The sequence below is a fragment of the Cellulomonas sp. P22 genome (genome assembly GCF_044392165.1).
In genome coordinates this window covers 111,591-152,132 of record NZ_JBISBW010000001.1, presented here as the reverse complement: position 1 = coordinate 152,132, position 40,542 = coordinate 111,591, and the positions used below count along the sequence as shown (strand labels likewise).

General features: G+C 72.8%; 35 protein-coding genes. 12 read left to right on the top strand and 23 right to left on the bottom strand.

Going from position 1 to position 40,542, the window contains the following annotated elements; translation table 11 throughout:
- Nucleotides 1-77: 77 nt before the first annotated feature.
- Both pflB and dxs read right to left on the bottom strand, forming a co-directional pair.
- Entirely contained in the window at nucleotides 78-2,345 is a 2,268-nt protein-coding gene (gene pflB / locus ACGIF2_RS00725) for a formate C-acetyltransferase (protein ID WP_396042430.1), read from the bottom strand.
- A 172-nt stretch (nucleotides 2,346-2,517) separates the two neighbouring features.
- On the bottom strand, nucleotides 2,518-4,401 hold the full coding sequence (gene dxs, locus ACGIF2_RS00720; RefSeq protein ID WP_396042428.1) for a 1-deoxy-D-xylulose-5-phosphate synthase: 1,884 nt from the start codon (nucleotides 4,399-4,401) through the stop codon (nucleotides 2,518-2,520).
- Nucleotides 4,402-4,571: 170 nt separating this feature from the next.
- On the opposite strand from dxs, the gene ACGIF2_RS00715 reads away from it, so the two are divergent.
- The 5 genes from ACGIF2_RS00715 (at nucleotide 4,572) to ACGIF2_RS00695 (ending at nucleotide 9,416) form a co-directional block, all read left to right on the top strand.
- On the top strand, nucleotides 4,572-6,026 hold the full coding sequence (locus tag ACGIF2_RS00715) for a GuaB1 family IMP dehydrogenase-related protein (RefSeq protein ID WP_396042426.1): 1,455 nt from the start codon (nucleotides 4,572-4,574) through the stop codon (nucleotides 6,024-6,026).
- 51 nt (nucleotides 6,027-6,077) lie between these two features.
- Nucleotides 6,078-6,686 (top strand): GNAT family N-acetyltransferase, encoded by a 609-nt coding sequence (locus ACGIF2_RS00710; protein ID WP_396042424.1) that lies wholly within the window; start codon nucleotides 6,078-6,080, stop codon nucleotides 6,684-6,686.
- Nucleotides 6,683-7,372 carry an NUDIX hydrolase gene (locus tag ACGIF2_RS00705; protein ID WP_396042422.1) on the top strand — a complete coding sequence of 230 codons (690 nt, stop codon included), beginning with the start codon at nucleotides 6,683-6,685 and terminating at the stop codon, nucleotides 7,370-7,372. The genes ACGIF2_RS00710 and ACGIF2_RS00705 overlap by 4 nt, the downstream gene beginning before the upstream one ends.
- 53 nt (nucleotides 7,373-7,425) lie before the next feature.
- Entirely contained in the window at nucleotides 7,426-8,310 is an 885-nt protein-coding gene (locus ACGIF2_RS00700) for an aminoglycoside phosphotransferase family protein (RefSeq protein WP_396042420.1), read from the top strand.
- A gap of 203 nt (nucleotides 8,311-8,513) precedes the next feature.
- Entirely contained in the window at nucleotides 8,514-9,416 is a 903-nt protein-coding gene (locus tag ACGIF2_RS00695; RefSeq protein ID WP_396042418.1) for a tyrosine-type recombinase/integrase, read from the top strand.
- 122 nt (nucleotides 9,417-9,538) lie between these two features.
- Here ACGIF2_RS00695 and ACGIF2_RS00690 read toward each other — a convergent pair whose 3' ends face one another.
- The 3 genes from ACGIF2_RS00690 to ACGIF2_RS00680 all read right to left on the bottom strand — a co-directional run bounded on the left by ACGIF2_RS00690 (nucleotide 9,539) and on the right by ACGIF2_RS00680 (nucleotide 13,694).
- Nucleotides 9,539-10,159, bottom strand: a complete 621-nt coding sequence (locus ACGIF2_RS00690; protein WP_396042416.1) for a hypothetical protein — start codon at nucleotides 10,157-10,159, stop codon at nucleotides 9,539-9,541.
- A 343-nt stretch (nucleotides 10,160-10,502) separates the two neighbouring features.
- Nucleotides 10,503-13,310, bottom strand: coding sequence for an aconitate hydratase (locus tag ACGIF2_RS00685; RefSeq protein WP_396042414.1), 2,808 nt, complete (start codon nucleotides 13,308-13,310; stop codon nucleotides 10,503-10,505).
- A gap of 204 nt (nucleotides 13,311-13,514) precedes the next feature.
- A complete protein-coding gene (locus tag ACGIF2_RS00680) occupies nucleotides 13,515-13,694 on the bottom strand; it encodes a translation initiation factor 2 (protein WP_396042412.1) in 180 nt (59 codons plus the stop codon).
- A 174-nt stretch (nucleotides 13,695-13,868) separates the two neighbouring features.
- Between ACGIF2_RS00680 and ACGIF2_RS00675 the strand changes: the two genes are divergently transcribed.
- Nucleotides 13,869-14,804 (top strand): DUF4349 domain-containing protein, encoded by a 936-nt coding sequence (locus ACGIF2_RS00675; protein WP_396042410.1) that lies wholly within the window; start codon nucleotides 13,869-13,871, stop codon nucleotides 14,802-14,804.
- A 124-nt stretch (nucleotides 14,805-14,928) separates the two neighbouring features.
- Here the strand turns inward: ACGIF2_RS00675 and ACGIF2_RS00670 are convergent, their stop codons facing one another.
- A complete protein-coding gene (locus tag ACGIF2_RS00670; RefSeq protein ID WP_396042408.1) occupies nucleotides 14,929-16,203 on the bottom strand; it encodes a class I SAM-dependent RNA methyltransferase in 1,275 nt (424 codons plus the stop codon).
- Nucleotides 16,193-18,196 carry an APC family permease gene (locus ACGIF2_RS00665; RefSeq protein ID WP_396042406.1) on the bottom strand — a complete coding sequence of 668 codons (2,004 nt, stop codon included), beginning with the start codon at nucleotides 18,194-18,196 and terminating at the stop codon, nucleotides 16,193-16,195. Before ACGIF2_RS00665 ends, ACGIF2_RS00670 begins: the two co-directional genes overlap by 11 nt.
- 149 nt (nucleotides 18,197-18,345) lie before the next feature.
- On the opposite strand from ACGIF2_RS00665, the gene ACGIF2_RS00660 reads away from it, so the two are divergent.
- The gene (locus ACGIF2_RS00660) at nucleotides 18,346-18,996 is read left to right on the top strand and encodes a potassium channel family protein (RefSeq protein ID WP_396042440.1); all 651 of its coding nucleotides are present in this window, start codon (nucleotides 18,346-18,348) and stop codon (nucleotides 18,994-18,996) included.
- Nucleotides 18,993-19,667 (top strand): potassium channel family protein, encoded by a 675-nt coding sequence (locus ACGIF2_RS00655; protein ID WP_396042404.1) that lies wholly within the window; start codon nucleotides 18,993-18,995, stop codon nucleotides 19,665-19,667. Before ACGIF2_RS00660 ends, ACGIF2_RS00655 begins: the two co-directional genes overlap by 4 nt.
- Here ACGIF2_RS00655 and ACGIF2_RS00650 read toward each other — a convergent pair.
- From ACGIF2_RS00650 to dut, 4 genes are all read right to left on the bottom strand, one after another.
- Nucleotides 19,600-20,349 carry a DUF3159 domain-containing protein gene (locus tag ACGIF2_RS00650; protein ID WP_396042402.1) on the bottom strand — a complete coding sequence of 250 codons (750 nt, stop codon included), beginning with the start codon at nucleotides 20,347-20,349 and terminating at the stop codon, nucleotides 19,600-19,602. The genes ACGIF2_RS00655 and ACGIF2_RS00650 overlap by 68 nt on opposite strands.
- The gene (locus ACGIF2_RS00645; protein ID WP_396042400.1) at nucleotides 20,342-20,710 is read right to left on the bottom strand and encodes an OB-fold nucleic acid binding domain-containing protein; all 369 of its coding nucleotides are present in this window, start codon (nucleotides 20,708-20,710) and stop codon (nucleotides 20,342-20,344) included. The genes ACGIF2_RS00650 and ACGIF2_RS00645 overlap by 8 nt, the downstream gene beginning before the upstream one ends.
- Nucleotides 20,707-21,447, bottom strand: a complete 741-nt coding sequence (locus ACGIF2_RS00640) for a DUF3710 domain-containing protein (RefSeq protein WP_396042398.1) — start codon at nucleotides 21,445-21,447, stop codon at nucleotides 20,707-20,709. Before ACGIF2_RS00640 ends, ACGIF2_RS00645 begins: the two co-directional genes overlap by 4 nt.
- Nucleotides 21,448-21,543: 96 nt before the next feature.
- Nucleotides 21,544-22,020, bottom strand: a complete 477-nt coding sequence (gene dut, locus ACGIF2_RS00635; RefSeq protein WP_396042396.1) for a dUTP diphosphatase — start codon at nucleotides 22,018-22,020, stop codon at nucleotides 21,544-21,546.
- A 72-nt stretch (nucleotides 22,021-22,092) separates the two neighbouring features.
- Between dut and ACGIF2_RS00630 the strand changes: the two genes are divergently transcribed.
- Nucleotides 22,093-22,560 carry a DUF3093 domain-containing protein gene (locus ACGIF2_RS00630; protein WP_396042394.1) on the top strand — a complete coding sequence of 156 codons (468 nt, stop codon included), beginning with the start codon at nucleotides 22,093-22,095 and terminating at the stop codon, nucleotides 22,558-22,560.
- Nucleotides 22,561-22,678: 118 nt separating this feature from the next.
- On the opposite strand, the gene ACGIF2_RS00625 is transcribed toward ACGIF2_RS00630, so the two are convergent.
- The 3 genes from ACGIF2_RS00625 to ACGIF2_RS00615 form a co-directional block, all read right to left on the bottom strand.
- Nucleotides 22,679-22,978 carry a DUF4193 domain-containing protein gene (locus tag ACGIF2_RS00625; protein WP_396042392.1) on the bottom strand — a complete coding sequence of 100 codons (300 nt, stop codon included), beginning with the start codon at nucleotides 22,976-22,978 and terminating at the stop codon, nucleotides 22,679-22,681.
- Nucleotides 22,979-23,138: 160 nt separating this feature from the next.
- Nucleotides 23,139-23,984 (bottom strand): inositol monophosphatase family protein, encoded by an 846-nt coding sequence (locus tag ACGIF2_RS00620; RefSeq protein WP_396042390.1) that lies wholly within the window; start codon nucleotides 23,982-23,984, stop codon nucleotides 23,139-23,141.
- A gap of 60 nt (nucleotides 23,985-24,044) precedes the next feature.
- Nucleotides 24,045-24,695 carry a trimeric intracellular cation channel family protein gene (locus tag ACGIF2_RS00615; RefSeq protein ID WP_396042388.1) on the bottom strand — a complete coding sequence of 217 codons (651 nt, stop codon included), beginning with the start codon at nucleotides 24,693-24,695 and terminating at the stop codon, nucleotides 24,045-24,047.
- Nucleotides 24,696-24,807: 112 nt separating this feature from the next.
- On the opposite strand from ACGIF2_RS00615, the gene sepH reads away from it, so the two are divergent.
- A complete protein-coding gene (sepH, locus tag ACGIF2_RS00610) occupies nucleotides 24,808-25,929 on the top strand; it encodes a septation protein SepH (RefSeq protein ID WP_396042386.1) in 1,122 nt (373 codons plus the stop codon).
- Nucleotides 25,930-25,935: 6 nt separating this feature from the next.
- Here the strand turns inward: sepH and ACGIF2_RS00605 are convergent, their stop codons facing one another.
- From ACGIF2_RS00605 to ACGIF2_RS00590, 4 genes are read right to left on the bottom strand one after another with little or no spacing between them, the layout of a single operon-like run.
- Nucleotides 25,936-26,616, bottom strand: coding sequence for a thymidine kinase (locus tag ACGIF2_RS00605; RefSeq protein WP_396042384.1), 681 nt, complete (start codon nucleotides 26,614-26,616; stop codon nucleotides 25,936-25,938).
- A 17-nt stretch (nucleotides 26,617-26,633) separates the two neighbouring features.
- A complete protein-coding gene (locus ACGIF2_RS00600; RefSeq protein WP_396042382.1) occupies nucleotides 26,634-27,845 on the bottom strand; it encodes an alkaline phosphatase family protein in 1,212 nt (403 codons plus the stop codon).
- The gene (locus ACGIF2_RS00595) at nucleotides 27,842-28,417 is read right to left on the bottom strand and encodes a DUF5998 family protein (RefSeq protein WP_396042380.1); all 576 of its coding nucleotides are present in this window, start codon (nucleotides 28,415-28,417) and stop codon (nucleotides 27,842-27,844) included. Before ACGIF2_RS00595 ends, ACGIF2_RS00600 begins: the two co-directional genes overlap by 4 nt.
- Nucleotides 28,418-28,443: 26 nt before the next feature.
- On the bottom strand, nucleotides 28,444-31,161 hold the full coding sequence (locus ACGIF2_RS00590) for a GNAT family N-acetyltransferase (RefSeq protein WP_396042378.1): 2,718 nt from the start codon (nucleotides 31,159-31,161) through the stop codon (nucleotides 28,444-28,446).
- Between the two features lie 203 nt (nucleotides 31,162-31,364).
- On the opposite strand from ACGIF2_RS00590, the gene ACGIF2_RS00585 reads away from it, so the two are divergent.
- On the top strand, nucleotides 31,365-33,830 hold the full coding sequence (locus ACGIF2_RS00585) for a DNA topoisomerase (ATP-hydrolyzing) subunit A (protein ID WP_396042376.1): 2,466 nt from the start codon (nucleotides 31,365-31,367) through the stop codon (nucleotides 33,828-33,830).
- Between the two features lie 37 nt (nucleotides 33,831-33,867).
- Here the strand turns inward: ACGIF2_RS00585 and ACGIF2_RS00580 are convergent, their stop codons facing one another.
- The 3 genes from ACGIF2_RS00580 to ACGIF2_RS00570 form a co-directional block, all read right to left on the bottom strand.
- Nucleotides 33,868-34,650: a lysoplasmalogenase gene (locus ACGIF2_RS00580; protein WP_396042374.1), complete on the bottom strand. Its 783-nt coding sequence runs from the start codon at nucleotides 34,648-34,650 to the stop codon at nucleotides 33,868-33,870.
- Between the two features lie 64 nt (nucleotides 34,651-34,714).
- Complete coding sequence (locus ACGIF2_RS00575) at nucleotides 34,715-35,746, bottom strand: GNAT family N-acetyltransferase (protein ID WP_396042372.1); 1,032 nt, start codon at nucleotides 35,744-35,746, stop codon at nucleotides 34,715-34,717.
- Nucleotides 35,747-35,828: 82 nt separating this feature from the next.
- Nucleotides 35,829-37,946 carry a type IIA DNA topoisomerase subunit B gene (locus tag ACGIF2_RS00570; protein WP_396042370.1) on the bottom strand — a complete coding sequence of 706 codons (2,118 nt, stop codon included), beginning with the start codon at nucleotides 37,944-37,946 and terminating at the stop codon, nucleotides 35,829-35,831.
- 197 nt (nucleotides 37,947-38,143) lie between these two features.
- On the opposite strand from ACGIF2_RS00570, the gene ACGIF2_RS00565 reads away from it, so the two are divergent.
- On the top strand, nucleotides 38,144-38,365 hold the full coding sequence (locus ACGIF2_RS00565; protein WP_396042368.1) for a hypothetical protein: 222 nt from the start codon (nucleotides 38,144-38,146) through the stop codon (nucleotides 38,363-38,365).
- 103 nt (nucleotides 38,366-38,468) lie between these two features.
- On the opposite strand, the gene ACGIF2_RS00560 is transcribed toward ACGIF2_RS00565, so the two are convergent.
- Nucleotides 38,469-38,816, bottom strand: a complete 348-nt coding sequence (locus ACGIF2_RS00560) for a hypothetical protein (RefSeq protein WP_396042366.1) — start codon at nucleotides 38,814-38,816, stop codon at nucleotides 38,469-38,471.
- Nucleotides 38,817-39,007: 191 nt separating this feature from the next.
- Entirely contained in the window at nucleotides 39,008-40,507 is a 1,500-nt protein-coding gene (locus ACGIF2_RS00555) for an RNA polymerase sigma factor (RefSeq protein WP_396042364.1), read from the bottom strand.
- Between the last annotated feature and the right edge of the window lie 35 nt (nucleotides 40,508-40,542).

Here is a 40,542-nt window from a genome sequence, read left to right as displayed (position 1 = left end):
CCCCGGGTTGGGGGGGAGGTGTTTTGGGGTTGGCCCCTGTCTGTTTCCCCCCCCCCCCCCCCCCCGGTCCGGTCGGGTCAGAGCCCGCCGTGGAAGGTCCGCGAGAGCACGTCGAGCTGCTGCTCGCGCGTCAGGCGGACGAAGTTCACGGCGTAGCCCGAGACCCGGATGGTGAGCTGCGGGTAGTTCTCGGGGTGCTCCATGGCGTCCTCGAGCGTCTCGCGGTTCAGCACGTTGATGTTGACGTGGTAGCCGGAGGAGACGTTGTAGCCGTCGAGCAGACCCACCAGGTTGGCGATCTGCTCGTCGCGGGTGCGGCCGAGGCCCGAGGGCACGACCGTCGAGGTGAGCGAGATGCCGTCCATGGACTCCGAGTACGGCAGCTTCGCGACGGACAGCGCCGAGGCGAGCATGCCGTGGGTGTCGCGGCCGTTCATGGGGTTGGCGCCCGGTGCGAACGGCTCGCCCTGGCGACGGCCGTCGGGGGTGTTGCCCGTGGCCTTGCCGTAGACGACGTTCGACGTGATCGTCAGCACCGACTGGGTGTGGAGCGAGTCGCGGTAGGTCTTCTGCGCGCGGATCTTCTCCATGAAGGAGCGCACGATCGCCACGGCGATCTCGTCGGCCCGGTCGTCGTCGTTGCCGAAGGTCGGGAAGTCGCCCTCGGTGACGTAGTCGGTCACGAGGCCGGTCTCGTCGCGGACGACGCGGACGGTGGCGTACTTGATGGCCGAGAGCGAGTCGGCGACGACCGAGAGGCCGGCGATGCCGCAGGCCATGGTGCGCAGGATCTCGCGGTCGTGCAGGGCCATCTCGATGCGCTCGTAGGCGTACTTGTCGTGCATGAAGTGCACGCAGTTGAGCGCGTCGACGTAGGTCTCGGCGAGCCAGTCGAGCAGCTTGTCGAACTTCGTGCTGACGTCGTCGAAGTCGAGCACGTCACCCTGGACGGGGGCGCTGACCGGGGCGATCTGCTTGCCGCTGACCTCGTCGCGACCACCGTTGATGGCATAGAGCAGCGACTTGGCGAGGTTGACGCGGGCGCCGAAGAACTGCATCTGCTTGCCGACGCGCATGGCCGAGACGCAGCACGCGATGGCCGCGTCGTCGCCCCAGGACTGGCGGATGAGCTCGTCGGACTCGTACTGGATCGCGGAGGTGTCGATCGAGACCTGCGCGCAGAACTTCTTGAAGCCCTCGGGCAGGCGGTTGCTCCACAGCACGGTCAGGTTCGGCTCGGGAGCCGGGCCCAGGTTGTAGAGCGTCTGCAGGAACCGGAAGGAGCTCTTGGTGACGAGCGGGCGCCCGTCCTCGCCGATGCCACCGATCGACTCGGTGACCCAGGTGGGGTCGCCCGAGAACAGGGCGTCGTACTCGGGGGTGCGCAGGAACCGCACGATGCGCAGCTTGATGACGAGGTCGTCGATGAGCTCCTGCGCCTCGTCCTCGGTGATCAGGCCCTCGGCCAGGTCACGCTGGAGGTAGACGTCGAGGAAGGTCGAGGTGCGACCCAGCGACATCGCTGCGCCGTTCTGCTCCTTGACCGCCGCGAGGTAGGCGAAGTACAGCCACTGGACGGCCTCGCGGGCGTTGGCCGCGGGGCGCGAGATGTCGAAGCCGTACGAGGCGGCCATCGCCTTGAGCTCCTGGAGGGCGCGGATCTGCTCCGCGTTCTCCTCGCGGTCGCGGATGACGTCCTCGACCGAACGCTCCATGTCGAGCTCGGCGCGCTCGATCTTCTTGGCCTGGATCAGGGCGTCGATCCCGTACAGGGCGACGCGGCGGTAGTCGCCGATGATGCGGCCGCGGCCGTACGCGTCGGGCAGGCCCGTGATGATGTGCGACGAGCGCGCAGCACGGACGTTGGGCGGGTACACGTCGAAGACACCCTGGTTGTGGGTCTTGCGGTACTCCGTGAAGATCTTCTTGACGGTCTCGTCGGGCTCGTAGCCGTACGTCGTGAGGGCGCCCTCGACCATGCGCCAGCCGCCGTTGGGGATGATCGCGCGCTTGAGCGGCGCGTCCGTCTGCAGGCCGACGATCAGCTCGTTGGGCTGGTCGATGTAGCCGGGGGCGTGCGAGGTGATCGTCGAGGGCGTCTTCGCGTCGACGTCGTAGATCCCGCGCTCGCGCTCCTCGGGGAACATCTCGGTGAGCTTGGTCCACACACCGGTGGTGCGTGCGGTGGGACCGGCGAGGAACGAGGCGTCACCCGTGTAGGGCGTGTAGTTGCGCTGGATGAAGTCACGAACGTCGATGCCGTCGTTCCAGGGTCCGGCGACGAAGGTGCGCCAGGCGGACGCTGTGGCGTCGGTGGCCGGCTGCGGGGCTGCTGTGGTGGACATCCTGTGCTCCTCGGTGAGGTCTGGTAACCACGACGCTACGGATCAAGTCATGGGATGTCTTGGGACCTTGGACCTCCCCCGTGATCTCGGTGTGTGAGCCTGGTCACTTTAGCACCGCCAACCGGGGCAGAACGGGTCGAAATGCCCGCAGTGCACCGGTCCGGGAGGGTCGTCAGCCGGCGCCCCCGAGCGCCGTCAGCACGTCGCGGGCGACGTCTGCCGCCCGGAGCCGGAGGGATGTCACGAGCTGCTCGCGCGAGGCGTGGTCGAGGAACGTCGACGGCACCCCGACGCACTGCACGGGCACGCGCAGGCCGGCCTCCTGCGCACGCTGCGCGAGCGCGGCACCGATCCCGCCGTCCACCACCCCGTCCTCGAGGGTCACGACGTGGTCGTGCTCGCCCACGAGCTTGGTGAGGGCGGCGGGCACGGGCAGCACCCAGCGCGGGTCCACGACGTCGACCCGCAGCCCGTGCGCGGCGAGCAGCTCAGCGGTCTCGAGCGCGGTCGCGGACATGGTGCCGACGCTCACGACCAGCACCGAGCGCGTCGCTCCGGCGGGGTCGTGACGGGCGAGCACGTCGATGCCGTCGACCTCGTCGACCGCCGGCACCGGGTCGCCCATCGCACCCTTGGGGTAGCGCACCACGCTCGGCGCATCGTCGATGTCGACGGCCGCACGCAGCGCCGCACGCAGCGTCGGCTCGTCCCGGGGCGCCGCCAGGTGCAGGCCCGGCACGATGCGCAGCATCGCCAGGTCCCACATGCCGTTGTGGCTCGCGCCGTCGTCACCGGTCAGGCCGGCGCGGTCCAGGACGAACGTCACCCCCGCACGGTGCAGCGCCACATCCATGAGGACCTGGTCGAAGGCCCGGTTGAGGAACGTCGCGTACAGCGCGACGACGGGGTGCAGCCCACCGAAGGCCATGCCCGCGGCCGACGTGGCGGCGTGCTGCTCGGCGATGCCCACGTCGAACGTGCGCTCGGGGAACTCCTTGGCGAACGGTGCCAGGCCCACCGGGGCGAGCATCGCGGCCGTGATCGCCACGACGTCCGGGCGCCGCCGGCCGATGCGGACGATCTCGTCAGCGAACACGCTCGTCCAGCCGAACCGCGAGGGCGCGACCGGCAGCCCCGTCTCGGGGTGGATCTGCCCGACGGCGTGGAACCGGTCGGCCACGTCCTGCTCGGCCGGGGAGTACCCACGGCCCTTCTCGGTGATGACGTGCACCAGCACCGGACCGCCGAAGGCCTTCGCCCGGGCCAGCGCCCGCTCGACCGCCGGCGCGTCGTGCCCGTCCACCGGACCCACGTACTTCAGCCCCAGGTCCTCGAACATCCCCTGCGGGGCGACGACGTCCTTGATGCCCTTCTTCAGGCCGTGCAGCGCCTCGTACGCGACCCGTCCGGGCGGGCCCGACCTGCGCAGCGTGCGCTTGCCCCAGCTCAGCACGTTCTCGTAGCCCTGGGTCGTGCGCAGCGTGTCGAGGTGGAACGCGAGCCCACCGATCGTCGGCGCGTACGAGCGGCCGTTGTCGTTGACCACGATGACCAGGCGGCGGTCCGGCGCGGCCGCGATGTTGTTCAGCGCCTCCCAGGCCATCCCGCCGGTCAGGGCCCCGTCGCCGATCACCGCGACCACGTGGCGGTCGCGGCGGCCCTGCACCTCGTTCGCCTTGGCGATGCCGTCCGCCCAGCTCAGTGCCGTCGAGGCGTGAGAGTTCTCGACCACGTCGTGCTCCGACTCGGCACGGCTCGGGTACCCCGACATCCCCCCGCGCTTGCGCAGGTCGGAGAAGTTCTGGCGACCGGTCAGCAGCTTGTGGACGTACGCCTGGTGCCCTGTGTCGAACACGACCGTGTCGCGCGGCGACTCGAAGACCCGGTGGATCGCGATCGTCAGCTCGACGACGCCGAGGTTCGGCCCCAGGTGCCCACCGGTGCGCGACACCGACTGCACGAGGAACTCACGGATCTCAGCGGCGAGGACACCCACCTGGCGGTGGGTGAGCCGTCGTACGTCCGCAGGCGTCTTGATGCGAGCGAGCAGACCCACGCGACACCGTCCTCCTCCACGTCTGCGCGCAGCACGGCTGCCGCACGTCGGCCCCCACTCTAGGCGCCCGACGTTGAGCGCGCCCTCAGGTCCAAGCAGCCCGGCCGCCCCACCGGGACCGCCCCGACGTGACGCGCGTCGCCCGTAGGATGAGCGGGAAAGGGGTAAACATGCGCTTCCTGCCAGGTCAGAGTGCCACCTACGACCTCACGTACGGGGACGTGTTCCTCGTCCCGTCCCGATCAGACGTCACCTCCCGCTTCGACGTCGACCTCACCGCGGTCGACGGCACGGGCACCACGATCCCCGTGGTCGTCGCCAACATGACAGCCGTCGCGGGCCGCCGGATGGCCGAGACCGTCGCCCGGCGCGGCGGCATCACAGTCCTCCCCCAGGACGTGCCCACCGACGTCGTCGCCGACGTGGTCGCCTCCGTCAAGGCGCGGCACCCCGTGATCGAGAGCGCCGTCGTCGTCTCGCCGCACGACACCGTGCACACCGCGATGACGCTGATCGGCAAGCGTGCCCACGGCGCCGCGGTCGTCGTCGAGGGCAACCGCCCCGTGGGCGTGGTGACCGAGGCCGACTGCTCCGGGGTCGACCGCTTCACCCAGGTCGGCGCCGTCATGACCAGCGACCCCACCGTCGTCCCCCTCGACGTCATCACCGGCTCGGGCCCCCGCAGCCTCGAAGCCGCCTTCGAGACCCTGCACCGCTCGCGCCGCAAGTTCTCCCCCGTCGTGCGCGGCGACGAGCTCGTCGGCGTCATCACCCAGGTCGGCGCCCTGCGCTCGTCCATCTACACCCCCGCGGTGGACGCTGACGGACGGCTGCGCGTCGCCGCCGCCGTCGGCATCAACGGCGACGTCCGCGCCAAGGCCGCCGAGCTCCTCGCCGCCGGTGTCGACGTCCTCGTCGTCGACACCGCCCATGGGCACCAGCGCAAGATGCTCGACGCGCTCGCGGCCGTCCGCTCCCTCGACCCGCAGGTCCCCGTCGTCGCCGGCAACGTCGTCACCGCCGAGGGCACCCGCGACCTCATCGAGGCCGGGGCCGACATCGTCAAGGTCGGCGTCGGACCCGGCGCCATGTGCACCACGCGCATGATGACGGCCGTCGGACGCCCCCAGTTCTCCGCCGTCCTCGAGTGCGCCGCCGAGGCCCGCCGCCTCGGCCGCCACGTCTGGGCCGACGGAGGCATCCGCCACCCGCGCGACGTCGCCCTCGCGCTCGCGGCCGGCGCGTCGCAGGTCATGGTCGGCTCGTGGTTCGCCGGCACGTACGAGTCCCCTGGCGACCTGCACGCCGACGGCACCGGACGCCTCTACAAGGAGAGCTTCGGGATGGCCTCGGCGCGGGCCGTCGCCGCCCGGACGCTCGGCGGGACGGCGTTCGACCGCGCCCGCAAGGGGCTCTACGAGGAGGGCATCTCGTCCTCGCGGATGTACCTGGATCCCGAGCGACCCGGCGTCGAGGACCTCATCGACCGCATCACCGCCGGGGTCCGCTCAGCCTGCACCTACGTCGGGGCGACCTCGCTCGACGAGCTCGCCGAACGCGCCGTGGTCGGCATCCAGTCGGCAGCGGGCTACGACGAGGGACGGCCGCTGCCCGACGGGTGGTGAGCCGCCCGCGCGGGCCGCGCCGCGTCGGGACGGGCGCCTAGGGTGGCAGGCATGACGTCGACGCATGCCTGCCATCCGCCCGTCCTCGAGCAGGACGACGTGCGTCTGCGCGATCTCACCGCTGGCGACTTGCCCCGCGTCGCTGATCTGCTCGACCCCGCACGCCCGTGGCACGCCACCAACGGCCCGTACTTCGCCCCGATGACGCGCCAGGACGTGGACGCCTACGTCGCCCGGCTCACGGCAGACGTCGCGACCGACCCGGCCGACCGCGCCCTGCCCCGCCGTCACCTCGCCGTGGTCGACGCGGCGACCGACCTCGTGCTGGGCCAGGTCACCTGGTACTGGGAGTCCGCCGAGACGGACTGGCGCCGGCTTGGCCTGGTCCTCTGGGACGAGACCTGCTGGGGACGCGGCGTCGGGACCACGGCACTGACCCTGTGGACCGACCACCTGTTCGCCACGACCGACGCGCTGCGCCTGGACCTCGCGACCTACTCCGGCAACCCCGGCATGATCCGCGCTGCGCTCAAGGCCGGTTACGTCGAGGAGGGCCGGATGCGCCGGGCCCGCCGCTGGGCCGGGGGCGTGCACGACGCCGTCGTGCTCGGCGTCCTTCGCGATGAGTGGGACGCGCTGCGCTCGCGGGCGTCCGCATGAGCGCCGGGTCCGCCCCGCTCGCCCGTGATCAGCTCACGGCCTTGTGCCGCACCGGCGGCGACCGCTGGTCGCAGGCAGGGGTGCGCGCCCTGCTGCAGACTCCGGCGGTGGGTCGCCCCGCGGCCGTGCTGGTGCTGTTCGGCGTGCTGGACCGGGTGCCGGCACACGAGCCCGCCCCGACGGTGGGCAGCGACCTGGACGTGCTGCTGACCCGGCGCAGCTCGACGCTGGGTCACCACCCAGGGCAGATCTCGTTCCCCGGTGGGCGCCTCGACCCCGGCGACGACGGTCCGGCCGCCGGAGCGCTGCGGGAGGCGCGTGAGGAGACCGGGCTCGACCCCTCGGGCGTCGACGTGCTCGGCACGCTCCCCGAGCTTCCGGTGGTCGCGAGCAACCACCTCGTCACGCCGGTCGTGGGCTGGTGGACGCGACCTTCACCGGTCGTCGCGGTCGACCACGCCGAGACCGCCGAGGTGTTCCGGGTCCCGGTCGCGGACCTGCTGTCACCGGAGAACCGCCGCACCGCCACCCTCACCCGTGGTGCGCGCACCTACCGCTCCCCCGCGTTCCTGGCGGGTGAGCATGTGGTGTGGGGCTTCACCGCCCTGGTGCTCGACGCGATGTTCGACGCGCTGGGCTGGGACGTCGCGTGGGACGCCGGCCACACGATCGCCGTCCCCGCCTGACCACGACCGAACGGCCGGTGCCGAGCACCCACTGACGCACGAGAGGAGACCCCGTGGCCGTCCGACCCGCCGCCGAGCTCGACGTCACGCCCGCGCTGGCGGCCCGGCTCGTCGCCGAGCAGCACCCCGACCTGGCCGACCTGCCGGTGCGGCTCGTGACGAGCGGCTGGGACAACGCCGTGCTGCGGCTCGGCGAGGACCTGGCGGTGCGGATGCCCCGGCGCGAGGCCGCGGCGCGGCTGGTGCTGCACGAGCAGCGCTGGCTGCCCGAGATCGGTCCCCTGCTCGGTGTCGCCTGCCCGGTCCCGGTGCGCACCGGGGTGCCGTCGCCCGAGTTCCCGTGGGCGTGGAGCATCGTGCCCTGGTTCGTGGGCAGCACCGTGGCCACAATCGAACCCGGCGAGCGGTCGGAGCTGGCGGCTCCGCTCGCGGACGTGCTCGCGCGGCTGCACCGACCCGCTCCCGCCGACGCGCCGTGGAACCCGGTGCGCGGGGTCGACATACGGACGCGCGACGCCGCCGTGCGCGAGCGCCTCGCGAGCGGCTCGGTGCCCGAGGCCTCCCGTGTCGCACGGCTGTGGGACGAGCTGCTCGACACGCCCCGGTGGCAGGGCGTCCCCGTGTGGGTGCACGGCGACCCGCACGCGGCGAACCTGCTCGTGAGCGCCGGACGCCTCTCGGCGGTCCTCGACTTCGGCGACCTGACCGCGGGTGATCCCGCGACAGACCTCGCGACCGCGTGGATGACGTTCGACGCGGCGGGACGCCAGGTCTTCCGCGACCGCACCGACGCGTGGGGCGGCACCGACGAGGCCCTGTGGCGCAGGGCCCGCGCCTGGGCGCTCGTGATGGGCACCGCGATGGTCGCGCACTCCGACGACGATCCCGACCTCGCCCGCATGGGTGCGCACGCGCTCGACCAGGTGCTGCGCGGCTGACCGCGTGGCGGACCACGCTGCGGATCACCTCCGCACCCGCCCGCGACGTGGACCTCCGGGCACGCCTGTGCCTCGGGCCGCCGTTGCCGTCTTTTGTGCTCTCGGGGTGACGCTCCCCCGGATGCGCGTGTGAACCGGTACGAAGAGCGTGTGGGCCTGTTATCTGCACTGTTGACGATCGGGGATCGTGCTAGACCTAGCCCGTGGACCTGCACCAAGACCTCGACGGACAGCTGCACGGGCACGCACTGCGGGCCGCCGAGGGCCGCTCCCCCGCACGGGCGCGCCAGCTCGTGTGGGTCGCCGGAGAGCTGTCGCGGTTCGCCGCTGGCCGCGCTCCCCTCCCCACGGTCCCCGAGCTGCTCGGCACCGACCTCGCCCTGCAATACCTCGAGCTCGCCAGCGCGGGGGCCCTGCGATCGCGATCGGCCGCCACCCAGCCGTCCACCCAGCCGTCCACCCCGGCGAGCAACCGCGTCCGACGCGCCTGCCTCCCCCTGCTGGCCCGGGCCGCCGGGCTCCCCGAGCCCGAGCTCGACCGGCTGCCGCTCCCTCCGCTCGCGACCCGGGTGAGCGCGGCGAGCACCCGGCGCGCGGGTGCCGAGCTCACCACCGAGTCGCGCCGCGGTCGATCGTTGCCGACGTGGGTGCGGCACGCCCTCGTCGTCGAGCTCATCGCCGACACCGGAATGCGGGTCGGCGAGCTCGCCGCCCTCCAGGTGGACGACGTCGACATCGCGGCCAGGACCGTCACCTACGTGCCCCGACCGCCCGCCGCCCGTGGGCCGCAGCCCGAGCGCACCGTCCCGCTGTCGCCGGCCACTGTGCGCGCCGTGCAGGCGTGGCTGCCGGTCAGGGAACGGCTCACCGAGCTGGCTCCGCGCACGTCGACGCTGCTGGTCTCGGTGCACGGCAACCACGACGGGCAGGGCGTGCGCCGCCCGCCCGGGCTCGCCCTGCAGCCGCGGGGGCTCGCACGCGCCCACCGGCGAGCCGTCGCCACGCTCAACGCCCGGCAGCACCCCGCGGCGGAGCTGGTGCCCGCCACACTCGGCCTGCTGCGACCAGCGGAACCGGCCGGCACGAGCACCCAGTTCGGCTTTTAGTGTTGGTGGCGGTGCAAGGTTCTGAGGCTTCCTCGGAGCCATTCGTCTTGGTCAGCGGCGGAGGGGCCGTTCGCGTTGCTTAGGCCTTCGCAGGAGGGTTCTGTAGCCACAGCTGACGCGCGTCAGGATGCTCCCGGCGCAGGCCAGGCGGGAGTCGTGCGGCGGATGTTGATGTCGTTCGCGAGTGCCGCAACCAGCGGGGTCTTGGTAGCGCGGGCGGTCTTGGCGAGAACTGGCTGCGGGCTGGCGATGAGGTCGTGCGTGCGACCGTCGACCAAGGTGATCCGCAGACCTGTGACCGGCCAGCCGCGCAGGTTGCGGACGTCGTCGGCCTGCCGGATGTCAGCTATCTGCGCCCAGGGCAGCTCGAGGACCTTCGCGAGGCCGTGGTTCTTACGTGGGGCCCATAGCTCGATGCCGGCGGGCCCGTACGCGATGGTGACGCCAACTCCCACGACTTGCCGATGGCCGGCGGAGCGCATGGCTTCTGCTTGCCCCTGGGTTGTGACGGCGCTGGCGACGCCCCAGCCCGGGTGGGTGCTTTCCAACTGCTTCATTCGTCGGCGGACGCGTCGCTCGGTGGTGACGATCACGATGGTGACCAACGCGGCGGTGAAGGCGAGCGCGATGCTGACGATGAGTACGCCGGTCCAGCCGAGCAGGCTGATGAGGTACGCCATGAAGCCGACGAACATGACGAGCCAGGCCAGCATGAGGATCTTCGCGGAGTGGCGTGTGCGCACCGTCGCAACATAGACCGACGCCGGGTGTGGCGTAGTCGATTCGTGGAGGCATTGCCGGTCCCCGTGGGGTCTGGCGTCGTCTACCGGCTCGAGTCCGCGATCAGCAACGGGTTCTGGATCCGCGCCCGGTCAGCCCTGGGAGTCCGCTGCCGCAGCGGCTGGCCGGCCGCAGGTCAGATTGAGGCCGGTACATCCGCACCATGTCCCCACAGTAGAAACCGAACTGGACGAGCACCCCCGGCCCTGACACCGCAGGGCACGTCGCCCTGTGCCGGCGCACCAGCCCGGGCACGACGACACCGGTGGACCGTCAAGACGGTCCACCGGCGTCGGGCGCCCAGCGTCAGCTCGTGACGAGCGAACGCAGCACGTACTGCAGGATGCCGCCGTTGCGGTAGTAGTCCGCCTCGCCGGGGGTGTCGATGCGCAGCACGGCGTCGAACGTGACGACCGACCCGTCGGGCTTCGTCGCCGTCACCGCGAGCGTGCGGGGCGTCGTGCCGTCGTTGAGCTCGGTGACCCCCGCGACGTCGAACGTCTCGGTGCCGTCGAGCCCGAGCGACTCGGCCGACTCCCCCTCGGGGAACTGCAGGGGCAGGACACCCATGCCGATGAGGTTCGAGCGGTGGATCCGCTCGAAGCTCTCGGTGATCACGGCCTTGACGCCCAGCAGCGCGGTCCCCTTGGCGGCCCAGTCGCGCGACGAGCCCGAGCCGTACTCCTTGCCGCCCAGGATGACGAGCGGCACGCCTGCTGCGGCGTAGGACTGCGCGGCGTCGTAGATGGTCGTCTGCTCGCCGGTGAGGTGGTCGACCGTGAAGCCGCCCTCGACCCCCGGCACGAGCTGGTTGCGCAGCCGGATGTTCGCGAACGTGCCGCGGATCATGACCTCGTGGTTCCCGCGGCGCGAGCCGTAGGAGTTGAAGTCACGACGGTCGATGCCGTGCTCGGCGAGGTAGGCGCCCGCGGGGCTGTCGGGCTTGATCGACCCGGCGGGGCTGATGTGGTCGGTCGTGACCGAGTCGCCCAGCTTGGCGAGGACGCGCGCACCCGTGACGTCCTGCACCGGCGTCGGGGTGCGGGACATGCCCTCGAAGTACGGGGGCTTGCGCACGTAGGTCGAGTCGGCGTCCCACTCGAACGTGTCGCCGAGGGGCGTCGGCAGCTGCTGCCAGCGCTCGTCGCCCGCGAAGACGTCGGCGTAGTCCTTGGTGAACATGCCGCGGTCGATGGCCTGGTCGATCGTCGACTGGACCTCCTCCGCGGTGGGCCAGATGTCCGCGAGCATCACCGGGGTGCCGTCCTCGGCGTGCCCCAGGGGCTCGTTCGCGAAGTCGAAGTCCATCGTCCCGGCGAGCGCGTAGGCGATGACCAGCGGCGGCGAGGCCAGGTAGTTCATCTTGACGTCGGGGTTGATGCGGCCCTCGAAGTTGCGGTTGCCCGAGAGCACCGACACGACCGACAGGTCGTGCTCGTTGACCGCCGCGGACACCTCCTCGGGCAACGGGCCCGAGTTCCCGATGCAGGTCGCGCAGCCGTAGCCGACCAGGTGGAAGCCGAGCTTCTCGAGGTACGGCCACAGCTGGGCCTTCTCGTAGTAGTCGGTGACGACCTTCGAGCCGGGGGCCATGGACGTCTTGACCCACGGCTTGGCGCTCAGGCCCTTCTCGACGGCCTTCTTCGCGACGAGCGCCGCCGCGAGCATGACCGACGGGTTGGACGTGTTGGTGCAGGACGTGATCGACGCGATGACGACCGAGCCGTGGTCGATCTCGGTCTGCGTGCCGTCGCCGAGCGTGACGGGCACGCGCTTGTGCGGCCGGTTCGCGGAGTCGCCGCCCACGACGTGCGAGGGCTGGCCCGAGGCGTCGTCGTGGCCGGCGGCGATCGGGTCGGACGCGGGGAACGTCTCCTCGACCGACTCGTCGAGCGCCGAGAACGGCGCGGCCTCGACCGAGGGCACGTAGTCGAGGATCGACGTCGCGAAGGACTGCTTGGCGTCGGTCAGCTCGATGCGGTCCTGGGGGCGCTTGGGGCCGGCGATCGACGGGACGACGGTGCCGAGGTCGAGCTCGAGGTACTCGGAGAACACCGGCTCCTGGCTCGGGTCGTGCCACAGCCCCTGCTCCTTGGCGTACGCCTCGACGAGCGCGACCTGCGCGTCGTCACGGCCCGTCAGGCGCAGGTAGTCGAGCGTGACGTCGTCGATCGGGAAGATGGCGCACGTCGAGCCGAACTCGGGGCTCATGTTGCCGATCGTGGCGCGGTTCGCGAGCGGCACGGCGGCGACGCCGTCCCCGTAGAACTCGACGAACTTGCCGACCACCCCGTGCTCGCGGAGCTGCTGGGTGATGGTCAGGACGACGTCCGTGGCGGTCACGCCCGAGGGGATCGTGCCGGTGAGCCTGAACCCGACCACGCGCGGGATGAGCATCGACACGGGCTGACCGAGCATCGCGGCCTCGGCCTCGATGCCGCCCACGCCCCAGCCGAGCACACCCAGGCCGTTGACCATGGTGGTGTGCGAGTCGGTGCCCACGCAGGTGTCGGGATACGCGCGCAGCACGCCGCCGACCTCGCGGGTCATGACGGTGCGGGCGAGGTATTCGATGTTGACCTGGTGCACGATCCCGGTGCCGGGCGGCACGACCTTGAAGTCGTCGAACGCCGTCTGGCCCCACCGCAGGAACTGGTAGCGCTCGAAGTTGCGCTGGTACTCGAGCTCGACGTTGCGCTCGAACGCGTCGGGGCGTCCCGCGACGTCGATCTGCACCGAGTGGTCGATGACCAGCTCGGCGGGGGCGAGCGGGTTGATGCGGCTCGGGTCGCCGCCCAGCTCGGCGACGGCCTCGCGCATCGTGGCCAGGTCGACGATGCACGGGACACCGGTGAAGTCCTGCATGACCACGCGGGCGGGCGTGAACTGGATCTCGGTGTCGGGCTGGGCCTGGGGGTCCCAGTCGGCGAGGGCCTGGACGTGCGCGGCGGTGATGTTGGCACCGTCCTCGGTGCGCAGCAGGTTCTCCGCGAGGATCTTCAGGCTGTACGGCAGGCGCTCGACGCCCGGCACCGCCGCGAGGCGGTAGATCTCGTAGGACGCGTCACCGACCTCGAGGTTCCCTTTCGACCTGTAGCTGTCGACGCTGCTCACGGGGGCTCCTTCGCTGGGCGTGTGGTGTGGGCGGCCCGGGGCCGTCCGAACGGTGATGAGGGGCTGCCACCACCCTAGGGGGAGGAGCGCCGCCAGGTATCTCGACGTCAAGATACATCGTACTGCTTCCGCCCGTGGGCAGCGACACACCCCCGCACCGGACGTCGGTGCGAGGGTGGCGGGACGTCGACCCTGCCGGCGGCGTCAGCCCCGGGCTGCCCGCTCCGCCTCGACCGCCTCGGCCGCCTTGCGCTCCTGCTCGACCGCCCGCTGGTGCGCCCGCTGGTCGTACTCGGGCGTCCCCTGCTTGTGCAGCTCGATGGTCGCGGCCCTGCTCGCCTCCGCGAGCCGCCTGGCCGCCGTGCTCTCCTGCTCACCCGACATGGTGCCCTCCCCTCGCCGGGCCCCACGGCCCGACCACGAACCACGGTATGACGGCGCGCCGCCGGAGGCGAGGGAGTGCGCCGTCCAGGTGGCGCGCGGCACGATCCGATGACGGGTCGGTCACGGTCGGGCAACTTCTCCCCGCCCGCGCGGGCACCGCCCTACGGTCCGAGCATGACTCCTGACGTGCGACGACGCTCGACCCACCGGCGACGTGCCGCGGCGACCGCTGCTGTGCTCGCCCTGCTGCTCACCGCGTGCTCGGCCTCGAGCGGCGACGCGAGCCTGTCCTCCGAGGACGCCCAGGGCGCCGGGGCGGACGGCGGCGCCCAGCTGGTCGAGGAGGGCACCGCCACGGGCGACGCCGAGCTCGCGCTCGGCTCGACGACCACGCAGGTGTCGGACGCCGCCGCGAACCGGCAGGTGATCACGCGGGGCGAGGTCCAGGCCACCGCGAGCGACCCCCGTGCCGCCGCGGACGCGATCGTCGCGGTCGTCGAGCGAGACGGGGGCCGCGTCGACTCCCGGGTGGAGCGGGCGGGCACCGCCGACCAGGACGCGCACGCGACGATCACGGTGCGCGTCCCGTCCGACGACATGACCACCACGTTGGACGCCGTCGAGGACGTCGGCGACGTGGTCCGGGTCGACCTCACGTCCGAGGACGTGACCGGCGACGTGCAGGACCTCGACGCGCGCATCCGCGCGATGCAGCTCTCCGTCGCGCGGATGGAGGACCTGCTCGCTCGGGCCACGACCAACGCCGACGTCATCAGCGCCGAGGGCGCCGTGGCCGAGCGCCAGGCCGAGCTCGAGAGCATGCAGACGCGCCGGGCACGGATCGCCGAGGACGTGGCGCTCTCGACGCTTGTCATCGACATCTCGATCCCGACCGAGCTCCCGGTGGTGGTCGAGGCGACCGCAGGGCCCGGCGGGTTCCTGGGCGGCCTGGCCGCCGGATGGGGCACGCTCGTGGCCGTGCTCGGCGGGCTCCTGGTGGTCCTCGGTGCGCTGCTCCCGTGGGTGGTCTTCGGCGGGCTGGTCGCCGCAGGGGCGCTCGTCGCCACCCGTCTCGCCCGCCGTCGGCGGTCCCGCGTCGAGGCGTCATAGCCACCCGGCCGCGTCGACGCAGAGCCGTGCTCGTCTGCACCGGTCCGCACAGCACGCACGGTGCGGGACCCCGGTCGGGTCCCGCACCGTGCGTGCGTCGTCGCCTGCTGGCGTCAGGTCGTGCTCAGGCGCTGCGGACCAGCACCGCGACGGCCTCGACGTGGTGCGTCATGGGGAACAGGTCGAAGGCCCGCAGGCCCTCGAGCGTGTACCCCCCGTCCGCGAAGTACGCCAGGTCACGGGCCAGGGCGGCCGGGTCGCACGCGACGTAGACGACACGCTCAGGCCGCAGCGCAGCGATCGCCTCGACGACCTTGCGTCCTGCACCGACGCGCGGCGGGTCCAGCACGACCGCGTCGGCGTGCACGATGCTGCCCTCGGTGTCCTCGAGCATGACCCGCGCCACGTCTCCGGCGTGCAGCTCGACGTTGGACCGGTCGTGCAGGTTGCGGCGCGCGTCGCGCAGCGCCTGCGGGTCGCCCTCGACCGCGACGACGAGCCCGTCGGGACCGACGGCGTCCGCGATCGGGGCTGTGAACAGGCCCGCACCCGAGTACAGGTCGAGCACCGTGGCGCCCTGGACATCGCCCAGACCGTCGAGCACAGCACCGGCGAGCACCCCGGGGGCCTCGCGGTGCACCTGCCAGAACCCTGCGGCCGCCACCCGGTAGGTGTAGTCGCGGCCGCGCACGTGCAGGTGCTCGCGCACCGAGCTGCGCGCGTTGGGCCGCTTGTCGACCCGGTCGTGGCGCAGGTCGAACGGTGCGCCGTCGACGAGGACCACGGGTGTGTCACCGCCCGCGGGCGCGACGACCTCGAGACGGGTCCCCGGCTGCCACGTGCGCTCGAACAGGCCGAGCTCGGCGATCGCCTCGTTCGCGAGCGGCATCGCGTCGAGCGCGTGCACGTCGTGCGAGCGGAAGCCCGACATGCCCGCCCTGCCGTCCGCGCCGACCACCAGGTCGATGCGGGTGCGCCAGCCCAGGCCACCCCGCTCGTCGTCGCCGGGCGCCGCCTCGACCTCGACGTCACGCTCGAGGTGCGCGAGCCGCGCGAGCTGCTCGGTGAGCACCGCCGCCTTCCAGGCCCGCTGGCCCGCGAGCGACACGTGCGCCAGCTCGCCGCCGCCCACGCCACCGGGGCCGGCCTCGGGCCACGCCGAGGGAACCCTGTCGGGCGAGGCCTCGAGGACCTCGACCGCGTCGGCCCGCCAGAACGAGGCGGTCTCCCCCGTCTCCGTGAGCCGTGCCCGCACGCGCTCGCCGGGCAGCGTGTGCCGCACGAACACGACGCGCCCCCCACGCCCGTCGGCGTCCGCACCGATCCGGGCGACGCAGTGCCCCCCGTGGGCCACCGGCCCGATCTCGAGCTCGACGATCTCTCCGACGTCAGTAACCACGCGTCACCGTTCCTCGCACTGTGTCCTCCAAGCCGGTCTGTCCTCGGGTCGAGGCCAGCTGCCACGGAACGGACGCCACGACGACGCCAGGTGTGAACAGCAGCCTGCCCTTGAGCCGCAGCGCGCTCTGGTTGTGCAGCAGCTGCTCCCACCAGTGTCCGACGACGTACTCGGGGATGTAGACCACCACGATGTCCCGTGGGCTCTCCCGGCGGATCGATCGGACGTACGTGAGCACGGGCCGGGTGATCTCGCGGAAGGGCGAGTCGAGCACCTTCAGCGGCACCGGTAGGTCTAGAGCCTCCCACGCCTGGCGCAACCGGGTGACATCGTCGGCGTCGACGCCGACCGTGACGGCCTCGAGCACCTGCGGTCGTGAGGCCCGGGCGTACGCGATCGCCCGCATCGCGGGACGGTGCAGCTGTGAGACCAGGACGATCGCGTGCACGCGGCTGGGCAGCGCCCTCGCGTCGTCCACGTCGGCGCCCAGCGCGAGCTCGGCCCGGACCCGGTCGTAGTGCCCCCGGATGCCCCGCATCAGCAGGAAGACGAGGGCCATGGCCAGGATCGCGATCCACGCACCGTGCGTGAACTTGGTGGCCAGGACGACCAGCAGCACGGTGCCCGTCATCCCGAGGCCGATCGAGTTGACCACGCGTGAGCGCCGCATCCGGGACCGCTCGCTCGGGTCGGCGGCGGTGCGCAGCTCGCTCGTCCAGTGCCGGACCATGCCGAGCTGGCTGAGCGTGAACGAGACGAAGACCCCCACGATGTACAGCTGGATGAGCCGGGTGACCTCGGCGTCGAACGCCCAGATCAGGGCCACCGCGGCCGCGGCGAGCGTGAGGATGCCGTTCGAGAACGCGAGCCGGTCGCCGCGCGTGTGCAGCTGCCGGGGCAGGTACCCGTCCTTCGCGAGGATCGAGCCGAGCACCGGGAACCCGTTGAACGCCGTGTTCGCGGCGAGCACCAGGATGATGCCGGTGACCACGGCGACCGCCACGAACGCGGCCGGGTGCCCCTGGAACACGGTCTCGGCGAGCTGCCCGATCACCGGGTGCTGGACGTAGCCCTCCTCGATGGGGGCGCCGTCCCGCAGGAGCTGCGTGGCCGGGTCCTCGACGTAGTGCACGCCGGTGGCCCTGGCCAGCAGCAGGATCGAGATGAGGAACGTGCCGGAGATCCCGCCGAGCAGCGCGAGCGTCGTCGCGGCGTTCTTCGACTTCGGCTTGCGGAACGCCGGCACCCCGTTGCTGATGGCCTCGACGCCGGTCAGGGCCGCCGACCCCGACGCGAAGGCCCGCAGCACGAGGAACACACCGGCGACCCCCACGAGACCCTGGTCGAACGACGACTGGGGCACGATCTCGAGCGAGGCGCTCGCCGCCTGCGGCAGGTCACCCGCGGCGTAGCGGATGAAGCCCGCGACGATGGTGGCCCCGACCGCGAACATGTAGAGGTAGACCGGCACCGCGAACGCGCGGCCCGACTCCTTGACCCCGCGCAGGTTCGCGACGGTGAGCAGCACCACCAGCGTGATCCCGAACATCGCCTCGTGCCCACGCAGCGCGGGCACGGCAGCCGCCGCGTACTGCGCACCGGACGAGATCGACACCGCGACCGTGAGCACGTAGTCGACCAGCAGCGCGCTCGCGACCGTGAGCCCGGCCTTGGGGCCGAGGTTCACCGTCGCGACCTCGTAGTCGCCGCCGCCCGAGGGGTAGGCGTGCACGTTCTGCCGATACGAGGCGATCACGGTGACCATGACCACGACGACGGCGATGCCGACCCACGGTGAGATCACCGTCGCGGCCAGACCGGCGGTCGCGAGGGTCAGCAGCACCTCGTCGGGGGCGTACGCCACCGACGACAGCGCGTCCGACGCGAAGATGGGGAGCGCGATGCGCTTGGGGAGGAGGGTGTGGCCGAGCCGGTCGCTGCGGACGGGACGTCCGAGCACCAGGCGTTTGGCGGCATCCGCGATGTCCGACACGAGGAGCCATGCTAGGGCCGCCAGGTGACTGCCGTGTCCATGCGCGCGGCACGACCTCGCGATCAGCGCGCGGCACGACCTCGCGAACGGAACGTGTACGCGCACCCGGCCGCGCCGGTATAGCGTGACCGGTTGTGCACTTCGTCATCATGGGCTGCGGCCGCGTCGGAGCGACGCTCGCCCAGTCGCTCGAGAACCATGGCCACTCGGTGGCCGTCATCGACCAGAACCCCGACGCCTTCCGGCGCCTCGACGCCGACTTCGGCGGCAAGAAGGTCACCGGCCTCGGTTTCGACCGTGACACCCTCGCGCAGGCCGGCATCGACGACGCGTACGGGTTCGCTGCCGTGTCGGACGGCGACAACTCCAACATCCTGGCCGCGCGCGTGGTCCGCGAGACCTATGGGGTCGGCACCGTCGTGGCCCGCATCTACGACCCCCACCGCGCGGAGATCTACCAGCGCCTCGGCATCCCCACGGTCGCGACGGTCCGCTGGACCTCCGACCAGGTGCTACGACGGCTGCTCCCGTTGGGCGCGACCAGCGAGTTCCGCGACGCCTCGGGGCAGATCCTGCTGTGCGAGATCGACGTGCACCCCGGCTGGGTGGGTCGCGCGCTGCACACGATCGAGGAGGCCAGCGGCTCGCGCGTGGCCTACGTGACCCGCTACGGCGACGGGCTGCTGCCCACCGACGCCACAGTGCTCCAGGAGGACGACACAGTGCACGTGCTGGTCAGGGCGGACGACCTGCCCGACGTCGAACGCATCCTCACCAGCGCCCCGGTGGTGTCCGAATGAGGGTCGTCATCGCCGGTGCGGGTTCGGTGGGCCGCTCGATCGCGCGCGAGCTGCTGGGGCACGGGCACGAGGTCACCCTCGTCGACCGCCAGCCGTCGGCGATGCGTGTCGCGCAGGTCTCGGAGGCCGAGTGGCTGCTCGCGGACGCGTGCGAGCTCTCGACGCTGACCCAGGCCAAGGTCGACGAGTGCGACGTGGTCGTCGCCGCGACGGGTGACGACAAGGCCAACCTCGTCATCTCGCTGCTCGCCAAGACGGAGTACGGCGTCCCGCGCACGGTCGCGCGCGTCAACAACCCCAAGAACGAGTGGATGTTCGACGAGGCGTGGGGCGTCGACGTGGCGGTGTCGACCCCGCGCATCATGACCGCGATGGTCGAGGAGGCCGTCGCCGTCGGTGACCTCGTGCGGATCTTCACGTTCCACCAGTCGGGTGCGGGCATCCTCGGGCTCACGCTGCCCGCGGACTCCCCGCTCGTGGGGCGGCGCGTGGGTCAGGTGGTCTGGCCCACCGACACCGTGCTCGCGTGCATCGTGCGGGACGACCGCCCGATCGCGCCCAGCCCCGACGACACCATCGAGGGCCACGACGAGCTGATGTTCGTCACGGGGCGGCAGGCGGACGAGCAGGAGCTCGAGCAGCTCCTGACCCACGGACCAGCAGCCAGCTGACCCATAGCACGAGCGCGGTGAGCGGCAGGCCCATCGCGAGCTTCGCCGTGCCCAGCCACGCGACCTCCGCGTTGCGGTACAGCGGCACCTGGACCGCGAGGCGGGCCGCGAACATCGCGACCCACGCCCAGGTGGCCCACGCGTAGCGGCGCCGCAGCTGCCGGTCCGCGCGCCACGCGGCGACGCTCGACCACGGGCCGCCGCCGAGGGGGCCGTCCGCGCGCAGCAGACCCGCCACGAGCCCGACCACGGGCCACCCCGCGAGCACCGACGCGAGGCAGCCCACGAGGTACACGGCGTTGGTCACCAGGCCGTACGCGAAGTAGTCCTGCGCCTCGCCCGAGCGCCACGCCCACACCACGCCGATGCCGACACCCAGCAGACCCGAGAACGCCTGGGTCGCCGGTGTGCGCTGCACGAGACGCACCACGACAGCGACGACCGCAGCGGCGCCCGCGCCGACGAGCGCGGGCATCAGGCGCTGACCGGCCACCAGGTACACGACCACGAACAGCAGCCCGGGCGCGACCGACTCGACGAGCCCACGCACCCCGCCCACCGCCTCGGCGACCGAGAACTGCTCGGCGTTGATCGCGCGCAGACCCCGGCCACCACCCTCGGCGGCCTGCGTCTCGGTGCCGTCAGCGAGCTCGCCGGCCGGTTCCCGGGGGGTCTCACTCACCGGGTCGTGGCCGCAGCTCGTAGCGCGGGTTGTAGATCGTGGGGCGTCCGGCGAGCGAGCACACGAGCCCCTCGACCTTGAGCCGACGACCCGGCTCGACGCCGCCGATCGAGCGGCGACCGAGCCACACGAGGTCGATCGTGCCGCTGCCGTCGTACAGCTCGGCCTCGAGGGCCGGGGTCCCCTCGCGCGGGCGCAGGGTGACCGAGCGCAGCACGCCCGAGATGCTCGCCCGACGGCGGTGGGACACGTTCGCGACCGGGACGCAGCCCGTCGCGCGCAACGCGTCCGCTCGTTCTTCGTCTGCCTCGATCTCGGCCTGCGAGGCGACAGCCTTCTGCAGGGCGTCACGCAGCGTCATCGGATCTCCGTGATCTCAGGTCCGCGGGTCATGGGGTCGAACGTCGGCGCCTCGACCGGCGGCGTGGCCGCCGTGCCCTGGCCGGGCAGGGTGAGCGCGAGCAGGTCGCGCGGCGCACGTGCCTCGTCCCCGCGCACCACGACGATCGCCCGGTACAGGTCCTCGAGCACGGTGGCCGCCGCCGGGTCCACCGCCGCCTTGCCGGTGATGACCCCGCGCAGGAACCAGCGCGGGCCGTCGGTGCCGACGAAGCGCGCGGGACGGTGGCCCGTGCGCCCCTCCGCGGTGCGGACGGGGAGCCGTGCCAGCAGCTCGCGGCCGAACGGCCCGGGCAGGTCGTCGGCCGATCCGCCCTGCTTGGTGACCGACTCGGCGATCTCCTCGCGGATCTCGTCCCAGATGCCCTCGGTGCGCGGCGCCGCGAACGCCTGGACCTGCAGCGTCGAACCGTCGAGGCTCACCTGGGCCGCCGAGACGGTGCCGGTGCTCTTGTCGATCTCCATGCGCAGCTCCATGCCCGGCACGCCGGGCAGGTGGATCGCACCCAGGTCGACCCGGGCCACGCCCTCGGGGGCGTCGGCGACGTCCCAGGGACCACTGGTGCGGGATGCGCCGTCGATCGGCGCGTCGTCCGCGCCGTCCGTCTCGCCGACCAACGGCTCGAGGGCCTCGCTCGTGTCGTCGGTCACCGCGTCCTCGGTGTCGCGCGTCCGCGCGTCACGCCGGAAAAGACCCACCAGATCGTCCCTTCTCACCTGTCGCCACCACGTGGCCTTCCACGTGACAGTAATCCGCTCCGCGCGCCGGACCTAGCACCGTCCGACGTGCACAGGTCACGGCGTCGGGGTCGACGCCGCGAGCCAGCCGCCGCTGGAGCCGAAACCACCCTCGCCGCGCTGCGAGCCGGGGAGCCTCTCGACCTCGACGAACCGCGCCCGCTCGACCCGCTGGATGACGAGCTGCGCGATGCGGTCGCCGCGGAACAGCTCGACGGCGTTGTGCACGTCGGTGTTGAGGAGCGTCACGGCGATCTCGCCGCGGTACCCGGCATCCACGGTCCCGGGCGCGTTGACGATCGTCAGCCCGTGCCGGGCCGCGAGCCCGGACCGCGGGTGGACGAACGCGGCGTACCCGTCGGGCAGTGCGATCGCGACCCCGGTCGGGACCGTGACACGGCCCTGCGGCGGGATCAGCACGTCCTCGCGGGCCACGAGATCGGCGCCGGCGTCGCCCGCGTGGGCGTAGACCGGGGCGGGGAGCCCTGCGTCGAGTCGGAGCAGCAGGACCTCGAGGGTGGAGTGATCGGTCACGGTCGCAGACCCTACCTCCCCGGGCTCGAAGGACGGCTCCGTGCACCGGGCGCAGGATGACATCCTGGTCCCATGCCCGAGGAACTCACCCGCCCCGCCCGCACGACGTTCACCGAGCGCCTGTGGCCTGGTCCGCTCGGCTGGTTCTGCACCCTCGCCGCGGGCGGCGTCATCGGCGCCGTGTTCTTCCCGGTGAGCCCGCTGCTGGCCGCCGTCGCCGGGGTCGCGACCTTCGTGGCGGCCCTGGTCTTCGCTGTCCGGACCTCGCCCGAGGTCCGGGTGGCCGACGGCGAGCTGTGGGCCGGGGGCGCGCACATCCCGCTCGCGCTGCTCGCCGACGCGCAGCCGCTCGACCGTGAGCAGACCCGCCACGCGGTCGGTCCGGGCTACGACCCGCGCGCGTACGTGGTGCTGCGGGCGTGGGTGGGCACGGCCGTCCGAGCCGAGGTCCGCGACCCCCAGGACCCGACGCCGTGCTGGATCGTGTCCACCCGGCGCCCGGCCGAGCTCGCCGCGGCGATCGGCACCGCGACCCGCTGACCGGGGCGGGCTCCCCCGTGGCCGCACCCCGCACCGGGGCACGCCCACGACGGCGACGGCCGACCGGTCCGGGTCGAGACCCGTGGACCGGCCGGCCGTCGGCACGTGGATGAAGCTGTCAGGCAGCGCACTCCGAGCAGACGGGCTGGCCGTTCTTCTCGTACGCGAGCTGGCTGCGGTGGTGCACGAGGAAGCAGCGTGTGCACGTGAACTCGTCCGCCTGACGCGGGAGCACACGCACCGACAGCTCTTCTCCGGACAGGTCGGCGCCGGGGAGCTCGAAGCCTTCGGCCGCCTCGGTCTCGTCCTCGTCCACCACGCCCGAGTTCTTGTCGGAGCGCCGAGCCTGGAGCTCCTGCAGCGAGTCTTCGCTGAGGTCCTCCTCGGTCTTGCGCGGGGCGTCGTAGTCGGTTGCCATGAGCGGGGTCACACTCCGTGTGGTCGGCGGGTCGTCGTATGCGGGGTCAATGCGTCAGCCTCGACGTTTGTTCCCGCAGCGCTGCGGATTCTGCACTATTTTTCTGGGCCGTGCACACACGGACAATTGACCAAGTTCGGACACTTGGTGGAAGACGCTTTCATTCGTCGCTGCCCGCACCCAGCCGTTCGAGCTCCGCGACGAGCTGCCCGACCGTCGCCGCCGGCCCCGCCACGGTCATGTCCGCGCTGGCCCGACGCCCGTCCAGGCCGGTCACGACCGCCCCGGCCTCCTGTGCGACGAGCGCGCCCGCCGCGAGGTCCCACGGGTTCAGGCCCCGCTCGTAGTACAGGTCGAGCCCACCCGAGGCGAGCGTGCACAGATCCAGCGCAGCCGACCCGATGCGACGAATGTCACGTACCTGAGGAAGTACCTCAGCGACGATACGCGCCTGTGCACGACGGCGCTGGGTGACGTATCCGAATCCCGTGCCGAGCAGCGACGTCGCCAGATCGGGCGCGGCATTGATGTGCAGCTCGCGGCCGTCGAGGTAGGCCCCGGTCCCGCGGCCCGCGGTGTAGGTGCGGCCGTCGGCGACCGAGAACACGCAGCCCGCGACCGCGGTCCACCGCTCGGGGTCCGGCTCGCCCGCGACGACAGCCACCGAGACCGCGTACGCGGGGATGCCGTACAGGTAGTTCACGGTGCCGTCGATCGGGTCCAGGACCCACGTCAGACCGCTCGTGCCCGGGACGTACCCCTCCTCCTCGCCGAGGATCCCGTCGTCGGGGCGGTGCTCGGCCAGCATCGAGCGCAGCAGCGCCTCGGACGCGAGGTCCATCGCGGTGACGACATCGATCGGGCTCGACTTCGTCGCCGCGACCGCGACCCGCTCGGGGCGGCCGTCGTGCACGAGCCGACCGGCGGCGCGCGCCAGCGTCTCGGCGAGCGCGACGAGCTCACGGGTCAGGGCGGCATCGGGCACGGGGGTCTGGGTGTGGTCCACGTGCCCATGGTGCCCGACGAGCAGGAGCCCGGCCGCGCGGCAGGTCCGCGCCGCGCCGCGTCATCCGGACCGGGACCGGGACCGGGGGCGTTCCTGCCACGGTCCGGGGGCGTTGAGGTGGAAGCGCATCGCGATGAGCCGCAGCCCGAACACCACGGCGACCACGACCGCGGATGTGCCGCTCGTGAGCAGCCCGCCCTCCCACAGCAGCGCGGTCGCGGCGGCCCCCACGAGCGCCGGGATCGCGTACAGCTCCCGGTGGTGCAGCACGGCGGGCACCTCGGCCGACAGGAGGTCGCGCAGCACCCCTCCCCCGACGCCCGTGATCGTGCCCACGAAGATCGCGGCGACCACGCCCGAGTCGTACTGCAGGCCCTTGATCGTCCCGACCACGGCGAACAGCGCGAGCGAGCCCGCGTCGAGCACAGCGATCATGCGTCGCGCCCGTTCCAGGCGCGGGTGGAAGAAGTACATCGCGACGCCCCCGGCGAGCGCGGTCGCGATGAACAGCCAGTCCGCGATCGCCACCGGTGGGATCGCGCCGATCAGGACGTCGCGCATGAGCCCGCCGCCGAGGCCCGCGGCCCACGCCAGCACCAGCACGCCGAAGACGTCGAACTTCTTGCGCACCGCCGCGAGGCCCCCCGACAGCGCACCCACGAAGATGCCGGCGAGCTCCATGGCGGGTTCGAACGGCAGCTCGGGGATCACAGGACGATCATCGCAGCGTCCGCGGCGCGACCGCCGCGCGGCGCACCGGGTCGCCTACCGCCGAACGGGTGCCATCGGTGGCAGTCTCTCCTCGGGGCTACGAGGAGGTCTGATGGGTGAGCTGGAGCTGGTGGGTCTGCACGACGACGGCGAGCACCTCGTCCTGACAGCGCCCGACGGCCAACGTTTCCGGCTGCGCATCGACGAGCCGCTGCGCGCTGCGGTCCGGCGTGACCGACCGCAGCTCGAGCAGCTGCGGTCGACGCGTGCCGGAACGCTGAGCCCGCGTGAGATCCAGGCGAGCATCCGGGCGGGCCGCACGGCCCAGGAGGTCGCGGACGACGCCGACCTGCCCGTCGAGCAGGTGCGGCGCTACGAGGGCCCGGTGCTCGCCGAGCGGGCGTTCGTCGCCGACCAGGCTCGCGCGACGCGGGTGGGCCGCGACGCCGGCGCCCCCGTGCTCGGCGACCTCGTGACCGACCGGCTCGCCGCGCGGGGCGTCGCCCTGGCCACGCTCGCCTGGGACGCCCACCGCGGCCTGGCGGGCCCCTGGCACGTCGTCGCCCGGTTCATGGTCGGTGAGGAGCAGCGCGAGGCCAGCTGGACGTACGACGCCGCGAAGCGCGTGATCCAGGCCGACGAGGACGAGGCGCGCTGGCTCTCGGAGACCGAGATCGCCGACGAGCCCATCCCCCGCCGCCACCTCTCGGCCGTGCGCGACGTCGTGTTCGACGTCGAGGCCGACGGCTCGCTGCGTCCTGTGCTCGGCGTGCTCGACCTGGCCGACGCGGTTCCTGAGCCCGACCCGCACGCCGAGACCGATGCGCTGCTCGACGACCTGCGCTCGCGGCGCGGCGTCCGGCAGCAGCTCGACCTCGACGACGACGGCGAGGACTTCGAGGGCTTCGGCCCCCCGCACGCGTTCGACTTCGCCGGGGTCCCCGGTGCGCACCCCGTCGACGCCGACCCCGAGACCGAGGCCACCGTGCTCTCGGCGCCGCGGTTCGCGACGGGTGACGTGCCCGCGCTCCCCGCGCTCTCCCCCGTCGGCGAGACGCCCGCGGACGAGCGTCCGGCCGTGGAGCACGCGTCGGGCGTCCGTCCCGGCGCGCTGCCTGCGCCCGAGACCGCGTCCGACGAGGCCGGCGCCCCCACCGAGCGCCCGAAGGCACGCAAGGGCCGGGCCAAGGTCCCCAGCTGGGACGAGATCGTCTTCGGCGCGAAGCCCGAGTAGGTCGGGTCAGGCGGGCGGCGCCGACGGGTCCCCGTCGTGCAGCACGCCCAGGGTCTGCGGGGAGGGCGCTGCCGCCCGCGCGGCCCGCGCCGTCTGCCGTCGGACGTGGTGACGGCGGCACAGCACCTCGTACCCCGTCTCGTCACCGCCCGTGGTCACGTCGACGTCGCCGACCACGACCTGCTCGCCCTCGACCACCATGACCCCGCCCACCGTGCGAGCGTTGTGGGTGGCACGGGCCCCGCACCAGCACAGCGCCCGGACCTGCAGCACCTCGACCCGGTCGGCGATCTCGACGAGCCGAGCCGAGCCCGGGAACAGCCGGCTGCGGAAGTCGGTCGTGATGCCGAACGCGAACACGTCCGCCCCCAGGTCGTCCACGACCCGGGCGAGCTGGTCGACCTGCTCGGGGGTGTAGAACTGCGCCTCGTCGCAGATGAGGTAGTCCACGGCACGGCCCCGGACGCGTCGCTCGACGACCTCGCCCCAGAAGTCCGTCGCCGACGTCACCTCGTTCGCCTGCACGCTCAGCCCCAGCCGCGACGACAGGCGGTCCTCGCCCGCGCGGTCGTGCGACGTGAACAGCAGGCCGTCCCGCCCGCGTGCCGCGTGGTTGTGGTGCATCTGCAGCGCGAGCGTCGACTTGCCGCAGTCCATGGTGCCCGAGAAGAAGGCCAGCTCAGCCATGGGTCGTGTCCTCCGGTTCAGGCCTGGACGGTCAGGAACGGGACGTGCACCTCGGCCGGCGTGAGCGAGCCGTGCACCCCCACGAGGTCCATCGACCCCTGGGTCTGGGTCCGCGAGTCGACCACCGTCGCCCGTCCGGCCATCGCGACCACGACGTCGCCGATGAGCGGGCGCACGTGCTCGGCCACGGGGCCGAACCAGCCGGCCTCGATCGCCTCCGTGCCGAGCGCGACGACCCCGGCGTCACCGAGGGTCCGGCGCCACCGGGCCGCCACCTCGTGCGTGCGCTCCTCGAGCCCAGCACCGGGGGTCACGTGCACGTGGAGCGCCCGCGGCTCGCCCGCGACGAGCTCGACGCCCTCGGACAGCTCGGGGGTCCGGGCCACGTCCCACCGGCGCGAGCGGTCCACGTCGACCATGCCGTGGTCGGCGGTCACCACGAGCGTCGTGCCCGTCGGCAGCGAGCGGGCCAGGCGCCCGAGCTCACGGTCGAGCGCCGAGAGCGCGTCGCCCCACTGGCGCGACCCCCAGCCGTGGTGGTGCCCGACCTTGTCGACGTCACCCCAGTACAGGTAGACGAGCGCGGGGCCCATGAGCTCGAACAGTGCGACGTCGACCCGGTCCGCGAGCGACTCGGCCGCGCGGTAGTCGCCGCCGCGCAGCGCCGCCTCGGTCAGGCCCGAGCCCGCGAAACGCTTCGGACCCACGCTCGTCACGGGGATCCCGGCCGCCACGACCCGCTCGAACACCGTGGGCTCGCGCTGCCACTCGCGCGGGTCGCCCGCGCCGTCCCACGAGACGAGGTTGGCGAGGCCACCCGTCGCGGGGTTGCGCGCCGAGTACCCGACCATGCCCGTGCGTCCCGCACAGCTGCCCGTGCCGAACGAGCCGAGCGAGGCGGCGGTCGTCGAGGGGTAGCCCGTGCTCAGCGGCTGAGAGCCCGCCAGCAACGAGCGCAGGAACGGGGCGTGGCCCGAGCGCTCCGTGAGGTTGTGCATGCCGAGCCCGTCGACCAGCACGACGCAGGCCCGCTGGGCGCGCGGCAACGACAGGCCGCGCCGCGAGCCGTCCACGTCGGGGACCCCCAGCGCGTGCGCCACCGCGGGCAGGACAGCACCGAGGTAGCGGTCGTCGTAGTCGGGCGTGACGAGACCCGCGGACGTGAGGTCCGCGGATGCCGGCGGCGCCACGGCAGCGTGGTGGGCGAGGCTGAGCGGGTCGGTGCTCATCGGCGGCGGGCGCTCGCCGCCGAGAGCTGGCGGGCGAACGAGGCGGCGGCCCGGACGGCCTCCTGACCCTCGGCCACCGCGCTCACGCGCACCACGACGTCGTCGGGCGTGAGGGTTCCGGTCAGGCCGTGGTCGGCCTCGCAGGCGGGGTCGGCGCACGACGCGGGCTCGAGGTCGACGCGCGAGACCGCGCCCCAGCCGATCGCGAGGGTGAGCTCGGCCGCGGTGTCGCCCGTGCGGTGCTGCTCGGGGGTCGCGACGACGTGCGTGAGCGCGACCGAGCGGAGCTCGGCGAGCGGCACCGACTCGGTCGTGGCGGCCGCGCTGGCGGACGGGTTCTCGCTGTCCGCCGGGTGGTCGTCGACGTGGGCCACGACCAGCCGCGACGGGGTCAGGACCAGCACGGTGACGTGCCTGCGCACCTCGGCGGCATCGAACGTGGTCTCGGGATGGACGAGGTGGGCCACGACCTCTTCGTCAGCGACGGCGACGTCGAGGACGTCCGCGACGAGCTCGGGGTAGTAGCCCGCCCGGTGGAGGTCCGTGCGGAGATCGGTGAAAGCAGGGGGCACGGATCTATCCTCCCACCTCCCACGGGTCAGGTCGGCAGCGCCCGGCGCGTGCCGTCGGCCCGGTCTGCGACGGCCACCTGCGCGCGGGCGCCGAGCACCACGACGCCGCGCTCGGCCACGACCACGGGGTTGAGCTCGATGCTGCGCAGCTCGGGCAGGTCCTCCGCGAGCACCGAGAGCCGCGCGATGACGTCCTCGAGCGTGGCGACGTCGAGCACGGGCAGCCCTCGGTACCCGAACAGGCGCGGGGCGGCGCGGGCCGAGCGCACGAGCTCGGCCACGTCGACGTCGGTCAGCGGCGGGACGCCGTAGCTCACGTCGCCCAGCAGGTCGGACGCGTCCCCCGAGAGCCCGAAGCTCAGCACGGGCCCGAACAGGGGGTCCTCGACCGAGCGCAGCACGCACGACGCGCCGCGCGGCACCATCGCCTGGACCTCGAGCGGGGCGCGCCCGGGGTCGGCGCTGTGCCGGGAGGCGAGCTCGAGCACCTGGTCGACGTCGGCCCGCAGCTCGGCCTCGTCGTGCACGTCGAGGCGCACCCCGCCGAGGTCCGAGCGGTGACGCAGCGCGGTCACGGTGGTCTTGAGGGCCACGGGCCAGCCGACGCGCCGCGCCGCCTCGACCGCCTCGTCGGCGGTGCGCACCGGGACGGTCTCGAGCACCTCGATCCCCACGCACCCGAGCAGCTCGGCGGTGCGCGCGGGGTCCAGGTCGATCTCGGTGCCGGGGACCCCGTCACCGAGCCAGGCGGTCACGAGCCGACGGGCCGCGCGCGTGTCGACCCCTGCGGGGTTCACGGGCACGCCGCGGTCCGCAGCGCGCCAGGCCGCGTACCGCGCGGCCTGGCCGAGCGCGAGCACCGCGTCCTCGGGGGTCGTGTACGCGGGAACGGTCCACGGCCGCCCGTCCGCGTCGGGCGCCGTGAGCTCGGGCGTCGCACCGTGCAGACCGGGCAGGCACGCGACGGTCGTGCGGCCCGAGCCGGCGGCCGCGCGGGCGAGGGCCCGCGCCACGCGCGCGTCGGCAGAGCCGACCGTCGGCACGTACACAGCGACGACCACGTCGACGTCGTCGGAGCCGTACAGCTCGCCGACGGTGCGCTCGATCGTCGCGTCGTCGGCGTCCTCCCCCAGGATGGCCGCCTGCCCCCCGACCACGAGGCCCGCCGCGGCACCCGCCTCCGCGACGAGGGCCGCCATCGAGGCCGAGCTCGCGACGATCGCGGCGCGGCGCCCCGACGGCAGCGGCTGGAGCGCGAGGACCTGCGCGACCTCGAGGAGCTGGTGGGTGTTCTCGACGCGGATCACGCCCGACTGGCGCATGACCTCCTCGAGCGTGCGGCGCGGCGCGTGCGTGGCCCGCACCGCGTGCCCGGGCGGCACCACGTGCCCGGACCGGCCAGCGGTCACGACGACGACCGGCTTGACGGCGGCGAGCCGACGCGCGACACGGGAGAACTTGCGCGGGTTGCCGATCGACTCGAGGTACAGGCACGCGACCGACGTCGCGTCGTCGTCGTGCCAGAACTGCATGAGGTCGTTGCCCGAGACGTCGGCCCGGTGGCCGGCCGAGACGAAGCACGAGAGGCCGAGCGCGCGACGGCGCACCGAGCCGAGGAGCGCCACGGACATGGGCGCCGACTGGCAGAACAGCCCGATCGAGCCGGGAATCGGCGGGTCGGGGGTCAGGGACGCGTTGAGCGTGCGCCCGTCGGTGTGCGCGAGCACCCCGTACGAGCCCGGCCCCACGACTCGCATGCCCGCGGCGTGGGCCGTGCGCAGCAGCGCCCGCTGCCGCTCCAGGCCCGCGGGACCCGTCTCGGCGAACCCGGTCGACAGCAGCACGAGGCCCCGGACCCCGAGCCGGGCCAGCGCACGCACCGCGGGGACGGCCTCGTCGGCCGGCACGGCGAGCACAGCGAGGTCGACCGGACCGGGCACCTCGGCGAGCGTCGGCCAGACGGTTCCGCCGACCGCGAGCGCGTCGGCGTCGCGCAGCCCCACGACGTGCACGTCGATCCCCGTGCCGGACGCCACCAGGTCCTCGGCCACGCGGCGGGCCAGCAGGTCGTCGAGCGAGCCCGCGGGTGACCGGTGCGACGCGACCACGACCACGGACCGTGCCGTCAGCAGCCCCTGGACGCTGCGTGCCTCGGCGCGGTGCTCACGGTCGGCCATCACGGCGAGCGACCGGTCGGTCGGGTCGATGTCGAACGCGACGGTCACGACGCCGTCCTCCATGGACTGGCGCACCACGTACCCGGCCTCCCGGAAGACGCCGATCATCTTGCCGTTCTGCGGCAGCACCTCGGCGGTGAACCGGCGCACGCCGCGTTCGCGGGCTGCGGCGGCCAGGTGCTCGAGCAGCACCGAGCCGAGCCCGCGCCCGTGGTGCGCGTCGGCGATGTTGAACGCGACCTCGGCCTCGTCGCCGTCGAGCCGGTCGTAGCGTGCGACGCCGATGATCTGCTCGTCGGCCGTGACGGCGACGAGCGCGACCCGGTCCACGTGGTCGACGTGCGTGAAACGTGCCAGGTCCCGCTCGGGCAGCCGCTCGAGCGTCGCGAAGAACCGCAGGTACGTCGAGCGCTCGGACTGGGCCACGTGGAACGCCTGGAGCGCCGGTGCGTCGGTCGGCAGGATCGGGCGCACGTGCGTGGTGGACCCGTCGCGCAGGACGACGTCGGCCTCCCAGCCCGTGGGGTACGTGGGAGGCTGCGCGCCGCCTGCGATCACCTCAGCCATGGCGCCAGGCTAGTGTGCGGCCGTCGCCGCCGGGACGTCGCGCCGTGACGTCAGGAACGGGTGCCCCGCGTGGCACACCGTGGCACCCCGGACGGCGCGCGACAATGGCACCGCACGCGACCCCGTGGCCCGCCCGGGGCAGTGCACCCCTGACGCCGTCGATCCCGTCGGCCGTAGTCCTGCACCGAGGAGCCGCATCCCCCATGGCGCGCCGCACCGCGACCCCTGACGTCCCGCCCGAGGACGTCGTCGAGCGCATCGTCGACATCGACGTCGCGCACGAGATGGAGGGCTCGTTCCTCGAGTACGCGTACTCGGTCATCTACTCGCGCGCGCTGCCCGACGCCCGCGACGGCATGAAGCCCGTGCAGCGCCGCATCCTCTACCAGATGTCCGAGATGGGCCTGCGTCCCGATCGTGCGCACGTGAAGTCGGCGCGCGTGGTCGGCGAGGTCATGGGCAAGCTGCACCCGCACGGCGACACCGCGATCTACGACGCGATGGTCCGCATGGCGCAGGCGTTCTCGCTGCGGCTGCCCCTCGTGGACGGCCACGGCAACTTCGGCTCGCTCGACGACGGCCCGGCGGCACCGCGGTACACCGAGGCGCGGATGGCCCCCGCGGCCGCGCAGATGACGGCGGGGCTCGACGAGGACGTCGTCGACTTCGTTCCCAACTACGACAACAAGCTCACCCAGCCCGAGGTGCTGCCCGCGGCGATCCCGAACCTGCTGGTCAACGGCGCGACGGGCATCGCGGTCGGCATGGCCACGAACATGGCGCCGCACAACCTGGTCGAGGTCGTCGCGGCCGCCCGTCACCTGCTCGCGCACCCGGACGCGACGCTCGAGGACCTCATGCGGTTCGTGCCGGGGCCCGACCTGCCCACGGGCGGCAAGATCGTCGGCCTCGACGGCGTGCGTGACGCGTACCGGACGGGACGTGGCGCGTTCCGCACCCGTGCCACGACCCGGATCGAGAACGTCACGGCGCGCCGCAAGGGCATCGTCGTGACCGAGCTGCCGTACACCGTGGGCCCCGAGAAGGTGATCGAGAAGATCAAGGAGGGCGTGCAGAACAAGAAGCTCTCCGGGATCAGCAACGCCGTCGACCTCACGGACCGCGCGCACGGTCTGCAGCTCGTCATCGAGGTCAAGACCGGGTTCAACCCCGAGGCGGTCCTCGAGCAGCTCTACCGGTTCACCCCCCTCGAGGACTCGTTCTCGATCAACAACGTGGCGCTCGTCGACGGGCAGCCGCGCACCCTCGGGCTCCGCGAGCTGCTCGAGGTGTGGGTCGCGCACCGGGTCGACGTGGTGCGCCGGCGCAGCCGGTTCCGGCTCGCGAAGCGGCTCGAGCGGCTGCACCTGGTCGAGGGTCTGCTGATCGCGATCCTGGACATCGACGAGGTCATCCAGGTCATCCGCACGTCGGACGACTCGGAGGCCGCCCGCGGGCGCCTGCGTGACGTCTTCGACCTGTCGGAGCCGCAGGCGGAGTACATCCTCGAGCTGCGCCTGCGCCGCCTGACGAAGTTCTCGCGCATCGAGCTCGAGAAGGAGCAGCAGCAGCTCGCGCAGGAGATCGCGGAGCTGCAGGCGATCCTGGGCGACGAGGCGCGCCTGCGCACGGTCGTGTCGGACGAGATGGCCGAGGTCGCCGCGACCTACGGCACCCCCCGACGCACGATCCTGCTCGAGTCGGCCGGTGGCACGAGCGTGACCGGGGCTGCGGCTGCGGCCCGCTCGGCGACGCCGCTGGAGATCGAGGACACGCCCTGCTGGGCGCTGCTCTCCGCGACGGGGCTGCTCGCCCGCACGGGGGGCGCGGAGGCCCCCGAGCGTCCGGACGACCGCCGTGCCAAGCACGACGTGCTGCGCGGCTCGGTCTCGACCACAGCGCGCGGTGAGGTCGGGGTCGTCACCTCACGCGGTCGGGTCGTGCGGGTGTCCGTGCTCGACCTGCCCTCGCTGCCGCCCACCGACGGCGCCCCGACCCTGTCGGGCGGCGTACCGCTCACCGAGGTGGTCGGGCTCGAGCGGGGCGAGGACGCCGTGGGTCTGGTCTCGCTCGCCGAGGACGCACCCACGCTCGCGCTCGCGACGGCAGGGGGCACCGTCAAGCGCGTCGTCCCGGGCGACGCGCCCGGGAACAAGGACGCGTGGGAGGTCATCGCGCTCAAGGACGGCGACGAGGTCGTCGGCTGCGCGGGCGTCACCGACACCGACGAGCTCGTGCTCGTGAGCTCGGACGCGTCGCTGCTGCACTTCCCGGCCTCGGCCGTCCGGCCGCAGGGGCGCTCCGCGGGCGGCATGGCGGGCATCAAGCTCGCGGCCGGCCAGCGGGTCGTGTTCTTCGGTGCGGTCGCTCCCGGCACGGAGGCCGCTGTCGTGACGGTCGCGGGCTCGTCGAGCGCCCTGCCCGGCACCCAGACCGGATCGGCCAAGACGACACCGTTCGAGCTGTACCCGGGCAAGGGGCGCGCGACAGGTGGTGTGCGCGCGCACCGGTTCCTGCGCGGCGAGGACACGCTCATCCTGGCGTGGGTCGGCGCGGCTCCCCCGCACGCGTCGGGCTCGGCGGGGCAGCCCCTCGACCTGCCTGCACCCGACCCCCGTCGCGACGGGTCGGGCATCGCGCTGCCGGCACCGCTGCACGCGATCGGCTGAGACCACCCACCGGAGCCGTGACCCCGACAGCCGGGGGTCACGGCTCAGGTGGTGCCACGGCGTGACCGGCCGCGGGGCGACCGGTCACCGACCGGGACCGTGCGCCCGGTGCCGGGGCGGCCAGGCGCAGGCCTGGCGGGCGACGCGCGGCCACGACGCCCGCGACGATGAGCGTCTGCCCGGCCACGTACGTCGCCATGACCCACAGGTCGGCGAGCGGTGGCTCGAGGTCCGCGAACGCCCGCAGGGCGATCAGCGCGTCCGAGACGAGGAAGACGGCGCCACCGATCCCGGTCAGCCGGTGCACCCCCGTCGCTGCCATCGCCATCGCGACCAGGCACACGCCGTACACCACCAGGGGCACCAGCAGCGACCCCGCGGCGGGCGCGCAGGCCCCCACGAGCCCGACGAGCACCCCCACGTAGGGCAGCGCGAGCCAGGGACGGCGCACGAACGGCGTCCGGTGCGCCACGGGCACGAACGCCACCAGGTAGGTGATCTGCGCCAGCAGGAAGGAGCCGACCATCGTCCGGAACGACGCGTCGGACCCCACCACGTCGGGCAGCGTGTCACCGAGCCACGAGAATCCCAGGGCGACGAGCACGAGCGTGACCCGCCGCCCCCGGTCCTGGGGCACCAGGAGCGCGAGGACGAGCGCGAGCAGCGGCATCAGCGCCCACTGCGTGGCATCCGCGACCCCGCGCGCCCCGACCACCTGGCCCACGAGGTGGGCGACGACCACCACGGCGTACAGCGTCACCGCACCGCGCACCGCGGTCGACCTGCCGCCCCACCACGTCACCACCGCACGACCGGTCACGGGACATCGCCCCCTCGGCTCTCCCGCGGGCGCCGTTGCCCGTGGTGGCGCGATGCTAGCCCGGTCAGACCTCGATCGCGTACATGACCGACCCGTGCTGCACCTCGAACCCGAGAGCCCCGTACAGCCCGTGGGCGCCCGACGGGTTCGCGGTGTCGACGTCGAGCCGTGCGTGCTGCATCCCGTCGGCGCGATACGCAGCCATGGCCGACGCGAGGAGCGCGACCGCCACACCCCGGCCCCGCCACGCCCGGCGCACGCCGAGCAGGCTCGCGTACCCGTACGTGTACCCCGTGACCGGCCAGTCGTGCTCGTAGCGGCTCGACACCAGGTACCCGGCGACCTCGCCGCTCGCCTCGTCGAGCGCGACCCGGCTCCAGGTGGGGGCGAACGTGGCGACGTGCAGCGCCCACGCCTCCGCGGTGTACGGCTCGCTCCCCCAGTGGTCGGCGAACGCGTCGTTGTGCGCGCGCCGCACCCGGTCGTCGAGCTCGTCCGTCCACGGGACCACCCGGACGCCCTCGACCGGCCGCGCCTCGGGCAGCGGCCCGGACAGCGGACGGCGCATCGACACGTAGTGGCGGGCGGGTGCGAACCCCGCGCGCGAGTACAGCGCCTTGGCGCCCTCGTCGGTGTCCTCGAGGTACGTGAGGATCCGCGCCGGGAGCTCCTTGCCCGACCCGGCCAACAGCTGCCGCGCCCGACCGTCCATCCACGCCACCAGTGCCCGACCGACCCCTCGTCCGCGCACCGCGGGGTGCACGGCGCCGTCGAGGAACACCCGCAGGGTCCCGACGTCGCCCGGGTTCGTCGAGACCTGGGCCGACGCGCGCAGCACGCCGTCACCGTCCAGCCCCGCGAGCGTGTCGCGGCGGTGGTCCTTCCAGGCGCCGTCGAACCCCTCGGCGACCTCCGCGGGAGACGTGCGGAACGGCGCGGCGTCGGCCTCTTCGACCGCGGCCCGCAGCTGCGCGAGGGCAGGGACGTCGGCCACCGTCATCGGCCGCCACGTCAGCCCGAGCGTGGCGGGTGGCAGCACCGGGGTGGTGGGCGCCGCGGCCCGGACGGCGAGCGGTCGCGAGGTCTCGGTCGTCATGGCCCCACGCTCTCCCGGTGCACGCCGCGGCGGCAAGCCGTTTTGCGCGCCCCGGTCGCCGCGCGCCACGGCCACCGCCGCCTCAGGCGTCGATGCGGCTCCGGTCGAGGTCGTCCGCGCCCGCGATGATGAAGTCCTTGCGCGGGGCGACGTCCGACCCCATGAGCAGCTCGAAGACCTGGTCGGCCCGCTGCGCACCTTCGACCGTGACCCGGCGCAGCGTGCGGTGGCGCGGGTCCATGGTCGTCTCCGCGAGCTGGTCGGCGTCCATCTCACCGAGGCCCTTGTAGCGCTGGATGTCGTCCTTGTAGCGCTTGCCGGCCTTGTCGAGCTTCTTGAGCGTCGCCACCAGCTCGGCCTCGGAGTACGTGTAGACGTACTCGTTCTTGCGGCTGCCCGCCCCGATGACCTCGATGCGGTGCAGCGGCGGCACAGCGGCGAACACCCGCCCGGCCTCGACCAGCGGACGCATGTAGCGGAAGAACAGCGTGAGCAGCAGCGTGCGGATGTGCGCGCCGTCCACGTCGGCGTCCGTCATCATCACGACCTTGCCGTAGCGCGCGGCCTCGAGGTCGAACGTCCGGCCCGATCCCGCGCCCAGCACCTGGATGATCGCGGCGCACTCGGCGTTCTTCAGCATGTCCGTGATGGACGCCTTCTGGACGTTGAGGATCTTGCCGCGGATCGGCAGCAGCGCCTGGAAGTCCGAGCTGCGCGCGAGCTTCGCGGTCCCGAGCGCCGAGTCGCCCTCGACGATGAACAGCTCGGAGCGCCCCACGTCGTCCGTCCGGCAGTCGGCGAGCTTGGACGGCAGCGTCGAGCTCTCGAGCGCGTTCTTGCGCCGCGAGATCTCCTTCTGCTTGCGCGCCGACAGCCGCGCGCGCATCTCGCCCACGACCTTGTCGAGCAGCAGCGCCGCGTGCGCCTTGTGCTCGCGCTGGGTCGAGCTCAGCAACGCCGCGAGCTCGGTGTCGACCACCTTCGCGACGATGCCCCGCACGGGGGCGGTGCCGAGCACCTCCTTGGTCTGCCCCTCGAACTGCGGCTCGGCCAGGCGGACGGTCAGCACGGCGGTGAGGCCCGCGAGCACGTCCTCCTTCTCGATGCGCTCGTTCGAGTCCTTGGCCGAGATCTTGAGCCGGCGTGCGTTGGCCTCGACGGACTTGCGCAGCGTGCGCAGCAGCGCTGCCTCGAAGCCGGCCAGGTGCGAACCACCCTTGGGCGTCGCGATGATGTTGACGAACGTGCGCACCTCGGTGTCGTACCCGGTGCCCCAGCGCAGCGCGATGTCGACCTCGCACTCGCGCTCGACCTCCTGCGGCTCGAGGTGGCCCCGCGCGTCGAGCACCGGCACGGTCTCGGTGAACGTGCCCGATCCCGTCAGGTGCCAGGTGCCGGTCACGGCCGGGTCCGGGGCGAGGTGGTCCACGAAGTCGACGGTTCCGCCCTCGTGCAGGAACGTCTCCTCGTGCGGGCCGTCGGCGCCGGGGATCCCGCGCTCGTCGCGCACGGCGATCGTGAGGCCGGGCACGAGGAAGCTGGTCTGCCGGGCGCGCGTGACGAGCTCGTCGTACGAGAACACGGCCGTCTTGGGGAACACCTGGCGGTCGGCCCAGTAGCGCACCCGCGACCCGGTGCGTCCGCGAGCGACCTTGCCCACGACCGCGAGCTCGGAGGTCGCGACGAAGGGCTCGAACGGGGACTCGGGACCCCGACCGGCGCTGTCGTCGAACGTGCCCGGCTCGCCGCGGTGGAAGGTCATCCGGTACGTCTTGCCACCACGGTCGACCTCGACGTCCAGCCGCGACGACAGCGCGTTGACGACCGACGCGCCCACGCCGTGCAGGCCGCCCGACGCGGCGTACGAGCCGCCGCCGAACTTGCCGCCCGCGTGCAGCTTGGTGAAGACGACCTCGACGCCGCTCAGCCCCGTCTTGGGCTCGATGTCGACCGGGATGCCGCGGCCGTTGTCGCGCACCTCGACCGACGAGTCGGCGTGCAGGATGATCTCGATGCGGTCCCCGAACCCGCCGAGGGCCTCGTCGACCGCGTTGTCGATGATCTCCCACACGCAGTGCATGAGGCCCCGGGAGTCGGTCGACCCGATGTACATGCCCGGGCGCTTGCGGACGGCCTCCAGGCCTTCCAGCACGGAGAGGTGCCGGGCGGTGTAGCTGGACTCTGCGGATGCTGTCGACACGAGGCCCGAGCGTAATCGCTCCGACCGACGACTCCTCGCAACCTCGCCCTCGACGCCCGCGCGGCGCTGTCGACGGCACGTCCCCCGTGCCCCGTTTGCGCGAGTTGCCGCCGCCGATCGAGCGGCGTTCCTACGCGGGGAGCGAACCTGGGCCTCCCGCTGCCGTGGTTCTCAGGGTCCGATGGTTGTATAGCACTGTGACTGGGACGACGACCGAACCGCTGACAGTGGCCGACCGTTGTGATCGCTGCAACGCTCAGGCCTACGTGCGTGTGCTCCTTCCCGTGGGCGAGCTGCTCTTCTGCGCGCACCACGCCCGCGAGCACGCCCCGAAGTTCTCGGAGCTCGCCACGCACGTCCAGGACGAGACCGACCGGCTCCTCGCCGACCACGGTGCGGGTGCCGGCGCAGCCCGCTGACGCGACCCTGACCGCCCTACGGGCCGACCACCCCCCGGTGGTCGGCCCGTAGCCGTCTCACCACCCACCGACATCTCGGAGGGGGGCGTGCGGGAGGGTGGGGTCAGGTGCGGGGGCGGGTGGAGATGCCCATCGCGGAGCGGAGGGCGAAGAGCAGCTCCCTGGTCGCGGCCCTGGCCGCGGGGTTCGACACCGAGCTGTCGAACTGGCCTGCGAGGACGGAGAACTGCTCGGTCGCGTCGAGCTCGGCGGCGACCCGGACGACGGCGTCCGCTGCGGTCCGCTCCTGGGCCATCGCGCCGCGCAGGTCGACGACGAGCCGCCGGACGGTGTCGGACACCTCGGACATCGACGGGTTCAGCCGGTCGAGCAGGCCCACGGCCCGCGAGGCGAAATCGAGCTCGTCACGTACACGTCGCAGGATCCCCTGCGCCTCTGTCTCGCTCCACACGGGGCGTGCCTGTCCTTTCCTGAGCACCGGATGAGCGCGCACAGTACCTCGCGAACCTCGGAGCCCGGCCCGTCGCCGCGGGCGCCCCGGGGCACCCCGGCGGTCGCTCGCACGAGGCCTGGACGACGACTGCCCGGGTCGGGAGACTCAGCGTCTCCCGGCCCGGGCAGCAGTCGTGGTTCGCGTGCCGCTCAGTCGAGGTAGTCGCGCAGCACCTGCGAGCGGGACGGGTGGCGCAGCTTCGACATGGTCTTCGACTCGATCTGGCGGATCCGCTCACGCGTGACGCCGTAGACCTTGCCGATCTCGTCGAGGGTCTTGGGCTGGCCGTCGGTGAGGCCGAAGCGCATCGAGACGACGCCGGCCTCACGCTCGGAGAGCGTGTCGAGCACCTGGTGCAGCTGCTCCTGGAGCAGCGTGAAGCTCACAGCGTCGGCCGGGACCACGGCCTCGGAGTCCTCGATGAGGTCTCCGAACTCGCTGTCGCCGTCCTCGCCGAGCGGGGTGTGCAGCGAGATGGGCTCGCGGCCGTACTTCTGGACCTCGACGACCTTCTCGGGCGTCATGTCGAGCTCCTTGGCGAGCTCCTCGGGCGTGGGCTCGCGGCCCAGGTCCTGGAGCATCTGCCGCTGGACGCGGGCGAGCTTGTTGATGACCTCGACCATGTGCACCGGGATACGGATGGTGCGGGCCTGGTCGGCCATGGCGCGCGTGATCGCCTGACGGATCCACCATGTGGCGTACGTCGAGAACTTGTAGCCCTTGGTGTAGTCGAACTTCTCGACCGCGCGGATCAGACCGAGGTTGCCCTCCTGGATCAGGTCCAGGAACAGCATGCCGCGGCCGGTGTAGCGCTTGGCGAGCGAGACGACGAGCCGCAGGTTGGCCTCGAGCAGGTGGTTCTTGGCCCGACGGCCGTCCGAGGCGATCCACTCGAGCTCACGACGGAACTTGGGCTCCATGGTGACGCCCGCGTTGAGCCGCTCCTCGGCGAACAGGCCGGCCTCGATGCGCTTGGCGAGCTCGACCTCCTGCTCGGCGTTGAGGAGGGCGACCTTGCCGATCTGCTTGAGGTAGTCCTTGACCGGGTCGGCCGTGGCGCCCGCGGTGACGACCTGCTGCGCGGGGGCGTCGTCGTCGTCAGCGTCGGAGTAGACGAACCCGACGCTCTCCTCGGCCTCCTCGTCGGCCTTGGCAGGCTTCTTGGCGTCGTCGGTGCCCTCGACCGCGGTGTCGTCGTCCACGACGATGTCCTCGATCTCGACCTCTTCGAGCTCGACGGCCTCCTCCGATGCGGCGGCGGCCTTCGCGGCCTTGGCTGCAGCAGCCTTGGTCGGAGCCTTGGGGGCCGCAGCGGCCTTGGTCGCGGCGGCACGGGGGGCGCGGGCCGGCTTGGCGGCGCCCTCCTCGGTGCTGCTGACCACTGCCTTGGTCGCGGTGCGCGTCTTGGCGCGCGTCGCGGCCACGGCGCGGGCTGCGGGCACGGGCTCCTCGACCATGATGCCGGCGGTCACGAGGCCGCGCATGACGGCCTTGAGACGCTTGGCGTCCTGCACGTCGGCCTGCTCGCAGGCGGTGCGGAGGGCGACCGCGTTGACACTGCCGTGGGTCCTGCCCTGACGGACGAGCTCCTGCATGGCGGGGTGCTCGAACTCACGCGGGAGTGCGGGGTGCGAAGACTGGGACGACACAAACAACCTTTCGGCAGCGAGAGACCCGGGTAGAA

Coding starts and splice junctions, on each gene's coding strand:
- pflB (WP_396042430.1), bottom strand. CDS start 2,345: ATGTCCACCACAGCAGCCCCGCAGCCGGCCACCGACGCCACAGCGTCC.
- ACGIF2_RS00715 (WP_396042426.1), top strand. CDS start 4,572: ATGCGCTTCCTGCCAGGTCAGAGTGCCACCTACGACCTCACGTACGGG.
- ACGIF2_RS00710 (WP_396042424.1), top strand. CDS start 6,078: ATGACGTCGACGCATGCCTGCCATCCGCCCGTCCTCGAGCAGGACGAC.
- ACGIF2_RS00705 (WP_396042422.1), top strand. CDS start 6,683: ATGAGCGCCGGGTCCGCCCCGCTCGCCCGTGATCAGCTCACGGCCTTG.
- ACGIF2_RS00680 (WP_396042412.1), bottom strand. CDS start 13,694: ATGTCGGGTGAGCAGGAGAGCACGGCGGCCAGGCGGCTCGCGGAGGCG.
- ACGIF2_RS00675 (WP_396042410.1), top strand. CDS start 13,869: ATGACTCCTGACGTGCGACGACGCTCGACCCACCGGCGACGTGCCGCG.
- ACGIF2_RS00660 (WP_396042440.1), top strand. CDS start 18,346: ATGGGCTGCGGCCGCGTCGGAGCGACGCTCGCCCAGTCGCTCGAGAAC.
- ACGIF2_RS00655 (WP_396042404.1), top strand. CDS start 18,993: ATGAGGGTCGTCATCGCCGGTGCGGGTTCGGTGGGCCGCTCGATCGCG.
- ACGIF2_RS00645 (WP_396042400.1), bottom strand. CDS start 20,710: ATGACGCTGCGTGACGCCCTGCAGAAGGCTGTCGCCTCGCAGGCCGAG.
- ACGIF2_RS00630 (WP_396042394.1), top strand. CDS start 22,093: ATGCCCGAGGAACTCACCCGCCCCGCCCGCACGACGTTCACCGAGCGC.
- ACGIF2_RS00625 (WP_396042392.1), bottom strand. CDS start 22,978: ATGGCAACCGACTACGACGCCCCGCGCAAGACCGAGGAGGACCTCAGC.
- sepH (WP_396042386.1), top strand. CDS start 24,808: ATGGGTGAGCTGGAGCTGGTGGGTCTGCACGACGACGGCGAGCACCTC.
- ACGIF2_RS00605 (WP_396042384.1), bottom strand. CDS start 26,616: ATGGCTGAGCTGGCCTTCTTCTCGGGCACCATGGACTGCGGCAAGTCG.
- ACGIF2_RS00600 (WP_396042382.1), bottom strand. CDS start 27,845: ATGAGCACCGACCCGCTCAGCCTCGCCCACCACGCTGCCGTGGCGCCG.
- ACGIF2_RS00590 (WP_396042378.1), bottom strand. CDS start 31,161: ATGGCTGAGGTGATCGCAGGCGGCGCGCAGCCTCCCACGTACCCCACG.
- ACGIF2_RS00585 (WP_396042376.1), top strand. CDS start 31,365: ATGGCGCGCCGCACCGCGACCCCTGACGTCCCGCCCGAGGACGTCGTC.
- ACGIF2_RS00575 (WP_396042372.1), bottom strand. CDS start 35,746: ATGACGACCGAGACCTCGCGACCGCTCGCCGTCCGGGCCGCGGCGCCC.